Genomic DNA, 51,901 nt, shown 5'->3' on the forward strand with positions numbered 1-51,901 from the left:
ACGAGGATGCGCCCGGAGGGATCACGCCCGAGGAGGGGATCGAGATTTCCAAACGGCTGGCGGCGAGCGGAAAACTGGATTTCCTCAATGTCATTCGCGGGCGAATTCACACCGATCCGGCGATGACCGATATCATCCCGGTGCAGGGGATGAAGAACGCACCGCATCTGGATTTCGCTGGTGAGGTGAAAAAGGCCACCGGCATGCCGACCTTCCATGCCTCGAAAATTCCCGATGTCGCCACCGCGCGGCACGCGGTGCAGGCGGGATTGCTGGATATGGTGGGGATGACCCGGGCGCATATGGCCGATCCCTATATTGTGCAGAAGATCGTTGAAGGGCGCGAGGATGATATTCGGCCATGTGTCGGCGCGACTTACTGTCTGGACCGGATTTACGGCGCCGGAGAGGCGCTGTGCATGCATAACGCGGCGACGGGGCGTGAATTGACCATGCCGCATGTGATTGAACCGGCGGCCGAGAAGAAGAAGGTTGTGATCGTCGGTGCGGGCCCAGGGGGGCTTGAGGCTGCACGGGTTGCGGCCGAGCGCGGCCATGACGTGACCGTGTTCGAGGCTCAGCCCGATCCGGGCGGGCAGGTGCGGTTGACGGCGCAGAATGAGCGCAAGCGGGAGATGATTTCAATCATCGAGTGGCGTATGGCGCAATGTGCGGCGCGCGATGTGACGTTCCATTTCAACACCTGGGCCGAGGCGGCGGACGTGACCGCGTTGGAGCCTGATGTGGTGATCGTGGCCACCGGTGGGTTGCCCAATACCGAGCTGTTCGAGACCGGCAAGGACGCGGCGCATGTGGTGACGAGCTGGGATCTGATCTCTGGCGACGTGAAACCTGCGGAGAATGTTCTGGTCTATGACGAGAGCGGCGATCATCCGGGGCTGATGGCGGCAGAGGTGGCGGCCAAGGCGGGTTCACGCGTCGAGGTGATGACGCCGGACCGGATGTTTGCCCCCGATATCATGGGGATGAACCTGGTGCCCTATATGCGCGAACTGCAACACCGGGATGTGACGTTCACCGTGACTCGGCGGTTGATGGGGGTCGAACGTGAGGGCAACAAGCTGGTTGCGACGATCGGTACGGATTACAGTGATCACACCGACAAGGCGGCATATGATCAGGTGGTGGTGAACTATGGCACGCTGCCGATGGATGATCTGTATTTCGAGCTGAAGCCGATGAGCCGGAACGCGGGCGAAGTGGATTACGATGCGTTGATCGACGGCAAACCGCAGGCGGTGGAGCGGAACCCGGACGGCGGGTTCATGTTGTTCCGGATTGGTGATGCGGTAAGTGCGAGGAATACCCATGCGGCGATTTATGATGCGCTGCGGTTGGTGAAGGATATTTGAAGAGGGGCGGGCTGAAACCCGCCCTACGGAGGGTTGCATGCGAATAGGCGTGATTGGAACTGGGGTGATTGCAAGCGCAGCGGTGCGGGGAATCGTCGGAGATGGGCACGAGATTGCGGTATCCGAGCGCAGTGCCTCCCATGCGCGGGCCCTGGCAGAGGAGTTCGACAACATCCGGGTGGCCGATAACCAAGGCGTCGTGGACGGCAGTGATGTGATCTTCCTGGGCCTGATGGCGGAGGTGGCGCCGGAGGTGTTGGGCGCACTTGAGTTCCGCGAAGGGCAGCGGGTGATCACCTTCATGGCGGGGGCCACGCTGGAAGAGGCAGATGCGATGGTGCGCCCGGCACACGCGGTGGCGATCATGATGCCGTTTCCCAATATCGCGAAGGGTGGCTCGGCTATCATGATGATGGGCGACGGCGAATTGGTGCGCGAGGTCTTCGGTGCCAGAAACCAGGTGTTCGAGTTGAATGGTCAAAAGGAAATGGCGGCCTATCTGTGTGCCCAGGCGCTGGTGTCCCCCGTCACGCGGATGATCAGCGATGCGGCTGATTGGCTGGGCAAGCGGGTGGATGATCGCGCCCAGGCAGAGGCCTTTCTGCGGAGGTTGATCGCATCGAATCTGATGGAAAGCGAATGCGGCCCGTTGATTGAGGCTCTGAACACGCCAGGCGGATATAACCAGCGGCTGCGGCTGCATATGGAAGAGAGCGGCATGGCGGACACCCTGCATGCCGGGTTGGACGAACTGGAGTGATCCGATGGCCTATCCCCACGTGTTCAAACCGCTGACGTTGCGCCACAAGACCCTGAAGAACCGGATCGTGTTCGGGGCGCATACCACCAACATGGCGGATCTTGGCCTGCCGGGGGAACGGCACAAGGGGTACTACCTGGAACGCGCCCGGGGCGGGGCCGGGATGATCGTGGTCGAACCGGTGCCGGTGCATCGTGCCGCCGTTCTGATCCGCGGCAATTTCCTGCCCGACGACGATGCGGTGATCCCGGGGTTCCGTGACATCACCGACGCCTGCAAGGCGCAAGGTACCGTGATGATCCAGCAGCTTTACCACGTGGGGGCGCATGGCGATTGGGACAACAGCTGGCATGCCAACTGGTCGCCGTCGGGCGGGCCGTCCTATCACGACAATGACGGGTCGCACGCAATGAGCGCGGCCGAGATTGAAGAGACGATTGCCTCAACTGTGCGTGCCGCGGTCCGGGCCAAGGCGGCCGGGTTTGACGGGGTCGAGACATGGGCCACGTACCATGCGCTACTGGATCAGTTCTGGAACCCGTGGTCGAACACGCGCGACGATGAATGGGGCGGAAGTCTTGAGAACCGGATGCGGTTCTCGATGGAGACTATGCGGCGTATCCGGGCCGCGTGCGGCGAGGATTTCATCATCGGGCTGGCGGTGAATGACGAGCCGGATGTTGAGATTGCGTTGACGCGCGAAGAGACCACCGAGATCGTCGGGCTGCACGACGATGCCGGGCTCATTGACTATGTCACCGTTGGCGCTGGCAGCTACCAGGATTTCTACAAGATCATCCCGAGCTTCCAGTATGGTGAGAAGCTGACCGCCGATCTGGCGTCGATGATCAAGGCGCGCGTGTCGACGGCCAAAGTCATCTCGGAAGCCGGTATCCGGACACCCGAGAATGCCAATACGCTTTTGGGGGAAGGCGTGGCCGATCTTGTCAGTATCGTGCGTGGGCAGATTGCCGATCCGTGGCTGGTCTCAAAGGCCGAAAGCGGCCATGAGGACGACATTCGCGGCTGCCTGTCCTGTAATCAGCAATGTTGGGGCCGGCGGGGGCGGGATTATTATATCTCCTGCCTGATCAACCCTTCGGTCGGGCACGAGTTCCAATGGGGCGGAGACAAGTTTTCCGCAACGTTAGAGCCGAAACGGGTGCTGGTGGTTGGTGGCGGCGTGGCCGGTTGCGAGGTGGCGCGTGTGGCCGCCGAACGCGGCCATAGCGTGGTGCTGGCCGAGGCAAGCGACCGGCTGGGCGGGCAGTTCCGGCTGGCGGGCTTGCAGCCAAGGCGGGGGCAGATCACCGAGCTGGTTGAGTGGTATGAACGTCAGTTGCAGCGGCTGGGTGTGGACGTGCGGTTCGGCACCTACCTGGAGGCCGATGAGATTGCCGCGATGCAGGTGGACGAGGTGGTGCTGGCCACCGGGTCGCTGCCGATGGCGACCGGGTTCCAGAAGGCGCTGGCCCATGTCGAGGAAATGCCCGGGGTTAATCTGCCCGGCGTGGCCGCGCCCGAGGATGTAATGGGCAGGGCCGCGCGGTTGGGCAAACGGGTTGTGGTGTTGGACGAGGCCGGCAACTGGCGCGGCTGCGGTACCGCGTGGCGGCTGGCCGAGGACGGACACGAGGTAACGATCGTGACTCCTGCCGGGATGGTCGGGTCGGAACTGTTCCGATCCTCGACCGATCTGCCGTTGCGCCGGACGCTGGCGGGGCTGGGGGTGCAGTTTGTGACCGAGCATAGCGTCACTGGCTGGACCGGACAGGCGGCCGAAGTCGTGGGCCTACTGACGGGCGAAAGCCGCGAGATCGCCGCCGACGGGCTGGTCCTTGCCACCGGCAACCGGGCCGATAACGGGCTGTGGGACAGGTTGCGGGCACTGGGAATCGAGGCGCGGCTGGTCGGCGATGCCCATGCGCCACGGAACGCGGCGGCGGCGATTTACGAGGGGCGCGTGACGGGGCTGGAGCTTTGACTCAGTGGGCTGCGAAGTCTCGTCCAGTTTCACGTTGCTGGATCGAACGGGATTTCTCCACGACCTAAGGCGCTTGGCCAACCTTTCGGCAAAGTTGTGAGCAAAGACTTCGCGTTCTGATACGGGTTTGGAGAAATATAGGTCTCGCGCCACGCCCGGATTCGGGTCAAGTGCCGTAGGCCGGTTCAGCACCTTTTGATGATAATCGACCCAGTGCCCCAATTCGTGCAGCACAGTGCGATAGAGGACCTTATCGCGAATATTCCGGGTTGTGATTTCGGCACGGTAGTCGCGTTTGCCTTCTTCAAAGCTGAACCCGCCTGCAACAAGGCGGTTAAACCCGGCCCGGTCCTCCACTGTCATGCGTTTTGGCCATACCAGGGGACTGCCGACTTCCACAGCATCGAGAACAATTGCCGTGCCGATCCAGCCAGCTTTCGGGAATGCGCATGTCGTTTGATTTCGAATACCCAGAGGCCACTGTGCCGATCTTGCGGTTTCGTCGTTCCGGGCGCCAGACACCGAGCATGTGTTGCCTCTCTATTGAACTGAACGGACTGGAAAGGTGGCTTCAAAGGCCAGTTGCCCCTTCCGGGTGAACTCGACAACCCGGCTATCTGGCAGGCGCTGCGCCCAACCGTTGTCGAACAGGCGCGACAGAAGTGCTGCACCCAGGCCGCCAGCAAGGTGGGTGCGCCGTTCGCTCCAGTCCAGGCAGGTGCGACACATCGGGCGGCGGGCCTTGTCGAGCGGAGCGAGGTCGATGCCGAACCCGGTGGCCCAGGCCCGGCCAGGCTCGCTGAGCGTGATCGCGTCATCGAGGATCAGAAAGCCCCGTGTCACGAGACTGTCGAAAACGCGTACCCCAGCGGTTCCCGCAAGGTGATCATAGCAGACACGCCCTTGGCGCAGGGCGGGGTCTCGCGGACCGGTGCGGGTGCGCAAATGACCCTTGGTCGAGGCCAGACCGATCAGGGTTTCGAGCGCATGGCCGACCTCTTCGCCGGCAAGGGTGTAATAGCGGTGGCGGCCCTGCGACGCGACGCTGACAAGACCGGTCTCGGTCAGTTGCTTGAGATGGCCCGAGGCGGTGGCGGGGGTGACGCCGGTTTCCAGCGCCAGTTCGCCCGCTGTCAGGGCCTTGCCGCTGAGCAATGCGACCAGCATGCCGGACCGGGTTCTGTCGCCCAGCATGGCGCCAATTCGGCTTATGTCGGGGCCGTCTTTCATGAGCCGAAGGTGGGCGCGGTGCAGGCACGGGTCAAGCAGAAACATTTTGGTCCATGCCGAAACATTTCTGCTCCTGGCCGTGCGAAGACAGATCGGCAACATGACAAGGAGCCCAACGATGATTACCTGTTTCATTCGCTATCACATCGACCCGAACCGGAAGCCTGAATTCGAGCGATATGCCCGCAACTGGGGGCAGGCCATTCCCCGATGTGGTGCCGATCTGATCGGATATTTTGCACCGCATGAAGGGTCATCGACCTTGGCATACGGGGTCTATTCGCTACCCTCGCTTGCAGAATATGAGGCCTATCGCGAACGGCTGCGCAACGACCCTCTGGGGCGGGAGAACTATGGTTTTGCCCGGAAACACGGGTTTATCTTGCGTGAGGACCGGACGTTTCTGAAGCTGGTCTCGGCGCCACATGGAGTAAACAAATGATCGCTGTTATTTTCGAGGTTTGGCCGACGGACGGCCGCAAGGCCGAGTATCTGGATATTGCGACCGGGTTGCGGGATGAGCTGATGCAGCATGACGGTTTCATCTCGGTCGAGCGGTTCGAAAGCCTGACCGAGCCGGGCAAGATGCTGTCGCTGTCGTTCTTCCGCGACGAAGAAAGCGTTACCGCGTGGCGCCAGCGATCGGAACATCGGCAGGCGCAGGGTAAGGGGCGTGGCGGTGTGTTTCGTGACTATCGTCTGCGGGTGGCCCATGTACTGCGCGATTATGGGATGCAGGACCGTGACGAGACGCCAAAGGACAGCTGCCACGCGCACGACGAGGTATGAAAGAAAACCGCGAGCCAGATGCATTGTCGCCTTGCCAAAGCCGCAAGCATTCGGTAATGCGCATCCTCACGGTCGGAGTGTAGCTCAGCCTGGTAGAGCACTGTCTTCGGGAGGCAGGGGTCGGAGGTTCGAATCCTCTCACTCCGACCAGATTTACAATTAAATTACAACATCTTAACCTCCCTTGCGGTAAGGGAAAGCGTTTTTGTCGCGTGCAAGTATTGCACGCCGTTCCAACGGTTTTTATGATTCCGTCATGACCAAGAAATATGTCCAGTATCGAAAACGAACACGCACGGACGGTATTTGGGAAATCGTTTGGAATGATCCTAAGACCGGCAACATACGAAGACAGAGCTGTGGCACTCGCGACGAGCACGCTGCCGAAAGGAAGCTTGCTGAGAAAATTCTCACAGGCGACGTTGTCCCGCCAAACGTTGTGACTATCGGCTATCTACTGGAACGCTATTTCCAGCACCTAAAACGTCGGAAAGCGGCGAACACGATCGTTCCAATGAAGTCTAAGGTGGAACGCCTTACGGACTACATGGGAACCCTGAAATGGGAGGTGTTCGGCCAATCCGATGTTGAGAACTATATCGATCATGCCAAGTCTCTGACTAGATGGGATCGCGGTGGAAAACCGCTTAGCGAAGGCACAATCAAAAAGGACCTGCAAATACTCCGCTCCGCTTTGAGGCATGGCCACCTGCACAGGATTGTCCCCACGGAAACACGCATAGAAATCCGAAACCTCACTTCTTCGCAACGTACCGATTGGTTAGACAGGGCGCAGATGGAAAAGGTGCTCCAGTGTTGCGCCAGTGATGAGGAGCGCAATCATATCTATGGCTTCCTTGTAATCGCTCTGGCGACTGGTGCCCGCAAGGAGGCGATTTTTGAATTGACTTGGGATCAGGTTTACATCCCAGAAATGGAAACCGAATTGCTGGAAGTTGAGCCATCCCCAGTCGAGCGCGACGGAATTTTTTCCCTGCCAAACAGGGCCTACCAAACTGTAGTAACCAAGAACAAACCGCTCAACTGGGACACAGGAGAGGTCGTTAGTGGAGCGTATATCGACTTTGGTAAAGGGCATGGAAACAAGCGCCGACCTCAAATACCGATTAGCCGGAAAAACGGGCGACTGATGCACTACCTGTTGTTTTGTGGGGATCGCAATCAGCCCTATGTAATCTCCTACAATGGTAGGCCTATCAAGACAGGCATCAAAAAGGGGCTGGAGGCCGTTGGGCTTGAAGCAGGCTTGCCTTTCAAATTAACGCACCACGTATTGAAACGAACCAGCATTACTTGGATGGTCAGAAATGGAATTTCTTTTGACATCATAGAGCGGTTGACCAACACGACAGTCGATACACTCAAAAGACATTACAGTCAGCATACCCCAGATTTGGAAGACGCGCTTGGGGACACGTTTTCAATTTAGAATATCTCAGCCCGCCAAAGTGCTTGACGGGCTAAGATAGCCTCCAGTGGAAGCCCTAAGCAGAGTTCAAGCCGTTGGGCCAAATCGTGTCTTCATACCAAATCAAAGCTCTTTCAATCAGACAAAGATGTTCCCGCGTAACATCCCCTTGAAACAGTATGACAAACTCAAAGTCATCCAGGCCGGCTTTCTGCATTTCTCGCTGGAGCCGACAAGCCCCCCCGTGAAAGTGTTTCATATGCGACCTAATTCGTTCCGTCGGGCAGTCTGAGCGACCATAATATTTCAAGCCAGTTGACTTTTGTCGTATCAGGTAGATGCCGCCACCGCCTTCGTACCGCAGTCGAGTAGAAAGTAGTGCCCTCAACAGACAATCCTGCGAAACATATCCCATAACAAGATTTCGCTTCCGCACTCTGCCTTTAAAGCCTTGCTCTGAAACGGCAGGTTTGTGTGGCGAACTACAATAAACATCACTCAAGTCTGTGAAGAACTTACCCCACAGAAAGTGGCATATCGATGGTTTCGGAAAAGAAGTCATTTTGTCCTCATCTTTAAGAGCGTTTTGGCGATGAGGGCGATCACACGGTCAGTTTGGGTTACACCGTGAAATCCTCGCTTGAAGTAGTAATAAATGAGCGGATTTCAATGGCTGAACTATTTGGCAGCGGTATTCCATCAGATTGAGCATGGATGTTTTTCGTTAGGGTTTCTCCTGCCCTCAAAAACATTTTCGGACATCCTCCCCCAACCCCTTGAAAACAAACGAGAAACAAAATCGGACATTCACCAATGTCCTAAAACCCACCAAATCGGACATTGACCCGATTCCCGAATCACCCCCGGTAAAATCGGACATTCGACCGAATCGTGACATTTATATCACACATTCCCCAATGTCCGAAAAAGTTGGGTGGTTTTCTGACACCCGATTCGCCCCTAATAATCTTTACAAACTTTGCAAAATCCCCTAAATCACTGATAAATAAGCCAATATTATCGGACATTCAGCCACAAATGTCCGATTTTACCACTTTTCGGACATTGACCAGCACCCCAAGGCCGCCCATTGTTTCGGCGAACATTAAGGTTCAAGATCACGCTAAAGGCGTGTGACCGTTGAGTATTGAAGATTCTGAAGTGACGACGTTCGGAGGCAAAATCTGTTTTGATTAACTGGAGGCAGGGGGGATGGACAGGCAGCTTAAATCGCTGGACTACTCGAGAAATTTCAAACCAGTTTAGAGAGAACGCGGCGCTTCGGCGAGTCAGGTACGGCGCTGCCCATCGTTCAATACGTTGGCTATTTTCCATTCGCACATTTGGTAGGTTTGCCTTCACCTACATTGTGTTCGATGCCTTGCTTGCCCTCATTGAAGCCTCTCCACTTCGGCATTCTTTAGAGGCGGCGACCGAATATGTTTGGGGGGCGAATACGAGCTGGTTCGAAGCGAAGGTGCTAATTAGTCAACTTTCTAGTTACTTGATTACAACTCAAGTGGGCATCTTGGGTGTCGTATCATTAGCCCTCGCTTTGATCACGCTAATCGCACAACGAGAGAACAGCGCGACGGACATTCAGGTTTACTACCATGAATCCATGGCGTTTGAGATTTTTGCTAGCAGCCTTGCGCTTCTGGCTATACTCGTCCTGCAGCTCACCTGGCCTTTGCAATCCTTAGTTCACTACCTCGGGTTTGGATCTGAAAGCTCAGTTTTTGAGGCGACTTTACTGGGCGCGCATTTTGCTTGGCTCCTAGTTAATCTAGGGGCAATTTCACGATTTGTTTCAACAACATTTAGCTTTGTTCAGCAGTCGGCACGTGAGCTTCATCGTGAAAGATACACTGCCAATATCATTCAGCCACTTGAGATGCGGCGGTATCTACGCAATCAACTGTATGCGCTCACTGGTCACGATCTGACCACAGCAAGTGGCAGCAACAATGATCAACCTAGTGCCGTTTTTGGAAGTGACTACGGAAACTTGCATGCCGTCGAAATTGAAAGCACGTTTCGAACTCCTGTACTACTTCACGACGTACGCATCATTTGGGTTCGATGGGTTTTGCGACGCTGGGTAAATCGTTGCAACAAGAAGATCGAAGAAGATTCCAGCCAAGATTCGAATGACGCCCTGTCACAAGGGCCACTAATCTCTTTCTCGCCAAATATCGATGTTACCATTGAGGGAAGGGTGGCTTGGTGTCGACGTAGGGGAGGCGTGCCACTGACCAGATTGGAGAAGTTTGTTCTGCGGCGAGCTTTCCGTTTCAAGAGGGTCCGGTCCAATGCCTGAAATGCCTCAGCCTAACAAAATCTTGGAAGAATTAGCGGATAGAGCTGCATCGCAGATCGATCGACAAGCACCCGTTGCGTTCGACGCCTCTTACCGTGAAATGATCAAGTACCATCGTTTTCTATTGGCCATCAACGCTTCGAGATCAGCGGATGGCGTAGCTATCAACTACGCGGAAATCGCTGGAACCGAATGGCGTGCGCCGCATGAGATTTGGGTTGGACAGTATCGTAGACTGTTTGAGCGGGCTGCTTCACGAATACCGGACAATGGAGATTTCATTCGGTCTCTCGCATACACGCCAAGTCGACTGCTGCCAAGTAAAGGCGATCCTGAACTCACACCCAAGGTTGTAGATGCCATTCTAGATCTTGGGCCAATAATGGTTCATAGGCTTGAGGCTTGGGTCACCAAACGTACGACAATAGAGCCACCTAAAGGTGAATCTGCAAAGCCGCGACTAAGTTTAGCAGGATCGGATCTGAACGCGTATCAGAGCGTTCTACCCAATATCGTTGGGGCTTGGGAAAGCTTAACTCTTCACGTTTCGCCGATGTTTGGTTGGGGCGCGCGATCAGAGCAAAGCGAAGACGAAGCTTGGTCTTCATTTCAGAAGAGCTGGCCATTTCTTTGGAAGCACCTGACGAACACAGCCTACAGTCTCGCTGTAGCTGTTTGGAACGAAGACGAGACCGCTCAAAAGCTATTTGGGGAGTCGCTTGTCCGATGGTCAAGTGACTTACGTCATAACTTCAGTGGACACTATTCGTTCCGCCGTAAGGAAGTTCTGTTTCCAGATGTCTTGCCATCTGAATGGGGTGAGGCACGAGAACAAGCTTGCAAATACACATTCGACTATTCGGAGCCTCCTACACCTGATCAAGTCTTTTGGGCAATTATTCAAAACGTTCGCGATGATGTCGTTTTGCTGACCGCCACCTTAATGTTGTTCTGGACGATCCAAGAAAAGCAATCTTCCAACATTGGAGAGCAAGCAGCTAGGGCTTTGCTGAGGCGGGAAGGTGACAGCCGATCCACTCGTCATACAGATGGTGCCGATCCGAGCTTCAAGTCGATATTTCTTAACTTCATTCGACACGGACTGTCAGGTGATCGATTCAATGAAAGTGGTTACGCTGGCAAGCTAGAAAGCCTTGTTAAAATGCTCGACAATATGACCGAGCGAACGATAGTCCCGGGACGAATTTACTCGCCGTCGACAATCCAGAGCAGACACAGTCTAGGCTGCTCCGTGGTAGGGATTCTCTTGGCAAGTGTTCCCGAGAATGGAGATGGAGGAGTTGTACGCCTACTGGGCGCTATAGCCAAGGAAGTAGAAATCCTCCCTCAGGGAGACGAGAGCCTGCGAGGGTTGATCAGTGAGCTAAATGATTGGCTTTCGCTACTGCAAGAGCCTGCCAATTGGCAGGAGATAGGTGCGCACTTACTTAATCCCAAGAAAGACACTGCCAAGTCCGTGGAAAGCCTGCGAGGTATTATTGAGGCAACCGTAAACGTGATTGAGGAAGTCCGCCGAGAGCGTATTGAGCAGCTTCCGATCAACGAACAGCAGTTGGAGAGTTTAAGGTGTGCGGTCGAACAGGCATTGTTGAATGAACCTGCCGAAACACACTTCTTCCACGATGTTGAAGTTGGGGCATCGATTGACGACGGCGGCGCAACGAGGCGGGAAGTTGCTTTCAATAAAATTTCCAAAGCTGAACTAACAGAGCCGCCAATGGCATCGCTCCCAGTAAACTTTGAAGAGTGGTTTGTTTCGAATGTGAAGCGTGAAGCAGGCAATGGAGTTTGGAACGATTTTTGTAAGAGGGATCGCACGCAGGTGACGGTCAATGCACCGGTCGAAACCGAAGACTTTTGGCGTGAATTGTCACCTCTAATCGATCAAGTGGGCGAGGAACCAGTTTTGGTTGTTTCGAATGCGGCGCAAAGCCGACTGTACGACTTGGTATATTCGGACGATGGTAGCCAACCACAATTGAGAATTGAACAATTGCCTCGCGGACAACGTCACGATTTCTATATCGCAACCATCGAAGGGGTTGACGTTTGCGGATCAGAATTTGAGACGGGGAAATCTTGGCTCTTTTCTGCCCGAACACTTAGAAAAGTCAGCTATACAAAGACCACTGAGGATGGAAACTACGCCGATCTATCGTTTGAACTTGTTGACGATTTAAAGGTGGATATGCGAGTTGGCTTTCGCCAGAAGTTTGCTTGGGACGCCTCCCCAGTATTTGAAATTCTCGGACCAGATCCAGAGGAGGTCGGCGCAGTTCCGGGGGAGCAGCAACTTTAAACATGTCACACATCGCGGCGATCCATGCGCGCCGAGCGATCTGCAAGAATGGTCACACCTGTTTGCCCGCTGTTTGGGAGTTACTACGACGGTGCAGGCTGCTAATGCGTTTTCTCTCAGTTTGTCAGTACCTGCACAAACTTGCACGCGAATCACTCAAATTCCCTGAATTTTATGGAAATGGCGTGCAACTAAATGACGTAACCAACTGAAATTTAACGAGACCCCAGTTTTCGGGAGGCAGGGGTCGGAGGTTCGAATCCTCTCACTCCGACCAATGAAACAAGGTCCCTGACGGGATCTTTTTTTTGGGGTTCAAGTATCGATTCGGGTGGAGCGTCCGATGAAGAGCTGACCCGGTCAGTTCAGATCCTGCAACAGCCGCCCGTGTTTGCGGGTCTGGGAAATGACCTGACCGAAGTTTTTGAACCCGCGCGAGGCCAGCATAGGCAGCATCAGGCAGAGGACCTCGGCGGTGGCCTGGGCGTCACCCAGAGCGGTGTGGCGCAGCTCTTCGGGAATGGTGACCCCGAGCCGGTCGCAGAGCGCGTCGAGCGTGTGGGTTTCCGAAGCGCCAAACAAGACCGCTGACAGAAGCACCGTGTCGAGGATGGGGTGGGTCCAATCCAGCCCCGAGCGTTTGCCGTGGCGGCGCAGGAAGGCCATGTCGAAGGGCGCGTTATGGGCGACGATGACCGAGTTCTGCGAGAAGGTATGAAGATGCCCGGCGGCCAGGTGAATGTCAGGGGCATCGGCGACCATGGCATCGCTGACCTTGTGCACCTTGGTCGAGGCGGGCGGGATCGGCATGCCGGGATTGACCAGCTGGTCGATGCATTCGCCGGGAATGATCCGTCCGTTGACCACGCGGACAGCGCCGATCTGGACGATCTCGTCCTTGTTGGGTTGCAGGCCGGTGGTTTCGGTATCGAACACCATGTAGGTCAGCGCGTCGATCGGCGTATCCTCTATCGCGTGTTCCGAGGCTTGTTCACCGAGGTCGAAATCATAGATCAGCGGGCGCGCGGCGTCGGCGTCAATGCTGGCATGGGTGTCGTCGATCAGCAGCATGTAGCCCGGGGCGTGGGCAAGAGGCTTGAGGCGGGCGTCGAAAGTCAAACGGCCCTGAGTGCCGCGGGCGGTAAGTGAGACCTCGGCGCCGCTGGAATGCATTTCAGCATGGGCCAGCATCACGTCCTCTTCGCGGAAATACTCGAAGATCGAGGCGTTGAGGCGGGGCACATGGACTTGTCCCAAGATCTGAGCGGCCTGACCGTCATAGAGGGTGATCTGGTGGGCTGCGTTGACCAGAACCATGGCCATGGGGATTTCGGTCAGAAGGGCGGTGAGGCGCTCCTTTTCCGCCGCGAGACGGGCGGTCTCGGACGCAACGGCCTCGGCGGCGTCCATGGTGGATTGGCTGAGTTGGCCGGTGACCGCCTGGGTTGCGGGGGCAAGATCGCCGAGATAGCGTGCCTCGTTTTCGTTCAGTGCGACGTCAACCCCGGCATGGGCGCGGGTGCGCATGGCGGCGGCAAGGCGTTCAATCGGTTTGGCAACGTTTTCGTCGAACAGCAGCCAGATGCCGGCGCTGACCCCCAGAAGGCCAAAACCCGAGAGGATAGCGGAGAAGATGTAACCTGAGGGGTCGCCACCGGTGCGGCGATGGCCGATGTAGAGCGCGCCGGTGACGATGGCGATTCCGGCGAGCGCGAGGAAAAGGAAGAAGAGGAAGATGCGAAGGCGGAGGCTCAGTTTGGTCAGCATCAGCTGCCTCCGCAGATATTGGCGAGGATCGCGTCATCGGCGGGGACGGTAGCCCAGTCGGCGCCTTTAACCGTGCCGTCCGCGGCAAAGCTGACCCCGTCCGTGAGGGCCGCGCGGCGCGACCCCGCGCAATCGGCGAGTACCGGGATCTGATGAACCGGGGACCAACGGCCAAAGAGGTAGATATCGGCCAGCTTGTGATCGGGCGCGTTGTCATGGGTTTTGACCGAGGCTTCATCGAGGGCGACGAAGCGTTCGACGTAAGGCCGGGCATAGGTCCAGGGGCGATACCAGGCCTGGTTTTCAACCGTGTCGATGATCACCACGTCTTCGGGAAGGTTGGATTTGGTGCGAGGGAACCAGCCGTATTCGTTGCCGATGGTGGTGGCGATCATGGCGGCGCCCGCCGCGACGGGCATGGCCCATTTCGGCAGGCGTCCGCCGGTCAGCTTGTTCAGAAGCAGCACGATGCCCGCACCGGCAAAGCCGGCAAAGATCGTGGCGATCAGTTCGAGAAACATGTGGTCTCCTCCTCTTGACCTGTTCGGTCAGTGTGGGCGGCGGCGGGCGTCCTCCTTGCCCGTGATCCGCCGCCCGAGATGTCTTAGCTCAGCGTGCCGCGCCCGTGGCCGATGGCCGATTGCATGGTTTTCACCACCACGAAGGCGTCACGCAGGTGGCTGCGGTCGAAATCGGACAGTGCCGCAGGGGGCAGGAAGTTGTCGGGTGCATTTCCCTGTTTGACCAGCGCGGCCTGATGTTCCAGCCGAGTGTCAGCAATCAGGTCATAGGCGGCCAACAAGTCCTGCGCACCGGATCCGCTCAGAACACCACTGTGTTCGGCGGCCTCGAGCCGCGCACGGGTATTAACCTCTTCCAGCCGTCCCTGAAGCGCATAGATGCGAGCCAGATCGACGATGGGCACGACGCCGTTGTGTTTCAGATCAAGCGTGTTCTTGTGTTCGCCCGAGCGAATGGTGGCAAGGCCACGCAGCAGGCCCAGCGGCGGCATGTGCTTGAGCGAGTTCGACACCATATGGGCGACAAAGATCGAGTTCTTGTTCGCGGTCTTGAGGGTTTTCTTTTGAAGGTCTTCGAACAGGCCGAAATGGCCGCCAATCGGGCGCAGGTCGAACATGACGGAAGCCAGCATTTGCGCCTCGGGGTTGGGTTTGCGAATCCAACCTTGGAAATAGGCCTTCCAAACGCTGACGGGTTGGCACCAGCGCGGGTTCGTCGCCATCATGTCGCCGGGGCAATAGACATAGCCGCAGGTATCGAGCCCGTCGGAGACGAATTTGGCGAGGTCGGCGAAGTAGCCCGTGCGCTGTTCCTCGGTGACGGAATCGTCAAGGAACAGGCAGTTGTCCTGATCGCTGACGCCAGTCTGTTCCTGGCGGCCTTGCGAGCCGCAGGCGAGCCAGAGATAGGGCACGGGCGGCGGGCCAAGTTTTTCTTCGGCAAGCGTCAGCAGACGGCGGGTGGCGGTGTCGGCGATATCGGTGATCAGGCGGGTGACGACCTCGTGCCGATTGCCACCAGCGACCAGTTGCACCAGCAGCTTGGGAATGCGGGCTGTGACCTCGGCCATTTCCTCGGCGGTGTTGGCCTGGGCGATTTCGCTGACGAGCTCGGCGGAACTGACCGCCTGATAGCGGGTCAGATCGGTCTGGGTCACGATGCCGACCAGCTTTCCAGCTTCGACGATCGGGATGTGGCCGATACGGTGTTCCATCATTGCGTGAAGCACGTCCGAGCCGATGGCGCTGGGCGGCAGTGTGAAGGGGTTCGCGGTCATGACGTCTGCGACCGGGGTTGAGACTGGCAGGGCGTCGGCCAGAACCTTGTTCGACAGGTCGCGGGTGGTGAGGATGCCGGTGAGCGCGTCCTGTTCGCAAACGCACAGCGACGAGATACGTTTGTCGCGCATCAACGTGGCAGCGTGTTGGACTGTGTCGGCCGGAGCGCAGGTCATCGGCACATGGGCCATCAGGGTTTCCACCAACGAGGTGGTAAGCGAGCGTTCCTGCGGCTTGCTGGACCGGGTGCGGTCGAAGAAATTGGCTGCTGCTTCGTACTCTTCAATCAGCCTGTGAAAATGGATCGGTGGCAGAACCAGGAGGATACAATGCTCATCGGCGCTGGCGCTGGTGACGGCAATACCATCGCGCAAGAGACCGCGTTCCCCGAACGAGTTGCGCATGCCCAGATGCGAGACCACCACATCGTTTTCGTCCCGGACTTCGACCTGACCCGAGTAGATCAGGAAAAGACCGGGCAGTTTTTCTCCCAGGTCGTAGATCGAGAAGCTCGTCTCAACCTCCCAAGGTTCAAAAAACGGGGCGAGCTCTTCCACCGCGGGCGGCGGCAGGGCGTCATAGGGGTGCACCGATTTCAGGAAGCGGATGATTTGATCTTGGGTAAGGGGCATGGGAGTGACCTTGGGATTCAAAGTAAAAAGTCCTGCCCGGTGTGCACCGGACAGGACCAGATTGAAAGAGGTCAGGTGGCCGCATTGGGCCACCCGGCCATGTCACGATCAGTGATCCTGAGCGGCACCTGCGCCACGCGGAACGCGAACGCTGTGCACCAGATCCTTGATCTCTTGCGGCAGTGGCTTGGTCATGCCCGACACCACGTAGGCGACAGCGAAGTTGACCGCAGCACCGATCGCGCCGAACGAAGTCGACTTGATCGTGCCCAGAAGCGGGTCAGCATCGGTGAAGCTGTTGGTGCCCGGAATGAAGAGCCAGCCTTTGTGCAGGAAGATGTAGACCAGGGTCACGGTCAGACCGGCCAGCATCCCCATCACGGCGCCGGTGTTGTTCACCTTCGTAGAGAAGATGCCCATCATCAGAGCCGGGAAGATCGATGCCGCCGCCAGACCAAAGGCCAGGGCCACGGTTTGCGCCGCAAAGCCCGGAGGATTGAGACCCAGGTAGGTCGCAACCGCGATGGCAACGGCCATAGCAACACGTGCCGACAGCAGTTCGCCTTTTTCCGAGATCTGCGGGTTGATCGCGCCTTTGATCAAGTCGTGGCTAACCGCCGACGAGATCGCCAGCAGAAGGCCAGCAGCGGTCGACAGCGCAGCGGCAAGACCACCGGCAGCCACCAGACCGATCACCCAGCTGGGCAGGTTGGCGATTTCCGGGTTGGCCAGCACCAGGATGTCACGGTTGAACTTGGTCAGCTCATTGCCTTCCCAGCCTTTTTCCGCGGCCATTGCCTGCATGTCGGCGTTCTTGTCGTTGTAGTACTGGATTTTGCCGTCGCCGTTTTTGTCTTCCCAATCGAGAAGGCCGGTTTTCTGCCAGGTTTTCATCCAGTCATACTGCGGCTCGCTATCGATCTGTTGGACCGACACGGCTTCGCCGCTGATGCCGCCGTTCGGCCACATCATTTCCGAGATATTCAGGCGTGCCATGGCACCAACAGCCGGGGCCGTCAGGTAAAGCAGCGCGATGAACACCAGGGTCCAGCCAGCCGACCAACGTGCGTCCGATACTTTGGGCACGGTGAAGAAGCGCATGATGACGTGGGGCAGACCTGCGGTACCGATCATCAGCGACAGGGTGAACAGAACCATGTTGAGCGTATCGGCGTGGTGCGCGGTATACTCGGCGAAGCCCAGTTCGGTGACGATTGCGTCGAGTTTCGCCAGCAGAGGCTCGCCCGAGGCGGCGTGATCGCCAAAGAGACCCAGTGCCGGGATCGGGTTGCCGGTCAGTTGCAGCGAGATGAACACGGCCGGGATGGTGTAGGCCATGATCAGAACGCAGTACTGCGCCACTTGAGTGTAAGTCACACCCTTCATGCCGCCGAACACAGCGTAAGCGAACACAACACAGGCACCGATCAGAAGACCGGTTGTGTTGCTGACTTCGAGGAAGCGGCCAAAGGCCACGCCAACGCCGGTCATCTGACCGATCACGTAGGTGGTGGACGCAACGATCAGGCAGATCACGGCGACGATGCGCGCGGTCTGGCTGTAGAAGCGGTCACCAATAAATTCGGACACGGTGAATTTGCCGAACTTGCGCAGGTAGGGTGCAAGCAGCAGCGCCAGCAGGACGTACCCACCGGTCCAGCCCATCAGGAACGACGAGTTGTCGTAACCTGTAAAGGCTATGAGGCCCGCCATGGAGATGAACGAGGCAGCCGACATCCAGTCAGCAGCCGTTGCCATCCCGTTGGTGACGGGGTGAACGCCGCGACCCGCGGCGTAAAATTCCGAGGTTGATCCGGCACGAGCCCAGATCGCGATGCCGATGTAGAGCGCAAAAGACGCGCCGACAAACAGCAGGTTGATTGTAAACTGATCCATCTGTCCCAGATCCTTATTCTTCGTCTACGCCGTGTTCACGGTCGAGCTTGTTCATCCGGATGGCGTAGAAGAAAATCAGCGCCAGGAAGACAAGGATCGAACCCTGTTGGGCAAACCAGAAGCCCAGATCGGTGCCGCCGACGGCGATGCCGGACAGCATCGGGCGCAGCAGGATGCCGAACCCGAAAGAGACCAGCGCCCAAATCACGAGGCTGATCAGAATGATACGCACGTTGGCTGACCAATATGCGTTGTTGGATGAGTTATCGGACATGTGTCCTCCCCCTATTCCCAGTTTCCTCCAAGGTGGCGCGGCTCATCCACGCCACCACTTCCCTGTTACGCAATCGCTGCTTGCACGATTGTGTTCAGTCCGTTTGCGATGGCGGCTATGTCGCCCATCGCATCAAGGCGCTTGAGGGCGCCCTTTTCGTCGTAATAAGTGATCAGCGGCGCGGTTTGCGCGTGATAGGCTTCGAGCCGCTGGGCCACGGTTTCGGCGTTGTCGTCGGCACGGCGTTTCATCTCCGTACCGCCGCATTTGTCACAGGTGCCGTCCTTGGCCGTCGGTTTGAACGTGTCGTGATAACCCTCGCCACACGACCCGCACGTAAAGCGGCCCGAGATGCGGGTGACCATTTCGCTGTCCTGCACTTCAAGGCTGATCGCGGCGTTGATCTTCTGGCCCATGTCGGCGAGCAGCGTATCAAGCGCCTCGGCCTGGACCGTGGTGCGCGGAAAGCCGTCGAGGATCACGCCCTTGGCGCAATCGTCCTCTTGCAGGCGGTCGCGCAGGATGGCGATGACGATCTCATCCGAGACCAGATCACCGGCTTCCATCACGGCCTTGGCGGCCTTGCCGGCATCGGTACCCGCGGCCACGGCGGCGCGCAGAAGATCACCGGTCGACAACTGCACCAGACCAAACTTGTCTTCCAGCATGCGGGCCTGCGTGCCCTTCCCGGCGCCGGGAGGGCCGAGAAGGATCAGAACGGGGGCGGCGGTTGTGGTTGTTCCGTCCATAACGCTTAGCCCTTGTTCATGCGGTTATCGATCAGTTCGTCCACGACCGACGGGTCGGCGAGGGTCGAGGTGTCACCAAGCGCGCCGAAGTCGTCCTCGGCGATCTTGCGCAGGATGCGGCGCATGATCTTGCCCGAACGGGTTTTCGGCAGGCCGGGGGCCCACTGAACCAGATCAGGCGAAGCAATCGGACCGATTTCCTGACGGACCCAGGTGCGCAACTCCTTGCGCAGCTCTTCCGAAGGCTCGACGCCGTTCATCAGGGTGACATAGCAATAGATGCCCTGACCCTTGATGTCGTGCGGGTAGCCAACAACAGCGGCCTCGGCAACCGAGGCATGTGCGACCAGCGCGCTTTCGACTTCGGCGGTGCCCATGCGGTGGCCCGAGACGTTGATCACGTCATCGACGCGGCCGGTGATCCAGTAATCGCCTTCTTCGTCGCGACGGCAGCCGTCCCCGGCAAAGTAGTAGCCCTTGTAGTCCGAGAAATAGGTTTTCTCGAAGCGCTCGTGATCGCCCCAGACGGTGCGCATCTGGCCAGGCCAGCTGTCTTTCATGCACAGCACGCCTTCGACCGGGTAGGTGTGGATCTCTTCGCCTGACGTGGGTTCCAGAACCACCGGCTGAACCCCGAAGAAGGGTTTCATCGCCGCGCCGGGTTTGGCCGCGTGGGCACCGGGCAGCGGAGTCATCATGTGACCGCCGGTTTCGGTTTGCCACCAGGTATCAACGATGGGGCAGTTGCCTTTGCCGATCACGTTGAAATACCAGTTCCAGGCTTCGGGGTTGATCGGTTCGCCCACAGTGCCCAGCACCTTGAGGCTGCTTAGATCGCAGCTGTTGACGAACTCGTCGCCCTGACCCATCAGCGCGCGCAGTGCGGTGGGGGCGGTGTAGAACTGGTTGACCTTGTGCTTTTCGCAAACCTGCCAGAAACGGCTGGCATCCGGGTAGGTCGGTACGCCTTCGAACATCAATGTGGTGGCGCCATTGGCCAGCGGGCCATAGACGATGTAGCTGTGGCCGGTGACCCAGCCCACGTCGGCGGTGCACCAGTAGATATCGCCATCGTGGTAGTCGAAGGTGATTTCCTGGGTCATCGAGGCCCAGACGAGGTAGCCGCCCGAGCAATGAACGACGCCCTTGGGCTGACCGGTCGAACCCGAGGTGTAGAGGATGAAGAGCGGGTCTTCGGCCCCCATCTCTTCCGGCGGGCAATCGTCGCCGACTTTTTCCAGCTCTTCATGCAGCCAGAAGTCGAGACCATCGCGCCATGCAACCTGATCACCGGTGCGCCGCACCACGAGGCATTTGACCTCGTCGACGTCATGCAGCAGGGCCTGGTTGACGTTGTCCTTGAGCTTGGTTTTGCGGCCACCGCGCGGCGCGGTGTCGGCGGTGATGACGACCTTGGCGTCGCAACCGTTGACCCGCGCGCCCAGAGCGTCGGGTGAGAAGCCGGCGAAAACGATCGAATGGATTGCGCCGATACGGGCACAGGCCAGCATGGCGTAGGCGGCTTCGGGGATCATAGGCAGATAGATGATGACCCGGTCGCCCTTGGTCACGCCCATCGACTTCAGGACGTTGGCCATGCGGCTGACCGAGAGGTGCAGATCCTTGTAGGTGATGTGCTGGGCCGGTTCGGTGGGATCGTCGGGCTCGAAGATGATCGCGGTCTGATCGCCACGGGTTTCAAGGTGACGGTCGACACAGTTGGCGGCGACGTTCAGGGTACCGTCTTCAAACCACTTGATGTCGACATTGCCGGGCTCATAGCTGGTATTCTTGACCTTGGTGAAAGGCTTGATCCAGTCGATCCGCTTGCCATGTTCACCCCAGAAGCTTTCTGGGTCGTTGACCGAGGCGGCATACATCTCTTCGTATTTTGCAGCGTCGACATGCGCGTTCGCAGTGAACGCGGGTGCCGGGGGGTATGATTGATTGTTTACGGTTTCGTTCGACATTGGGGTCCTCCTACCTACAGCCCAAAGTGACCCAGCGTCAGGGCGCCGTCCAAAGCGCGAATTAAGCAGTGTCACAAACTTTCCGGGATCATAGGGATTTTTGAAAAAAAATTGATAAGTTAGTGGATTTCAAAAGGAATTTTGTAAAATCGTTTTCGGTAATTCGATCAGATATGTAATAAAATTTACATATTGTGTGAGATGCCCTTGAAAAGAAGGAACTTTGAGATTGGTGGATTTTTGGAGTTTCCGTGCACGTCAGGCAGAAAATCTGCGTCGAAAATATGCGCCAGGGCACTTGAGCAGGGTGCGGCAAATTGCTTCAGTATACATTTGCATGCATCGAATGCCGTCAAGCGCGTTGACCGATTCCCCTGCAGGAACGACAACCCGATCCAATTGATCGCCATGAGAAGGGCGGTTGCGGTATTGGCTCCAGCGTCGGCTCTTACAGGTACTGCGCCCTGGGTACGTAAGGAAATCTTTGGGATAATGCGGATCAAACCGGTGCTGGGTCACCATTCCGCGGTCTGGAAATCTCGCGGTTGGTCTGCGATGTCAGTCCTTGAACCAATCGAGGATCGCACTCTCGTCCGGGTTTACCGATTGGGCCAAACCGCCAGTGAAATCGTCAAACGCGGCCTTCCCACCCGCACCGACACCGACAAGCACCGGGATGCCCTGTTCGATGGCCGCGCCGATCACTGCGCAGAAACCGCGGCCCGAGGCCTCTTCTGGGCCGAACTTGTTGAGGATGAATAGCTCAGCGCCCTCGAGCGCACCACTTTCTACTTGCGCCACTGCGTCTGCGATGGCGCTGGGGTCAAGGCGACACGCGTCCGAGCCCACGCCCAGGTTCTGGGTGATCTGGATGTCGGGGCCGGCAGGCAGGACGCGGACCTTCATGTCGCAGCCGTTATCAAAGGTGCTTTCATGCTCCAGCACCTTGACGATCCCGGCCAGTGCATGGCCCCGATCACCCAGTTGCTGCGCAACGGTGGTCAGAAGCCGGTCGGTTTCGCCGCGCTCGGCTGAGTTGACACTTGCGATTTTCATGGGCCGTTCCCCCTTGGGTTACTGCGAGGCGGGAGCGCCGGACCAGTCCACGCCGCGTTCCCCGGTCAGGAAACCATCGGACAGACGGATGTCATCGTCAATCCGGCGGATAGACGCGGCGACATGATCGGCGCCATGTTCGCCATCGAGAAGACCGCGATAGAGGCGGCAGATCTCGTCAAAGCCTTTTGATTGCGGGGACAGGCGCAGGGCGGTGACCCCGACCTCTTTTAGCAGGTCGACCTGGTAGGCGGTGCAAGCGTGGGTGTCGGACAGGGTTTGCACGCCATTCATGGCAAGGAACGGTTGGTCTTCGAGCGTGCGCACGTCGAGGCCATCGGGATCATCCTCGCAGGCGAACTGGCAATTGTCCTTGGTCCTTTGGTGCAGGCGGGCGTGATAGCAACGACCCGAGATTGCCAGCGGCAGGCGGCCATGGCCCCAGACCTCGATGGCGATGCCAAGATCGGCACCCGTGCGGGTGAGGATTTCGACCGAGGCCAACGGTAATTCCGGTGGCAGGCAGACACGGGTGGCGCCAAGACCGGCCAACCACGTGAGTGTGCCTTCGTTGTAGACATTGACCAGAGGCCCGACCGAGAAGGCCGTGCCATTGGGCAGGTAGGCCAGCGCGGTGAGGTCGTTCACTTCGACCTCGACGCCCATCTCGGCCAGTTCGGCCATAAGTTTGCGTTCTCGTTTCAGGGTGATCAGGGCCAGCGAGGTCAGGGCAACCTGTTTGCCCGCCGCCAAAAGGGTTTCAAGGGCCGCGGGAATATGATCCTGGTAGAAGGGCAAGCGTTTGGAGCAAACCAACTCGCCCAAGGTAGCCCGCTCAACCGGGGCTTTGGCCACGTCGTCGTAGAATTCGGCCCAGCGGTCTGCTGGCCAAAAGAATTGGTTGGCACCAACAGTCAGCTCCATGGGCTTACCTCCAGGTTTTCTTGTAAGCGCCGGTGGTCATGGCCTGACCTTCCGACAGGCGGGCCAGCATGCCTTCGGGCAAGGGACGGCCAGCGTCGAGCGCATCGACGGCGGCGCGGAAGTTGCGCACCACTTGTGCCACGTAGGAACGAGAACGTTGACGGCCTTCGATCTTGAGCGCGGTGACACCAGCCTTTTGTAGCTGCGGCATCAGGTGTTCGGCATTGAGGCTGACAGGGTCTTCGAACAGATGACCCGTCTTACCATCGCTGCCATCGCTGGCCGAGAAGCAGCCCTTGCACAGCGTCGGATAAGGGGCGGGTTCATCGCGGCCCACGCGGTGGATGGTGTAGCCGCCAAGTTCGGCATCGAGAACACCGTCTTTGTCGCGGTATTCCACATGGCTGGCAGGGGAGCAGACACCGTTCATGTTGGGCGATAGACCCGTGGCGAAAGAGGAGAGCGAACAGCGCCCCTCGGCCATGACGCAGAGTCCACCGAAAACGAAGACCTCGGTTTCGACCTCGGTTTCGGCGTTGATTGCGGCGATTTCCGGCACCGAGAGGACACGGGGCAGGACCACGCGTTTGATCCCGAATTCAGCGGCATAAAAGTTGATCATGTCGGCATTGGCCGCCGCCGCCTGAACCGAGAGGTGACGGCGCAGGTCCGGGTGGTTTTGCGCGGCGTAGGCGAGAAGCCCGGCATCGGCGAGGATTACCGCGTCGGCGCCACAGGATTCCGCATCGGCGACGGCGCGATGCCACAGCGGTTCGGACCCGGCGCGGGGGAAGGTGTTGATCGCGACGAGAACCTTGGCGCCATGGGCGTGGGCAAAGGTCACACCTTCGCGCATCTCGTCGCGGTCGAAATTCAGGCCCGGGAAGTTGCGGGCGTTGGTTTCATCGGCAAAGCCGCAATAGATCGTATGTGCGCCGGCCTTGACGGCGGCGCGCAGCGAGGCGGGTGTGCCTGCGGGGCAGACGATTTCCATTACCATAGTTCGGCCTCTTCCGGTCGGGTCAGGCAAACGCCGGTTTGGCGTTCCGCCAGGGCAAAGGCCTTCTGCACCACTCCGGCAAGCGGCCCGGTAAGCCCGGAGATTTCCTGGCTCAGGTCCAATTCTGCATCATCCACCGCGTTGCGCAGCGCCAGCGCGGCGGCGGTGTCGCCCTCGATCACCAGATCGCGCGAAAAGAACAGCGCATCGCCGTCGAAGGCCCCGTGGACAAGACCCAAAAGCGCGGCCAGCGGCCCTGCGATGCGGGCGGTTCCGTCGCCAAGGCCCCGCGTGACGCGCACCTGCGGGGTGCCGCCATTCGGGGCAAGACAGATGACAAAGGGCAGGTCGGTAGGATCGAGAACGAAATGGGTATGCGCATGTTCGCCGAGGCGGCGGAACAGCGACGGGTGGGTTTTGGCAACCTGCCGCGCATAAGCGGTGAGCGCCATGGACAGGGGTGCCAACGGCAATGCACGCAAGGGCGGAGTTAGAAGCCGCGGAAAGCGCGGGATCGGCGGGGGGTCTTGGGTCAAGGGGTGTCCTTTCCCTTTGGGTCGCAAGCTTGCCCGGTCTTGGTAGGGCAGATTTTCCGGAGTGAAATTGATAATCATCAATTCGAACGGGGTTTTTGCTGCTAGGCAGTTCGGGAGCTTCAAGCCCGCGAGACTTCCCGTGAGAAACCTGCCGTCCTTTCCCAGCCTGCGGTCCTTTGTCGACTGGTGTGCCGACACTGATCAGATGCGTGCCGTTAAGGAGCCGGTTTCGGTGTGTCACCAGATGACGGCGGTGCATCGGCAGGTTCTGGAAGGCGGTGGCCCGGTGCTGCGGTTCGATCAGCCGGTGTTGGAGGGGGGCGACAAGTCGGCGCTGCTGGTGGTGGTTAACCTGTTTGGCACGACCGAAAGGGTGGCAGCGGGGCTGGGCGTGACGCTTGAGGGGTTGGACGAGCTGGGTCGGTTTCTGGCGGCACTAAAATCTCCCACGCCGCCTGAAGGAATGCGCGATGCGTTGTCCAGATGGCCAATGTTGAAGGCGGCGCTGGCGACCCGGCCAAAGGTGGTTAAAAAGGCTATCGTGCAGCAAGAGGTGTTCGAGGGTGATGCGGTTGATCTGACTGCCCTGCCGGTGCAGACGCATTGGCCCGGTGATGCGGGGCCGCTGATCACATGGCCCGTGGTGGTGACGCGAAGCCATGAAAGTGAGCAGGGGGATGTGAATGCTTATAACGCCGGGGTCTACCGGGCGCAGGTTTTGGACAGGAGCCGGGTGATCATGCGCTGGCTGCCGCATCGTGGCGGGGCGGCGCATCATCGAAGCTGGACGGCCAAGGGCGAGAGGACCCCCTGCGCGATCGTGCTTGGAGCCGATCCGGCGATGTTGTTGTCTTCGGCGCTGCCCTTGCCGGAGACAGTATCGGAGCTGACTTTTGCCGGGGCGCTGAATGGCGCGCGGCCACGGATGGTGAAGGCCAAGACCGTGCCGCTGATGGTGCCCGCCGAGGCCGAGATCGTGCTAGAAGGCTGGGTCTCGCCAGATGAGACCGCGCCCGAGGGGCCGTTTGGCGATCACACCGGATATTACAACCGGGCTGAACCGTTTCCAGTAATGGAGATCACCGCGGTTACCCAGCGGCGTGATCCGATTTATCTTTCGACCTATACCGGGCGGCCACCGGATGAGCCGGCCATCATCGGCGAGGTGTTCAACCGTTTGGCCCTACCGACGATCCGCGACCAAATCCCGGAAATCCGCGATGTCTGGCTGCCGCCCGCTGCGTGTTCCTATCGCATGGCGGTGATCAGCATCGACAAGCGCTACCCGGGGCAGGCGCGCCGCGTGATGATGGGGTTGTGGGGGATGCTGCCACAGTTCAGTTATACCAAGATGATCGTGGTGGTGGACGGTGATATCGATGTGCGGAACTGGGATGACATCGCCTGGGCAATGGCGACGCGGATGGACCCGGGACGCGATGTGATGACATTGGAGAATACGCCGATGGATTACCTGGATTTCGCCTCGCCCGAGTCTGGGTTGGCGGGGAAGATGGGGATTGATGCCACCACCAAGATTGGGTCCGAGACCAAGCGCGAGTGGGGGACGGTGATGGAAACATCGCCCGAGGATGTGGCCTTTGCCGCCGATCTGGTCGCCCAATTGGGGCTGGGATCATGAGCGCCCCGCGCGTGGTGCTGGGCGTGGCGGGGGCGTCGGGGGCGGCGTTGGCCTTGTCTGCGGCGCGGCAGTTGGCTGGAATCGGGGCCGAGATCGACCTGGTTGTCAGTAGGGCCGCTAAACGGACATTGGCCGAGGAATGCGGGGACGGAGCGTGGGAGGCGTTGGCGAGGTACGCTACTCGTGTTCACGGGATTGAGGATGTGGGGGCTGCGATAGCCTCGGGCTCGGTGCCTGTTGCAGGCATGATCGTGGTCCCCTGTTCGATGCGCTCGCTGGCGGCGATTGCGGGCGGGCTGGATGACAACCTGTTGACCCGGGCCGCCGGGGTGCAGTTGAAGGAGCGGCGGCGGCTGGTTCTGGTGGCACGTGAGGCGCCGTTGACGCTGGCCCATTTACGCAACATGACGGCAGTAACGGAGATGGGCGCGATCATCCTGCCGCCGGTGCCGGCGTTTTACCTTGGGCCTGTGCGGTTGCAGGACGTAGTGGATCAAATTGCCGCGCGGTCGGTTGATTTGCTGAGGCTTGCCGAGCCACTAGCCGCGCAATGGGAGAGCGGGATATAAGAGGTTCTGACAGGCTAATCCCGAAAGGACCGCCCATGCCCCTGGCCATCGTGATCAATGAATATGGCGACTCAAGCGTGCTGCAATTGCAGGAGGTGGAGGTCCCCGCGCCGGGGCCGGGCGAGTTGCGATTGCGCCAGTTGTCGGTCGGGGTGAATTTCCACGACATCTATGTGCGTTCGGGGCTTTACAAGACGCTGACCCCTCCGGGCATTTTGGGATGCGAAGCGGCGGGCGTGGTCGAGGCCGTGGGTGACGGGGTGAGTGATTTCCATGTAGGGGATCGTGTGGCCTATGTAACCGGACCGCCCTATGGTGCCTATGCCAGCCATCGGGTGTTGGCGGCTAACCTGGTAGTGCCGTTGCCGGACGGGATTGACGACGATCTGGCGGCTGCGGTGCTATTGCGGGCGTTGACGGTGGACATGCTGGCCCGGCAGGTGGTGCAGTTGAAACCGGGGATGAGCATCCTTGTTCACGCGGCGGCCGGTGGCGTCGGGCGTTTGCTGTGCCAGCAGGCGGCGCATCTGGGGGTGACGGTTTATGGGACTGTTGGATCGGAGGAAAAGGCCGAGATTGCCCGAGCTTCTGGCTGTGCCCATCCGATCCTTTACCGCAAGGTGGCGTTTGAAGATGAGGTGACGCGGTTGACCGAGGGTCGCGGTGTCGACGTGGTTTATGATTCCATCGGTGCTGATACCTTCGCAGGGTCGCTGACAGTGCTGGCTCCCTGCGGTCATCTGGTGAATTTTGGGCAATCCTCGGGACCGGTGGAGCCCGTGGCGATGTCCACGCTGGCCGAGAAATCCCTGACCGTGACGCGGCCGATCCTGTTTCACTATATCGGCGAGACTGAGAAAAACCGCGAGATGGCAGCGGCAGTGTTTCAGGGATTTGCCAAGGGGATTCTGTGGACAGAAGCGCCGACGGTGTTGCCGTTGGCCGAAGCGCATGCAGCACATGACCAGTTGGAAAGCCGCAAGGCCACAGCGGGTGTTGTGTTGAAACCTTGAGGTAAGTGAATTGGATATTGAACGGATTCGGGCCGAGACGCCCGGGGTAGCGCATTCGGTGCACCTGTTGGCGGCGGGGTCGTCGTTGATGCCGCAGGTGGTTGTTGATGCGATTGTCGATCACACGCGACTTGAGGCCGAGATCGGCGGGTACGAGGCCCACGCCCGGCAGAGCGAGATGCTGGACGGGGTCTATGACAGTGTTGCCCGCCATATCGGTGCGTCTGCCCACGAGATTGCCCTATTGGAGAATGCCACGGTGGCGTGGATGCATGCGTTTTATGCGCTGCCGCTGAAGCCCGGCAGCCGTATCCTGACCTGCGAGGCAGAGTATGCCGCCAACTACGTCGCCTTCCTGCAGCGGGCCAAGCGTGACGGGTTGAAGATCGAGGTGGTGCCATCGGATGCGACCGGGGCGCTGGATGTCGATGCCTTGGCCGCGACGATGGGTGATGATGTCGGTCTGATCGCCATCACCTGGGTTCCAACCAACGGCGGGTTGGTGAACCCGGCAGCCGAGGTCGGACGGATCGCGCGGGCGCATGGTGTGCCATACCTGCTGGATGCCTGTCAGGCGGTTGGGCAGATGCGGGTCGACGTGGATGAGTTGGGCTGTGACTTCCTATCGGCGACGGGGCGTAAATTCCTACGCGGGCCACGGGGAACCGGGTTTTTGTATGTTCGCGAGAAATGGCTGGCGAGTCTCGAACCGGCGATGATCGATTTCTTCGGGGCGCCTTGGGTGGAGGCTGATCGCTATGAGTTGCGCCCCGACGCGCGACGGTTCGAGACCTGGGAAAACGCCTATGCCCTGCGTGCCGGGCTGGGGGCGGCAATGGATTATGCCAATAAGCTCGGGATCGACGCGATCGAGGCGCGTATCCGGCATTTGGCGGGTATGTGTCGGACGGAATTGGTTAAGGTGGACGGGGTGCAGCTTCGCGACCTCGGAACAAACCCCTGTGGGATTGTCAGTTTCTCGGTCGAGGGGCGCGATCCGGGTGCGGTTGTCTCGGAGCTTGGCCGCGCGGGATTTGTTATCGGAACGTCCTTGCCGTCCAGCACGCGTCTGGATGCGGAACGGCGGGACCTGCCAGTCCTGTTGCGGATGGCACCGCATTACTACAATACGGATGCCGAGATAGAAGGCTGTGTTGCGCGGTTGGCCGAGTTCGTGCAGCGCTGACCCGCTGCAGGGTCAGGTCAGTGCGACCTCGTCCAAAATGCTGCCAAGCGTGGTTATGATCATGTCCACGTCGTCAGCCTCGATGGTCAGCGGCGGGCGGATTTTCAGGATGTTGTCCTTGGGGCCTTCGCTGCCGATCAGGATGCGGTGATCGCGCATGCGGTTCTTGACGTAGGAGCAGATTTCCGTGGCTTCCGAGCCGTCCGGGCGGGTCAGTTCAAGACCAAGGAACAGGCCCATACCACGCACGTCGCCGACGCAGGGGTGTGTGTCCTGCAAGGTTTTCAGACCGGCGATCAGGCGGGTGCCCATGCGCTGGGCGTTTTCCTGCAATCCTTCGTCATCGACGATGTCGAGCACCTCTTTCCCGATCCGACAGGAGAGGGTTGAGCCACCGAAGGTCGAGAAGAACTCGATCCCATTGTCGAAGCTTTCGGCGATTTCTTTGGTTGTAACCACCACGCCCAGCGGATGGCCGTTGCCGATGGGTTTGCCCATGACCACGATGTCGGGCACAGCGCCCTGATGTTCGAAGCCGAAGTAATGCTCGCCCAATCGGCCGAGGCCGGTTTGCACCTCATCGGCGATGCAGACTCCACCGGCTGTGCGGATCTTGTCATAGACAGCAGGTAGGTAACCCTTGGGCGGAATGATCTGACCACCGACCGACGGGAAGGTTTCGGCGATGAACCCGGAAAGGCCGTGGCCCTTGGCCTTTAGTGCGGCGATCGCGGGGTCGACCAGATCGGCGAATTTCTGTGCCCGGTCGGGAACGTCCCTGCGGAAGCTGCCGCGATAGTCATCGGCCACTTCGACCAGTTCGACCCAGTCGGTCTGACCCATGCCGCCGGGCTTGGCGAATTTGTAGGCCGAGATGGCTATCGCCCCGGTGGTGTTGCCGTGATAGCCGTGATCGGGCGTTACGATACCCTTCGCCCCCGTATGGGCACGGGCAAGGCGCAGGGCCAATTCGTTGGCTTCGGTCCCGGAATTTACAAAGAAACAGACCTCGAACTGGTCGGGCAATTTCGACAGGATCTTGTCGGCGAAAGCGGTTTGCGCCGGGTGCAGGTAGCGGGTGTTGGAGTTCATCCGCTTGAGCTGATCCGCGGCAACCGCCTGTATCCGGGGATGGGCGTGGCCGACATGGGGAACGTTGTTATAGGCGTCCAGATATGGTCGGCCCCATTCGTCGAACAGGTGGTGTTTCCAACCGCGCATCAGCATGACGGGATCGTCATAGGTCAGCGTCAGGTTGCCGCCGAAATGGGCGCGGCGTTTGTCCAGGATCGTGGATTTATCTGTTGGGGCGTAGTGGGTTTTTTCGTCCGGCAGATTCAAAAGCGCCGCCGGGTTCGGGCATATCGCACGCCAGAGGTACATTTCGTCCGGGTCGCCGACGCCGGGCCAGTCGGCCTCGATCCCTTCTGTGGTGAGAGCCAGCTGGAAATGCACATGCGGGGCCCAGCCGCCATTCATCGTTGGATCACCGAGACGGCAGAACTCTTCGCCTCTTTCGACTAGATCTCCGGGGTTGAGACGGTCGAGAAACTCGGGGTTGAGGTGGCCGTAAAGGGTGTAGAATGGATCGGCTTCGGGCGTTTCGTGGCGCAGAATGATGACGCCGCCATAGTCAAGATGGGCCTCGCGGTACTCGGCAACAACCACGGTTCCACGCAGGGGGGCGAAGAGCGGGCGGCCAGCGGGGGCAAAGGCATCCACGGCAAGGTGCACGGTGCGCCGGTCGCTGGCCTTCCACGGGCCTTTGCGGAAGGCGGGCGCGGTATAGATCAGACGGGGTTCGTGGTAGAAGCCGAGCCATGTTTGGCCGTTGTCCTCGAATTCCTCGCCGACATGTGCTGCCTCTTCGACGGGCATGTCGAACGGGTTCTGCGGCCAGGTGGAGTTTTCGACTGACAGCGAGCCCATAGGCGCGTCGGACAGGTCTTCGCCCATCAAGGCGGCGAAATTTCCGCGCTCGGAGTCGAGCCATTCCAATACCCGGTCGGCCCCTTCAACGGCGGGCAGGTCGCAGGCGGCGCGCAGGCGGGCGGCGAGAAGAACCGGGTGCAGGTCGTAGGATTCGAGGAACCGCCAGGCCGGGGCCTGCGAAATGGTCACGTAGGGATCATCGGGGTTGTCGGCGGCCATCAAAGTGGAGTTCACCACGCTGACCGCGAGTCTCGTTCGCAAGAGCGGCCAGAGCAGGTCGATCTCTTGTGCAGTCAGGGGGTAGGTTGCGTGATAACCGCTGACCAAGGCCGCAAGAGCGGACTCGGGATTAGGATGGTCCAGCACGACATAGGCAGCGGCGATGGAGAGGTCGCAGATACGCGGGGCGGTGCACATGTCGCCAAAGTCGATCAGGCCAGAGATTTCCGGCGAGCCGAGGGGGCCGGCGACAAGGATGTTGTAGTCATTGGCGTCGTTGTGAATTGCCTGATTCGGCAGGGTGTCGAGGGCGGGTTTGATCGCCTCGAAATCGGCGTGGATCGTTTGCAACAGAGCCTGGCGGTCAGGAGAGTCGATGCAGTCGAGTTCGGTCCCGATCCAACCGGCGCGCATCAGGTCCCATTTGAAATCACGTTCCAATTGGGGATGGGAGAACCCCTGTAATGCCTTGTCGGTGCGGCCCAGGACCTTCCCCAACTCGTGAATTAGGGCATCGGATTTGGGGGCCGAGAGGGCATAGCATTTTCCAGGCAGGCGTTCGATCATCCAGACCAGGCGTTCGGCGCCGTCTTCATCGGCAAGGTGCAGGAACTTGGCGCCCAAGCTTGCCGGTATGATGCGGGGACTGGGCAGGTCGGGGTCGGCGTGGTGGAGATGCTCCATCGCCGCGATCTGCATTTCGACCAGCCAGTCTTCGCAACCGGGGCGCATTGCCTTGACGACATAGCTCGCGCTGCCCCCGGTTTCGGCCAGAAAGTTGAGGTCATATTCGCCATCGAGGCGGCGCAGGTTCGCGCCGATGCCCCAATGCGCCTTTAGAATCTGTGCCCAATGATCCATTGCGGCTCTCTCCTGATGACCCTGCCGCGGTGTTGTTTCGCAAATGCGCGGGCACTGCAAGGGCATGTGAATTGACTCAGGTCATGGCGCGGCACCGATCCCGCGACATAGTCGGGCGGGTATACTGCTCTCGCGTGGCCCGGGGCGGGGTTCGTCGTCTTGCGGGTGTGGCGGGTGTGGTTTCTGGTCGTCCGGTTGTTGGACCGGATGGAACACGAACGAGGGTTTGAGATGAAGTACAAACGGAAATTCAAACTGAATCCGCACGATATCGATCTGATCGAAAACTGCCTGTCCAAGGAATTGCATCACCGCTCGGAGGTGTTTCTTCAATCCGAGAAACAGCACGACACGGATGCGATGGATGCGGCGAAATCCGGGATTTCCGAGATCACCGAGCTGCTGGCAAAGCTGCATGATCAGAAGAATTGGTACGGGCATGATCCGAAGAACCGCCCGGTGCCGATGGGTTAGTGCCAGTTGCTGACTTGACGAGGGTCAAGAAGCGCAGCGCAGGACGCTGCACAGTAGCGCAATTGTTTTGCGAGACGTCTGATTTGAGGGCCACGCGATGAACCAGGAAAGTCCCACTGTTAAACTGAGTATCGACGGCAAAGAGGTCACGGCCATCCATGGGCAGTCCATTTACGATGCCGCCGCTAATTTGGGGATTTCGGTTCCGAACCTGTGTCATGACCCGCGGATGAAGCCAACTGGCGAGTGCGGCATGTGTTCGGTCGAGATCCAGGGGCGCGAAGGGACGGTGACGGCCTGTGATACACCGGTAGCAAAGGGGATGGTGGTGCACACGCAGACCGAGGCACTTGCCGACAAGCGCAAGGGAATCCTCAATCGCTACCTGGCCGATCACAATGCCTATTGCCAGCCGCCCTGCACCGATGCCTGTCCGGCAGGGATTGATATTGCCGGGTATATCGACCTGATCCTGAAACGCGACTATGCGGGCTCGACCGCGCTGATCAAGGAAATGCTGCCCCTGCCGGGTGTACTGGGGCGGGTCTGTCCGCGCCCCTGCGAAGATCCGTGTCGGCGTAAACAGATTGATGGCGAGGCGGTGGCGATCTGTTCGCTGAAACGCTTTGCCGCCGACAAGGCCGCTGAAAGCGGGTTGCCGACCCAGCCCGAGCCGAAACCGGCCACCGGTAAGAGGGTGGCCGTGGTCGGGGCCGGGCCGACGGGTTTGTCGGCGGCCTATTACCTGGCGCTGGCCGGGCATCAGGTTGTTCTGCTCGAGGCGCAAGAGCAGGCCGGGGGCATGTTGCGTTATGGCATTCCGCCCTATCGGTTGCCCAATGCGGTGCTGGATCAGGAGATCGACGATATTCTGTCGCTGGGGGTTGAGCTGCGCACCGGGCAAGTGATGGGGCGAGACTATCAGATCGAGAGCCTTCGCAGTGACGGGTTTGACGCGGTGTACCTGTCAATCGGCGCGCAATCCGGCAAATCGGCGGGGATTTCCGGACAAGAAGCCCAAGGCGTGATGCCTGCGATTGATTTCCTGGCGGATGTGAACCGGGGCAAGCGTGTTGATCTCGGTGACAAGGTCATCGTCATCGGTGGCGGCTTCACGGCAGCGGATGCGGTGCGCACGGCGCGGCGTGTCGGGTCCACGCAGGTGGCGATGCATTATCGGCGGACCCGCAATGAAATGACGGCCGCCGACCATGAAATCCACGATTGCGATGTTGAGGGGATCAAGCTCGAGTTCCTGACCGCGCCGGTGGCGGTGCAGTCCGAGAATGGCAAGGTGACCGGGTTGACCTCGCAGCGGATGGAGTTGGGCGAGCCGGATGATAGCGGGCGCAGGCGTCCGGTGCCGATTGCCGGGTGCGAGTATTTCACCCCGGCAGACACGATCCTTCTGGCCATTGGGCAGGACGTGGATGCGGACGGGTTGAACGAGGACGCTTTGGGTCTGCATGATCGCTGGGGTACGATCGACGTGGACGAGGCGACGATGAAAACCAATCTTGAAGGCGTGTTCTCGGGCGGGGATTGCGTGACCGGCGCGGCCACCGTGGTCGAAGGGGTCGGAGCGGGCCGCATGGGGGCCTTTGCAATCGACGCCTACCTAAGCGGGGCGGATGACTCGACGATTGCCGCCACGATCCAGCGCCACAGGCCCAAGTTCTTTGATATCGGAGCCAAGGCGGCCTCGGATGCAGGTCTGCATGACATGCCGGTGCTGGAGCCCGAGGGACGGTTGGCGGCCTTTGCCACCTCGCAGGGCGGCACGGATGTCGACAATGACCCGGCCTTTGACGAGGTCGAAACCGGGTTCAGCGAAAAGGACGCGCTGGCCGAGGCGGAGCGCTGTTTGATGTGTGTGTGCAACGCCGCGGGAGTCTGCAACCTGCAGCGACTGTCGATCGAGTTCGAGGCCGGGACCAAACAGTATCTTGGCAAGGAGGCGTGGACATGAACAAGCAAGTCGATCTGCGTGACGGGGACCCTGTTGACCCGGGTGTGGCCACGCCGCTCGTTTCATGGCCGTTCTTTCAGCTTGAGTTCGAGAAATGCATCAAGTGCCTGCAATGCGTCCGCATCTGTGACGAGGTCCAGCACCGGGCAGTCTATACCGTGGACGCCTCAGGATACCCGGCGTTGGTGAGTGGGACCAATGATTTCCGTGACACCCAGTGCAACAATTGTGGGCAATGTGTCGGGGCCTGCCCGACCGGCGCGCTGAAGGACCTGTCGGATACGGGGCGACTGCCCAAGAACCTGCGTGAAAAGACGACGACGACCTGCTGTTATTGCGGGGTGGGTTGCGCAATCGAGATCGAGACCGAGAACGGCGAGATGGTGGCGGTGAACCCGTCCTTCGTGTCCGAGGCCAATACCGGCAATCTCTGCGTCAAGGGGCGGTTCGGGATGGACTACCTGCATCACGCGGACCGGCTGACCACGCCGCTAATCCGCCGGAATGGCAAGGACAGCCCACTGGAACCGGCGAGTTGGGCTGAGGCGATCGAATTCACCGCACGGCGGCTGAATGAGGTGAAGGCCGAACACGGGGCACAATCGCTTGCCGGGCTCACCTCGGCGCGGGCGACGAATGAAGAGAACTTCGTTTTCCAGAAAATGATCCGCTGCGCCTTTGGCACCAACAATATCGACCATTGCGCCCGGCTCTGTCACATGGCCTCGGCGGTGGCGTTCAAAAAGGCGGTGGGCTCGAGTGCGCCCTCGGCCTCGACGCCGGATGTTGGATTGGCAAGCGCGTTCATCGTCTGTGGATCGAACACCACCGTCACCCACCCGGTGATCTCCGGCCAGGTGATGAAGGCGAAATACGAGAACGGGGCAAAGGTCGTGGTGATCGACCCGCGCCGGATCGAAATGGTGGATCATGCCGATGTCTGGCTGCGCGCGCGCGGCGGTACCAACGTCGCCGTGTTGAACGGGCTGGCGCACATCATTGTCAGGGAAGGGCTGACCAATCCTGAATTCATCGCCGCGCGAACCGAAGGCTGGGACGATTATGTCAGGACGTTGGACAAGTATACGCCTGCGTATGTCGAAGAGGTGTCGGGCGTGCCGGCGGATCGGCTGCAGGAAGCTGCACTGATCTATGCCAATGCAGATCGCGGCATGACACTTTGGGGCATGGGCATCACCCAGCACCTGACCGGCGTTGACGGCGCGCTTGCCATGGCGAACCTGTCGCTAATGACAGGGCATTTGGGGAAACCCGGTACCGGGTTCATTCCGCTGCGTGGTCAATCCAACGTGCAAGGTTGCTCGGATATGCAAGGGCAGCACAACAACCTGCCCGGTTATCACGACATCAAGAACCCGGAGCACCGCGCCAAGTTTGAGGCCGCCTGGGGCGTGCCGATGCCAGAAGACGAGTTCCACTCGGTCGTGCGGATGGAGCTTGGTGCGCTGAGCGGTGACATCAAGGCGATGTACGTCATGGGCGAGAACCCGATGGGATCTAGCCCGGATATTGCCGAGGTCGAAGAAGGCTTCCGCAAGCTCGATTTCCTGGTGGTGCAGGACCTGTTCCTGTCGGAAACCGCCGCATTGGCTGATGTGGTTTTCCCGGCGGCAAGTTTTGCCGAGAAAGATGGGACATTTACCAATACCGAGCGTCGGGTGCAGCTATTGCGCAAGGCGATGGAGCCGCCGGGCGAGGCGCGGCCAGATTGGCAGATCATCTGTGACGTTGCGACGGCGATGGGTTATGTAATGTCCTATGACAGCACGGCCGAGATCATGGAAGAGATCGCCTCGTTGGTACCGTCCTATGCGGGCATCCGACACGAGAGGCTGGAAGGCAACGGACTGCAGTGGCCGTGTTTTGACACCGATCATCCAGGCACGCGCTATCTTTACGAAGTGGATTTCCCGACACCCTCGGGCCGGGCAGTATTCAATGTGGTGCATCAGGACGAGACCAGCGACGATATCACCGATGACCAGTATCCGCTGAACCTCAATACCGGGCGTCTGCTGGAGCATTACCACACCGGCACGCAGTCGCGGCGGTCGCGCGGGCTGGATCACATGCATCCGGAAGGTCAGGTGGAGGTGCATCCCGAAGATGCGCGGCGTCTGGGCCTTGAAAGCGGCTGCATGGGTCGGATTGCGACCAAGCACGGATCAGTCGAGGTCAAGGTAGTGGTCACCGACCGCACGCAGGAGGGGGCAATCTTCTATCCGTTCCACTTTGCCGAGGCCCCGGCGAACCGTTTGACTGGCTCGAAGATGGATCAGGCGTCCGACACGCCCGCGTTTAAGCGGACTGCGGCGCGGATTGATCGGGTCAACTGAGCCGGGCTGACAGGCCGGACAACGCGGCCACCTACCTGTCCTTTGGCCACGTGCTGTAGGCCGGTGGCCGTTGGTTGGCTCCGACAGGCATGGTTGCACTGTCCGACTGGAACGGGATCGAGGCCCCGGCGAAACAGGCTTCGAAGCATGGTGCGGATGCTAATCCGGAGCGAAAAGGCCGGAGAGAGACATGGACAGGCCGTACCGAAAGCCGGCCGAGTGAAGAATCAAAGGCTGATTGGTCAAGGACGGGCGTTTGCCAGCTCTGGCGATGAGCATTTCGCACAAACATAGATCAGGTGAGCAGAGGACCCTCTTTTATAGCGCCGAGCACATAGCCTGCCCCAAGGCTGGCATAGAGATCGCCGGTGTCCCATGAGGTGTCCAGCCCGGTAAGATTTTCCATCGGATCACCGGGGACTGCCATTGCAAAGGGGACATGCAGGTGATCGCTCAGATGCAGGCCCGGCAACACCGCCAGCGGGCTGGGCTCAACCGACATCAGCATTTTTTCCGTCGGGCGCGGCGCCGCCAGGTCCGACAGGCCCAGCGGGCTGCCCATTTTCTTGGTGAACTGGATCCGACCCACGATGACATAGACCTGCGCCCGAACAAATCCCGCCACATCACCGAAGGACGAGAACCGTGCAAACTGGATACCGTTGAGATCGCCATCACGCATCCCTTCGGTTATTTCGCCGGAATACCACCCCTTGTCATCCTGCAGACCCATCGGGGTGACAAAGACAAGGCGGAAATCTCGATAGGTCAGCGTGGCCTGAAGGCGCTCGCCTCCGGTCTGACCGTCAAAGGCCTGCCATGCGGACTGGTCATTGGTGCGCCAGACATCCACATCGAAATGCAAGGGCTGATCCGAGATTTCCGTGACCCAGCGAAAGTCGTAGTTCGGGACATAGCCACACGGCGCCGCCGCGCTGCCCGAGCTGCGCACACAGCCGCCTCCGTTGATCTGCGTCGCGGTCTGGGTGTTGACCTGGGATGTGTTCTTGATCTGACTCAAGCGCAGCAATTCGGAGCTGCTGCCGGTGCCCGGTTCCAAGAAACTGTTGCTTAGAAATCCTGCATAGGCCCGTGAAAAACTGGTCGCCGTAATCGTGCCCGGCAATGTCGTCGACAATTCGCCGTCGATCAGCGGCCAGGCGTGATAGTTGATGCAACCATTTTCCACCGGGCTCAGCGGGAAATAGGTCAGGATGCGCACCAATTCCGGCGCTGGAAACCCATCAAGCGCCAGCACATGACCCAGATAATCGACCATGCCCTGCGCTACGAGATCATCAAGATAGTCTCCCACGGGCCGAGCCCTCCAATGTGGCTTTGATTGAAACCAAGGCGGCCGGCCCCCCGTGCGTGGGGACCGGCCATAGGCACGGGAGGGAGTTTTCGGCGCTTCCAGAACAATGAACCACCACTTGACTTATGAACGCCCGCCCTCTCGCGTACCATCTGGCAATTGCCGTTCAGTCGAGCGGATTTTCCAGCACCGCGCCATGCACGACGAGGTTGTTGGCGTCGCCTGCCGGGTTGATGTCGACCTCCATCGCGTAGCTCTTGTCGGACGAGCCGGACGAAGACTTGGTGTAGGAGGTGTTGACCGACCCGATCGGAATGAAGCCAAACAGGCTGACTGACGCATGGGTTTCGGTGTGGAAGTACTTCTGGAACGACGCATAGTCATCCTCGGCAAAGAACATCTTGCCCTTGGGCATGGTCGACACCAGAAGCCCGCGCAGCGATTGCAACCCACCGGCCTTGAGCACCGCCTTGTGATCGGCGGACTGCTGGGCAAAGAACGGGCCGGTATCGTCGCTGTCGTGGCCATAGGCCTGTTTGAGCAGCTGCGACATGTACCAGCCGATGGTGTTGTTCGCCGTCAGGTTCGAGGGCGAGGCCGTCAGGTAGCAGACATTGTCGAACTCGAGCTCGATCTTGGCCTTCGACATCAGGCTCTTGAAATGCTGTTCGCTGTATTGCGAGCTGGTCGCCGCCGAGATGTCCAGGAAGTCGATCGGGAATGACCCGCCGACCTGTCCGTCGATCGAGAAGCTGGACGAACTGGTGGCGACATCGGTCAGCTCAACCGAGATCTTGACGGTCTGACCGTTCTGGAACTTGGCCGGGAAGTTCGGGTCGACATTGTAACCCGGGAACCAGACCTTGTTGTTGTTGCGGTCAAACGCCTGGATGCCGCCGTTGGTCTGGCTGGGGGTTTGATAGTTGGCTTTGATGCCGGTGATCTGACGCCCAAAGGCAACTGCGGCCGAGTTGATGTTCGTCATGATGTCGATGGCGGCCTTGGCCTGGTTGTAATCGGCGGCGAACTTGGCCCAGTTCAACGACTGCTTGAAGGCGTCAGTGAACTGTGCCGTCACATAGTCGATCTTCGAATGGACCCCGGCGGCGGTCATTTCGGCCTCGGTGATCGGGGCAAAGGTCTGCTCCCACGTTGTCACCAGGTTGTTGAAAACCACCTGGTTCTGGGTTTTCAGCTTGGTGATTTCGTTTTGATCGGCGGTCGACAGGCCATAGGCCATGTCCTGAACCATCTGCAGGTAGGCATCACCGAACTGGTCGGCGGTCGACCAACTGTCCAACTTGCCCCCGGTACCGGGGATGAATGTGCCGGCAATGACATCATGCGCGCCGTGATCCAGAACGCCCGTAGACAATATCGGACGGGTGAGCATCTCGGGGATTGTGAATTGCTCGGGGGACGGCACGCCCGGGGGCAAGCTGGATTGGAATTGCTTCAAGACGGCAGCCTTAGCTGTAGCAAGATCGGTCATTTTCTCTCTCCTAATTGTGTTTTTTTCAATCACTCCTTTGCCGAGGGTCGAAACCCGATCGGCCCCCTGATCGTTGCGCGTATCGCGGTCCGTTTCCTGATCCCGATACGAAATCACGGCGAAACGTGAATGGCGCTGAGAGGACAAATTTCAGGTTGATTTCGGATTGGGATCAGGCGTCGCTTGGGACAGCCCCCCACAGTGAATCTCAAGACAGGCCGCTGAAACGGTCGAAGAAAACGAATTGCCCGGTGCATCCACACCACGAGGGGCGGGAACAGCAGGGCATGGAAAGAGAGATGCGTTCGAACGTGACCAGACTGCGCGACATACGGGTTCATCCCTATTACCGGGAGGTGCCGATCGAGGTGGAACCGGTGTTATCGGGGGCCGTGGGCCAATATCTTGAAGGTCAAGTTCTGAGCCATCAGTTTCACGAACTGGTGCTAGACGAAGACTATGACAGCAACGCCCTGCATGTTGGCGCGACCTATAGCTGTTCCGGAGTGGACCCCGACGGCCGGCGCATTCAGACCCATTGGCTGTATTGCACGGCGACGCAGCCGAAACCGCGTTTCGGCATCACCCGCAACTGGAGCCAGACGGGCGGTGTCGCGCCGCTTGTCACCGATGCTCAAAACCCGCTGATCCGGTTGGAGAAACTGACCGACCTGACGGTTATCCGCACCTCGCCGCCTCCATGGCTCGGTGTGTCGCAGGTCCAGATCGGGATGCGTGGGTGGCTGGTCATGACATCGCTGACCGCACCGTTTGCGATGGGCATCCTGATCGACGATCCGACGCTACCGCCGACGATTTCCGAAGGAACGGACAATATCGCGATCTCGGCCAAATGCCCGCGCACCCTGCAATCCATCGGCTTCGACACGCTTAGCTGTGTCGAGGCCGGAAACCCCGCTTTGTTCCTTGAAAGGGTATCGTGATGCCCGCACTGTATTTAAACGCGAAGGACTGCTACCATCGCGAGTGTGGGGGAACGGGTCCATCCCTGTGGGTGGCAAACAACGATGAATGCAACAGGCATTTCGGCAACGTCCATTTTGGCGGTGCGCGGGACCGGTGCGGCATTCGGACAGGTGATGGGCCGGAAACTGTGGTCGGAACTTGGGAGGCGGCGATTTCCGTGGATAAGGACGCAGCACCGGATCGCATTCGGCTGGGTGACGCGATCTATCATGTAGCAACTGATCGGCTGATCGGGGCCGCCGGTGATGAAATTCTTCTCAGGTGGCAATCAGCGCAGGTGCTGCGGTATCTGGCTGCGAGGCTGGGAAGGTTGGTGCCACGCGACGATCTGATTGCCGAGATTTGGCCTGATGTGTCGGTCACGGATGACAGCCTGACCCAGTGCATTGCAGATATTCGCCGGGGGTTGGGCGACCATGACCACGTTCTGCTCAAGACCCTGCGCAAGCGGGGCTACATCCTGAATGGACAGGCCATTCATGTGCCACCTGCTGTACCCGCTGTCCCTGACCCAAAGGCCATGGCCGAAGCCCCGGCATCGTTTCAGCCGGCCACGCATTCGGAAACGGCTCCGGAGGCACCAGTCGCAGCCGGTGCCGAGAGTGCCGTCGGCGCCCGGCTTGATCCACGCGATGTGTTGCCGACGCTTGCGGTTATGCCGCTGCGTCGCTTGCCCCAGGGTGACAATGACCCGCTTGGCATCTTTGCCGCCGATGAAATCTCCGGCGCACTTGGCCGGGCCGAGGACGTTAATATCATCTCGCGCCTGAGCACCGGCAACTTGCGAGGCCGAGATGGCGATCTGCGCGACATGGGCCGGACGCTGAATGCCGATTTCGTGTTGTCCGGGTATCTGGCCAATGACGGCACCAACGCAATCATGTCGGTCGAACTGGCCGAGACTGAAAACCGGTTCGTTCTGTGGTCGGACCGGATGAAGCTCAGGGTCGGGACCCTTCTGGAGCAGACCGACTGGGTCGAGCGGATTGTGCATCACATCCACAACGCGATCATGGTGAACGAGATCCGCCGGGTGCGGTCGCGGCCGGTTGAAAACCTGAAACTGTTCAGTGTTCTGCACGGGGCGATCGGGCTGATGCACCGCTTTTCACCAAAAGAGTTCAACGCTGCCCGGGACTATCTGGAGTTTGTTGCTAGCCGCGCGCCAAACAGCCCGGCACCATTGGCTTGGCTGGGGCGCTGGCACGTGTTGCGCACGGTGCAGGGCTGGACCGAAGATCCGGGTCGCGAGGCGCGTGATGCGCTGAGTTTCACCTCGCGGGCTCTGGATCTGGACCCTGACAACAGCCTTGCTCTGGTCTGTGAAGGGCAGGTTCTGGCGCATCTGGCGCATCGGCTGGATGAGGCGGAAGAACGTTATGAAACTGCATTGATTTCGAACCCCAATGATGCGCAGGGGCGCGCGTTGCGCGGCATGCTGGCAGCGTTTCGCGATGATGGCGCAAAGGGCACCCGCAATACCGAGCGCGCCCTGCACCTGACGCCGTTGGATCCGCACCGGTATTTCTATCTCGTGTTGGCGGCGGCGGCGAACCTGTCTGCGGGCGATTATTCACGCGCGGTGACGTTGGCCAAGGAATCGCTGCGGCTGAACCGGACTCACGTGTCGACCCTGCGTACGCTGGCCGCGGCGCAGGCAGGTGCAGGCGATGGCGAGAGCGCGCGCAAGACGGCAGGCGAATTGATGCGGCTGCAACCCGAGTTGCGGGTCAGCAAATGGCTGAAATCGACGCCCAGCGCGGATTACGAGGTCGGTCGGCGCTTTGCCGATTTGCTGCGGAGCGCAGGGGTACCCGACTAGCACTAAACATTTATCAAGGAGACGCGACATGACCACCAATCCAGAGAGTGCGTTCAGCGCATTCAGTGCCTTTAGTGCGTTCAGCGCTTTCAGTGCTTTTTCCAGCCAAAGTGCCTTTTCTGCCTTCGGCGCGCCGGGCGGCGGAGAAAATCCGATGTTGGCTGACGCCTTCATGACCAATCGCGATGGCATAGTTGGCGCGCGACTGGACCAGATCGGCAATGTGCAGCCAGGCGTGCGCAATGATCCCCGCACCCTGAAACGTCTGTCACCCGCGGTGCGCGCGGCAATCTATCAGGCCGAGCTTGGGCCAAGTGTCGATGTCAGCTTCGAACAAGAAGGTGATACACCCACCGCAACCCTGTGGCGCCGCAGCGAGGTCAAGGGCAGCAATCGCCGGGTCGACTACGACTCGTTGGTTGCGATGACCGGCCCGACCATCGAACAGCTGACTTGCCAGCTGGATCTGGTCGCGGGTTACGCCCAGATTCGCCCGGACCGTGCCGCCGAGGTTCTGACCCAGGTGGCTGCCCCGGCACCATTCTTCTCGACCATCGGCTTCATCGACCCGGGCCGCACGCCTTATACGCTCGAGTTTCTTTTCACCGCCCTGGGGTTCGGCTCGGCCCTGATCCAGCGGATGAAATTCGCCCTGTCGGTGAAACGCCCGATTGAGTTTTCGCCGCAGATACAGCCGATGATCCCGACACCAACGCATGGATCCCTGCCCAGCGGTCACGCGACCGAGGCCTTTCTGATGGCGCGGTTGATCTGGAAGTTGATGCTGCATTCCAACGCGCCGCAATACAGTGACAAGGCCTATTGGGGCGAAATGCTGATGCGGCTGGCATCGCGCATTGCCACAAACCGCACCGTGGCCGGGGTGCATTTCCCGATCGACAGCGCGGCCGGCGCCGTTCTGGGCTGTACCATGGCCGAGCATGTCTACAATCAGTGCTGTGGCGGCGATTGGTGGTCGTCTGATTTCAACGGGCCGAATTTCGACGAAAATGACGATTTCGATTGGCACAAGATTTACGACGCCAAGGACGACCGGATGAAGAAAAAGGCGGCATCGCGCCACGGTGTCTGGGCCAGCGCCAAAAAGCATGACCCCTCGGGGGAGGCGTTTTCGCCGGTTTTGGCCTGGCTGTGGGAAAAAGCGCTGGACGAATGGCAGGACCATGAGCCCTGCAACGAAACCGCGTGATCGGTGGTCATGATGCTGAGCTGGCGGAACACCCCCGACGTAAACGTGCTGGACCCGGTGACGGATTTCCGTCTGTCGATGCCGGACAGCCATTTCCCATCTGACCCCGTTGAAACCTGGTGGTCCGTTTTGATCGAAATCGAAAACACTTCGATTGATAAGTTCGAAGCGGCGCTCTCGGAACATGCAAGCGATCTTTTGATACCGGTGGCCTATGATGCCACCGACCGGGCAAAGGTGCGGCTTCTGCAACCGGTCACGATCTTTGCCCGCAAGGCGCTGATCGACGTGTTGAACCAGATCGAAAACCCTTATGGCGTTGTGTCGCTCCGGCTTGGGGCCGTCACGCCTGAGCGGTTCCTGGATCATGACGCTACATCGTCGTCAATGAAACGGGTCACGGTTTCGGACGATGCGGTGGTCATGGCGGTAATCGATGATGGTATCGCCATTGCCCATGATCTGCTGCGCAAGGATCGAACGGAAACCCGGGTTGAACACGCCACGATATTCGAGGCTGATCCGCGCAAGATCGATTCTCACTGCAGTATCGGGCGGGCGCTGAACCGCGAGGACATCAACGGCATTTTGCGTGACTGCACCCATAACGGGTTGCTTAATGAAGAGAGCTTTTATGCCCAATCCGGGCAGGTCGATTTGAAAGCACAGGTTGTGTCCACCGTGGCGCAACGAGTGTCGCACGGCACCCATGTCGCCGCGATTGCGGCAAGCCAGCCGATGCAGCATGCCGACGATAAGCGTCCGGTGATCTGCGCCGTGCTGCCTTCACGCGTCGTCGAAGATACCACTGGACTGGACCTGTTGCCGATCCTTTACCTGGCCTTTCACATCCTGTCGAAACAGGCTGGACGGTTCCACATCCACAACAAGGGACCTGCACCGGTTGTATTCAATTTCTCATTCGGCAACACCGGTGGGCCGCATGATGGTACAGGGCTTTTTGCCGGGATGTTCGATCACTTTTTCGGGGTGGATTCGGACATGGCCAAGCGGGGGCAAAAGGCGTGGATCACCCTGCCAGTCGGCAACAGCAACCTTGGGCGGATGCATGCAGAGGCCAGTGACGGGACCGCCGACATGGCGCTCGATCTGATGGTTCAGCCCGACGATCATACCCCCAGCAACATTCAGGTCTGGCTGCCCACCAGCGCTGAGGATAATCAGCCCGACTTTGCAACCGTACACGTCACTGTACCGGGCAGCGGCCAGCGCGGTGCGATCCAAACCCAGCCGGGCCAGAGCGTTTCGCTGACCAATGACGCGGGCGAGGAAATTGCCCGGCTGGCCTATCAATACATTGGTGGTCGCACCAAGCGCGGCCTTGTCACCCTGACGCTTAGCCCCACCGCCGACCTGGACCGGGATCCGGTTCTGGCGCCTGCAGGTCTGTGGCAGTTGGAGATTGTCCGCAATGACGGGGCCCCGGATGGCGTTATTCATGCCTGGGTGCGCCGGGACGAAACCCTGCCGGGGTCGCGCTCAGGCGGGCGGCAGGCCTACTTTGATGATCTGGGTTATGTGCGGTTTGACCGATTCGGCGCGCCACTGGCCACTGACCCACCGGCCAGTGATTGTCCGGTGCGCAGGGCGGGCACTTTGAGCGGGTTCGCCTGCGGCCCCGAGCCGATTGTCGTGGCGGGCTATAGTGAACGCGAGGCGGAGCTATCCGGCTATTCCTCGGCCGGGCCGCTCAACCCGCGTGGGGAAGCGCCTGGCCTGGATCGCGAAGGTCCCGATCTGGCGGCGAAATCCGATGACAGCTACCTTCTGCGCGGGGTCTTCAGCGCCGGATCGCGCAGCGGTTCCTGGGTGCGATTGTCCGGCACCAGCGTAGCGTCGCCTCGAGTCGCCCGGGCAGCAGCAGATGGCATCCACGATGGTTCGGGCGATGGCCGCGGTTGGAGCCACGCGGCGGCCAAACGCCACCCGTTCGATCTTGATCCAGACACCGAGCGCAGCCGCGCCGGTGCGGGCGGCATCACAATACCAATTTGGTCGGAGAGGTGATCGTCTCTCGCCGGGATCAACGGTGTTAAGCTGTTTCTATGAGCCTTACGTGACGCGCAAGGGTGCAAACGTTCGGATTGGTCATCTGACCGTTCTTGATGAGATCTGAAAAGTGGTGCCGGTGATACGGATTGAACTACCTTTCACCTTGCACCGAAGGGAACATTCTTTCTTTTATAAACAATACATTAAGGAATATTTTTGTCTTACCGTGTTCCATTTTTACATCGTGATATCCCAGATCTAAGGGTGGATATTTGGGTGGGCAGAGAAATGCGTGCATTGAACAAACCCTCAGCGGCACAGGTGAAGAACGCACCTCCGGGAAAACACTCGGATGGCGGAGGATTGTGGCTGCACAAGCGACCGGATGGCGGTGCCCAGTGGTTCCTTCGTGTGACCGTGCATGGCCGGCGCCGAGAGATGGGGCTCGGCGGCTTGCTATTTGTCTCGTTGAAGGAGGCACGAGAGGAAGCCGAGAAATGGCGGGCCGTGGCCAGAAAGGGCAAAGACCCTATCAAGGAGCTTGAGCGTCAAAGGCGGTTGGCGGCTCGTGACGATCACACACTTGAGGTGGTGGCTCACGAGGCTTTCGAGGCTCGCAAGGCGGAGCTGAATGGTGACGGCAAAGCAGGCCGCTGGTTCTCGCCACTGGAGCTGCATGTCCTGCCAAAGATCGACCATGTACCTATCGAGGAGATCGATCAACAGGATATCAAGAATACCCTTGCCCCGATCTGGCATACAAAGGCGGACACGGCACGCAAGGCTATGAACCGGGTTGGCATCGTCATGCGCCACGCCGCCGCGATGGGCCTGGATGTGGATATCCAAGCCACTGACTAGGCCAATGCCCTCCTCGGGAAGTCGCGCCACAAGCCGAAGCATATGCTGGCTATGGATTGGCGAGACGTACCAGGCTTCTACGCTAGCCTTGATGAGGGAACGGTCACTCACTTGGCTCTGCGCCTTTTAATCCTTACCGCAACGCGCTCGAGCGAGATAAGGTTCTGCCGCCTTGATGAGATCGAGGGTGATACCTGGATTGTTCCCGGCGAACGTATGAAGGCGGGAAAAGAGCATCGCATTCCCTTATCGCTGGAAGCGCAGGCAATTGTCGACCAAGCGAAGCCATTCGCGCGTGATGGCTTCCTGTTTCCAAGCGTCCGCAAGGGCGTCATCTCCGACGCCACAATGGCCCGCCTGATGGAACGCCGAGGCCTTAAGGCACGGCGACACGGCTTCAGGTCCAGTTTCCGGACCTGGTGTGCTGAGGCGACGGACACGCCACGTGAGGTCGCGGAGACGGCGCTCGCCCATGTGGTCGGAGGTGCCGTCGAACGCGCTTACCGGCGAACGGACTATTTGGAACAACGGCGGGAATTGATGGAGCGGTGGGCGCAGCGCGTTGTGGAAGGACTTACGGAAAGTGAATGAGGAAAAATCCACCAAGTTGGCAAAGTATATCAAACGGCAGTTCGACGAACTAACGCCGGCGGCCAAAAACAAAGTCTGGATGTTTTGGCCTGGGGATCGACTTGTAAAGGCGGCGAGAAATTTGGGCAGCGGTGCGTCGTTTCTTGAAGCCCTCTGGTTAGCCGAAGGCAGGCTTACAAAAAAGGAAAGACTTTACGCAGTTAGTGCGAGGGATTTTGAAAAATTGTACGTCCTCGCACAAAACAACCCCGAAGCCTATGACCTCTTAGCCGAGATTTGCTCCTCGACACTCTGTGCGGGTTCCGATCTGTCAAAAAATCAAAGAGCTGTTGCCGGGGCAATTTTGCAAGGGGTTATGAAACGCCCAAAACGTTCCTATGCCGGACAGACCTTGTTTGAAGAAGGCCTATTGACGGATACTGTAGCTAAAACTGCGGCACTTGTTGTCGTCATCATCGCTGTGAATACAGCGTGGTTAGGATTTGGGTCGCTTTTCTCGCGACTATTGAGCCGTCTCCGCACTGGACGTATGGCCAATATCGGTTTCGCGATCATGCTCATTGTCTCAGTCGGATTAGCGCTATCTGACCTTTGATTTCCAAGAGCGGACTTTGGATGAACGGCGGCAAAGTCCCTGCGGTTTAAACTGAACATATCGGAACTTATCAGCGGGACGGAGACCTAAGCAGCTATTTCCATGTTTTGGGTTTATGAGCAGAACCGGTTCCTAGGCGTTATTCCTGCAAGTGGCGACGAACAGCTCATTTGAGCTTGGGACGCACTCCAAAACCAAACTCAAACTGCAAAATGTCTTGGAAATACCAATCCGAGATAGTCCAACACCTGATGGGCGGCCCTTTCGCGGGTAAATTTGGCCGGATACATCAACATGTTCAACCAGAGCCCATCGAACATACCTTCCATGGTTAGCGCGATTTGCTCCGCATCCGCCTTGGCGTATCCGCCGTCAGCAATGATGCTCTCGATCAGTTCTGCGCATAACTCCTGACGCTCCATGTCAATTTGGGATGATATCGACCGATAAGTCTTCCGATAACCGGCCTCACCAAAAAAGGCGAACCAGACCGCCAGTTTCCTTCGGCTGCAGATGCGAGGGTGGAACTGCGCCGACACGATGAAGCGTAGTTTGTCAGCATTCGAGAGGTTATGGCGCTGCACATCACGAAGCCACATGTCACGATGCTCAGCGGCCAGGTGTTTCAGTGTTTCGGACAGCAGCGCATCCTTGCTTTTGAAGTGGAAGTTGGCAAGCCCAACGGAGAGTCCCGCCTCCTTGGCTATGGCGGCCAGTGTGGTGCCAGAAATTCCCTGGTCGGCAATGCAATTGATTGTTGCTCCAATCAGCTGGTTGCGCCGAACCTCTGGTGGGGCCGTGCGCGCCTTTATCGGAGTTTTTCTTGGGGTCATCCATTTATCCATTGAATATTCATTCAATCAATAAGTTGATACAAGGCACCGGTCAATTATAGAGTTTGATCAAAATCCCGATTCGACCTTGAAAAGAGAAAACTGATGAATAAGAAACTTCCTTCACACGCGCAGACTGTAATCATCGGGGGCGGGTCCATCGGTTGCAACACTGCCTATCACCTGACCAAATCTGGCATGTCGGATGTCGTTATTCTGGAGCGGGATCAACTGACTTCAGGCACCACATGGCATGCGGCGGGGTTGATCGTGGCGGGGCTGCTTCCGTCCGAGGCGGAATGCGAAATCTACACTCACGGGCGTAACCTCTACGCTAATCTGGAAAAGGAAACCGGGGTACCGACCGGGTTTCGCGATGTCGGGTATCTGCAGATCGCCAGCAACGAGGAACGCGTGCACGAGATGCGCCGGCTTGCACCCTTCATGCGCCGGCACGGGATCAACATTTATGAGATTTCACCTCAGGAAACCGCCGACCTGTTTCCTATTGGAGATCTCAGCGACGTTCTGGCGGGCTTCTACATCCCGGAAGATGGCCGCGCCAACCCGGTTGATGTGACCATGTCCCTGGCAAAGGGCGCCAAGATGGGCGGGGCAAAGATTATCGAAGGCATCACGGTCAGCGAGATCATGGCAAAGAACGGCACGGCTACCGGGGTCCGTACCGCAGATGGGCAGACCATCACCGCCGAGAATGTAGTGATTTGCGGCGGCATGTGGTCCCGTCAATTGGGGGCAAAGGCCGGTATCAATCTGCCGCTTCAGGCAGCAGAACACTATTACCTGATCACCGAAAATATCGAGGGTTTGAGCCGCGATCTGCCCGTTTTGGAAGATCCGTCGACTTACACCTACTTCCGCGAGGAAGTGGGCGGGCTGATGCTTGGCCTGTTCGAACCGGGTGCGGCGCCGTGGAAGCTAGACGGCATTCCTGACAACTTTGCGTTCGGTGAGATTGAACCCGATTGGGATCGGGTCGGTCCGCACCTGGAAAAGGCGTATTCACGGGTCCCGGATGCGCTGAATGTCGGTGTGCGAAAACTGTTCTGTGGGCCAGAAAGCTTTACTCCTGACCTTGCTCCGCTGGTTGGGGAAACCCCTGAGCTGCGCAACTGTTTCGTGGCTTGTGGGATGAACTCGCTTGGCATTCTGAACGGGGCGGGCACGGGCAAGGTGCTGGCAGAATGGATTGTCAGCGGCCACCCGCAGATCGATGTCACCGGCATCAACGTCAACCGTTTCACACGTCACGAAGCAACGCGAGCCTTCCGACGGGATCGCGGACCTGAGTTGTTGGGCAAGATGTTCGGCCAGCATTACCACAATGAAGGCTATCAAACCGCGCGCGACCTGAAACGCTCAGTCTTGCATGAGCGGCTGGCCGCCAATGGGGCCTACTTCACCGAAGGCCACGGTTGGGAAATGCCCGATTGGTTTGCGCCCACGTCCGCAGAGGCAAATATCGAGGAGTACAGCTGGTTCCGCCAGAACTGGTTCGACTGGCATGCCGAAGAGCACCGGGCTGCGCGCGAGGACGTTATAATAATGGACATGTCCGCCATGTCCAAGTTCCAGGTCGAAGGCCCCGATGCACTGGCGTTGATGAGCCGTCTTTCTTGCAACGAAGTCGATGTCGAACCGGGGCGGCTGGTCTATACCGCCTGGGTGAATGCAAATGGCGGGTTCGAGGCAGACCTTACCGTTACCCGATTGACCTATGACAGATTCATGGTCGTTGTCGGTGAAAACAGCCACGGCCATACAATGATGCGAATGAAGCGCCACATCGGTGAAGGTGAAACGGTTGTAATCACCGACCTCACCCCCGCGATCACCCAGATTAACATCCACGGCCCCAAGGCGCGGGTGCTGATGGAAAAAGTGACCTCGGTCGATATGTCCAACGACGCATTCCCCTTCATGACTTGGGCCGACATCGATGTCGGTTACTGGGTCGTTCGGGCCTTCCGTGTGACCTTCGTGGGCGAGCTGGGCTGGGAGCTTCAGGTACCGTCCTATGCTGCGGTGCAGGTCTATGATCTGTTGAAAGAGGCCGGCAAAGAGTTCGGTCTACGCGATGCAGGCATGCAAACCCTGAACTCATTGCGGCTGGAAAAAGCTTATCGCGATTTCGGGCTGGACGTGGACAACACCGACAACCCGATCGAGGCCGGGCTAGGCTTTGCCGTCAAGCTCGACAAGCCCGGCGGGTTCATCGGCCGCGATGCTCTGGCCGCGATCAAGGCGCGGGGCGTGCCGAAAACCCGCATGCTACAATTCCTGCTAAAGGACCCGGAACCATTACTCTACGGCAATGAATGCATCTATCTGAACGGTGGCGAGGTCGGCCATCTGCAGGTGGGTGGCTACGGCCACAGCCTGGGCGGGGCTGTGGGCATCGGCTTTGCCGAACTTGACGAGCCACTTACCGCCACAATCGTCGAGGACGGTAAATGGGAGATCGAGATCGCCGGTGAACTCTTTGCCGCCACTGCTTCGCTGAAACCCCTGTTCGATCCGGGCATGGAGAAAGTGAAATCTTGAAGCGGGCTTGGCGTTCCAAAAAAAAGTGCCCAATTTGCCGAAGTTATGGCATGGCGACCTGGGGAAACAGGCAGGTTTTGGTGCACATCCAATCCGCCTTCAGAGCTCTTCAACTCCGTCGGAACGAGAGTGGCCGTGGGCTAAGGGTTCAGACGCCCTCAATGGGGTCAAACCGCGCACATTAATAGGGGATTAGTAGGGAAATTCATCAAAAGTGCTCCCGCGTTGTCCAAAGTCGATGCCAAGAATAACATAATTACTATAGTGGATGTCCGTCGTCAGGGATATTGGGACAGGTGGCTGCCTGAGCTAAGAGAGGGTCTGGCTCATCTGGTTGGTTTGATTATGCGGCGGATTTGCGGTGAAGCAAGCGTCGCGTTTCGATGGTCTTCTGTTTGATCCTTTCTCGTTGTTTCAGGATGGCCTGGCCGCGCCCGAAGTAGACGTCGGCGGGTGTGAGGTTTTGCAGGCTCTCGTGGTAGCGCCGATGGTTGTAGTGCTCGACGAAGGCGTCGATCTGCTGCCTGAGGTCGCCCGGCAGGTAGTAGTTCTCCAGCAAGATGCGGTTTTTCAGGGTCTGGTGCCAT

41 protein-coding genes and 1 tRNA gene (1 of these 42 cut by a window edge) are annotated in these 51,901 nt (G+C 59.0%); 24 read left to right on the forward strand and 18 right to left on the reverse strand.

Annotated elements, in window-relative coordinates; translation table 11 throughout:
• The 3 genes in view from RXV86_RS12340 to RXV86_RS12350 are tightly spaced (at most 37 nt apart) and all read left to right on the forward strand, a layout consistent with a single transcriptional unit that may run on beyond the window.
• Positions 1–1,373 carry the 3' portion of an NADH:flavin oxidoreductase gene (locus RXV86_RS12340; RefSeq protein WP_316300101.1) on the forward strand. The gene continues 673 nt to the left of window position 1, outside the view, so 1,373 of the gene's 2,046 nt are visible here — the last part of the coding sequence; its start codon lies beyond the left edge, outside the window; it ends in the stop codon at positions 1,371–1,373.
• 37 nt (positions 1,374–1,410) lie between these two features.
• Positions 1,411–2,133 (forward strand): NAD(P)-binding domain-containing protein, encoded by a 723-nt coding sequence (locus RXV86_RS12345; protein WP_316300103.1) that lies wholly within the window; start codon positions 1,411–1,413, stop codon positions 2,131–2,133.
• Positions 2,108–4,117, forward strand: a complete 2,010-nt coding sequence (locus RXV86_RS12350; protein ID WP_316300106.1) for an FAD-dependent oxidoreductase — start codon at positions 2,108–2,110, stop codon at positions 4,115–4,117. The genes RXV86_RS12345 and RXV86_RS12350 overlap by 26 nt, the downstream gene beginning before the upstream one ends.
• 540 nt (positions 4,118–4,657) lie before the next feature.
• Here the strand turns inward: RXV86_RS12350 and RXV86_RS12355 are convergent.
• Positions 4,658–5,347, reverse strand: a complete 690-nt coding sequence (locus RXV86_RS12355; RefSeq protein WP_316300107.1) for a helix-turn-helix transcriptional regulator — start codon at positions 5,345–5,347, stop codon at positions 4,658–4,660.
• Between the two features lie 118 nt (positions 5,348–5,465).
• On the opposite strand from RXV86_RS12355, the gene RXV86_RS12360 reads away from it, so the two are divergent.
• The 4 genes from RXV86_RS12360 to RXV86_RS12375 all read left to right on the forward strand — a co-directional run bounded on the left by RXV86_RS12360 (position 5,466) and on the right by RXV86_RS12375 (position 7,586).
• Entirely contained in the window at positions 5,466–5,789 is a 324-nt protein-coding gene (locus RXV86_RS12360; RefSeq protein WP_316300109.1) for an NIPSNAP family protein, read from the forward strand.
• Positions 5,786–6,136 carry an antibiotic biosynthesis monooxygenase gene (locus RXV86_RS12365; RefSeq protein WP_316300111.1) on the forward strand — a complete coding sequence of 117 codons (351 nt, stop codon included), beginning with the start codon at positions 5,786–5,788 and terminating at the stop codon, positions 6,134–6,136. Before RXV86_RS12360 ends, RXV86_RS12365 begins: the two co-directional genes overlap by 4 nt.
• Before the next feature lie 73 nt (positions 6,137–6,209).
• A tRNA-Pro gene (locus RXV86_RS12370) sits at positions 6,210–6,286 on the forward strand.
• A 106-nt stretch (positions 6,287–6,392) separates the two neighbouring features.
• The gene (locus RXV86_RS12375; RefSeq protein WP_316300113.1) at positions 6,393–7,586 is read left to right on the forward strand and encodes a hypothetical protein; all 1,194 of its coding nucleotides are present in this window, start codon (positions 6,393–6,395) and stop codon (positions 7,584–7,586) included.
• 55 nt (positions 7,587–7,641) lie between these two features.
• Here the strand turns inward: RXV86_RS12375 and RXV86_RS22070 are convergent, their stop codons facing one another.
• On the reverse strand, positions 7,642–8,127 hold the full coding sequence (locus RXV86_RS22070; RefSeq protein ID WP_367575561.1) for a GIY-YIG nuclease family protein: 486 nt from the start codon (positions 8,125–8,127) through the stop codon (positions 7,642–7,644).
• A gap of 807 nt (positions 8,128–8,934) precedes the next feature.
• Here RXV86_RS22070 and RXV86_RS12380 point away from each other — a divergent pair.
• Entirely contained in the window at positions 8,935–9,885 is a 951-nt protein-coding gene (locus tag RXV86_RS12380) for a hypothetical protein (protein ID WP_316300116.1), read from the forward strand.
• Entirely contained in the window at positions 9,878–12,205 is a 2,328-nt protein-coding gene (locus RXV86_RS12385) for a hypothetical protein (protein ID WP_316300119.1), read from the forward strand. Before RXV86_RS12380 ends, RXV86_RS12385 begins: the two co-directional genes overlap by 8 nt.
• Positions 12,206–12,565: 360 nt before the next feature.
• Here RXV86_RS12385 and RXV86_RS12390 read toward each other — a convergent pair whose 3' ends face one another.
• From RXV86_RS12390 to RXV86_RS12440, 11 genes are all read right to left on the reverse strand, one after another.
• The gene (locus RXV86_RS12390) at positions 12,566–13,972 is read right to left on the reverse strand and encodes an exonuclease domain-containing protein (RefSeq protein ID WP_316300121.1); all 1,407 of its coding nucleotides are present in this window, start codon (positions 13,970–13,972) and stop codon (positions 12,566–12,568) included.
• A complete protein-coding gene (locus RXV86_RS12395) occupies positions 13,972–14,493 on the reverse strand; it encodes a hypothetical protein (protein ID WP_316300124.1) in 522 nt (173 codons plus the stop codon). Before RXV86_RS12395 ends, RXV86_RS12390 begins: the two co-directional genes overlap by 1 nt.
• Before the next feature lie 83 nt (positions 14,494–14,576).
• A complete protein-coding gene (locus tag RXV86_RS12400) occupies positions 14,577–16,403 on the reverse strand; it encodes a DUF294 nucleotidyltransferase-like domain-containing protein (protein ID WP_316300126.1) in 1,827 nt (608 codons plus the stop codon).
• Positions 16,404–16,511: 108 nt separating this feature from the next.
• The gene (locus tag RXV86_RS12405) at positions 16,512–18,299 is read right to left on the reverse strand and encodes a sodium:solute symporter family protein (protein ID WP_316300129.1); all 1,788 of its coding nucleotides are present in this window, start codon (positions 18,297–18,299) and stop codon (positions 16,512–16,514) included.
• 13 nt (positions 18,300–18,312) lie between these two features.
• A complete protein-coding gene (locus RXV86_RS12410) occupies positions 18,313–18,573 on the reverse strand; it encodes a DUF4212 domain-containing protein (protein ID WP_316300132.1) in 261 nt (86 codons plus the stop codon).
• A gap of 65 nt (positions 18,574–18,638) precedes the next feature.
• Positions 18,639–19,322, reverse strand: coding sequence for an adenylate kinase (locus RXV86_RS12415; RefSeq protein WP_316300135.1), 684 nt, complete (start codon positions 19,320–19,322; stop codon positions 18,639–18,641).
• Positions 19,323–19,327: 5 nt separating this feature from the next.
• A complete protein-coding gene (gene acs, locus RXV86_RS12420) occupies positions 19,328–21,292 on the reverse strand; it encodes an acetate--CoA ligase (protein ID WP_316300137.1) in 1,965 nt (654 codons plus the stop codon).
• Positions 21,293–21,850: 558 nt separating this feature from the next.
• Complete coding sequence (locus RXV86_RS12425) at positions 21,851–22,348, reverse strand: DUF2478 domain-containing protein (RefSeq protein ID WP_316300140.1); 498 nt, start codon at positions 22,346–22,348, stop codon at positions 21,851–21,853.
• An 18-nt stretch (positions 22,349–22,366) separates the two neighbouring features.
• Positions 22,367–23,272, reverse strand: coding sequence for a U32 family peptidase (locus RXV86_RS12430; RefSeq protein WP_316300142.1), 906 nt, complete (start codon positions 23,270–23,272; stop codon positions 22,367–22,369).
• Between the two features lie 4 nt (positions 23,273–23,276).
• On the reverse strand, positions 23,277–24,266 hold the full coding sequence (locus tag RXV86_RS12435; RefSeq protein WP_316300274.1) for a peptidase U32 family protein: 990 nt from the start codon (positions 24,264–24,266) through the stop codon (positions 23,277–23,279).
• Complete coding sequence (locus RXV86_RS12440) at positions 24,266–24,724, reverse strand: SCP2 sterol-binding domain-containing protein (protein WP_316300144.1); 459 nt, start codon at positions 24,722–24,724, stop codon at positions 24,266–24,268. Before RXV86_RS12440 ends, RXV86_RS12435 begins: the two co-directional genes overlap by 1 nt.
• Positions 24,725–24,947: 223 nt before the next feature.
• Here RXV86_RS12440 and RXV86_RS12445 point away from each other — a divergent pair, with 223 nt between their 5' ends.
• The 4 genes from RXV86_RS12445 to RXV86_RS12460 are packed head-to-tail and all read left to right on the forward strand — an operon-like array spanning position 24,948 to position 29,218.
• Positions 24,948–26,450 carry a UbiD family decarboxylase gene (locus RXV86_RS12445; RefSeq protein WP_316300146.1) on the forward strand — a complete coding sequence of 501 codons (1,503 nt, stop codon included), beginning with the start codon at positions 24,948–24,950 and terminating at the stop codon, positions 26,448–26,450.
• The gene (locus RXV86_RS12450) at positions 26,447–27,019 is read left to right on the forward strand and encodes a UbiX family flavin prenyltransferase (protein ID WP_316300148.1); all 573 of its coding nucleotides are present in this window, start codon (positions 26,447–26,449) and stop codon (positions 27,017–27,019) included. The genes RXV86_RS12445 and RXV86_RS12450 overlap by 4 nt, the downstream gene beginning before the upstream one ends.
• A 35-nt stretch (positions 27,020–27,054) precedes the next feature.
• Complete coding sequence (locus RXV86_RS12455) at positions 27,055–28,032, forward strand: quinone oxidoreductase (protein ID WP_316300150.1); 978 nt, start codon at positions 27,055–27,057, stop codon at positions 28,030–28,032.
• A gap of 10 nt (positions 28,033–28,042) precedes the next feature.
• The gene (locus tag RXV86_RS12460; RefSeq protein WP_316300152.1) at positions 28,043–29,218 is read left to right on the forward strand and encodes an aminotransferase class V-fold PLP-dependent enzyme; all 1,176 of its coding nucleotides are present in this window, start codon (positions 28,043–28,045) and stop codon (positions 29,216–29,218) included.
• A 12-nt stretch (positions 29,219–29,230) separates the two neighbouring features.
• On the opposite strand, the gene RXV86_RS12465 is transcribed toward RXV86_RS12460, so the two are convergent.
• Positions 29,231–32,275 carry an aminotransferase class III-fold pyridoxal phosphate-dependent enzyme gene (locus tag RXV86_RS12465; RefSeq protein WP_316300276.1) on the reverse strand — a complete coding sequence of 1,015 codons (3,045 nt, stop codon included), beginning with the start codon at positions 32,273–32,275 and terminating at the stop codon, positions 29,231–29,233.
• Positions 32,276–32,461: 186 nt separating this feature from the next.
• Here RXV86_RS12465 and RXV86_RS12470 point away from each other — a divergent pair, with 186 nt between their 5' ends.
• The 3 genes from RXV86_RS12470 to fdhF all read left to right on the forward strand — a co-directional run bounded on the left by RXV86_RS12470 (position 32,462) and on the right by fdhF (position 37,030).
• Complete coding sequence (locus RXV86_RS12470; protein WP_316300154.1) at positions 32,462–32,704, forward strand: hypothetical protein; 243 nt, start codon at positions 32,462–32,464, stop codon at positions 32,702–32,704.
• Positions 32,705–32,801: 97 nt separating this feature from the next.
• Complete coding sequence (locus RXV86_RS12475; protein ID WP_316300156.1) at positions 32,802–34,673, forward strand: FAD-dependent oxidoreductase; 1,872 nt, start codon at positions 32,802–32,804, stop codon at positions 34,671–34,673.
• Entirely contained in the window at positions 34,670–37,030 is a 2,361-nt protein-coding gene (gene fdhF / locus RXV86_RS12480) for a formate dehydrogenase subunit alpha (protein ID WP_316300158.1), read from the forward strand. Before RXV86_RS12475 ends, fdhF begins: the two co-directional genes overlap by 4 nt.
• 295 nt (positions 37,031–37,325) lie before the next feature.
• On the opposite strand, the gene RXV86_RS12485 is transcribed toward fdhF, so the two are convergent.
• Together RXV86_RS12485 and RXV86_RS12490 are read right to left on the reverse strand one after the other, a co-directional pair.
• Positions 37,326–38,345, reverse strand: a complete 1,020-nt coding sequence (locus RXV86_RS12485; RefSeq protein ID WP_316300160.1) for a hypothetical protein — start codon at positions 38,343–38,345, stop codon at positions 37,326–37,328.
• A 166-nt stretch (positions 38,346–38,511) separates the two neighbouring features.
• Complete coding sequence (locus tag RXV86_RS12490) at positions 38,512–39,837, reverse strand: hypothetical protein (protein ID WP_316300162.1); 1,326 nt, start codon at positions 39,835–39,837, stop codon at positions 38,512–38,514.
• A 311-nt stretch (positions 39,838–40,148) separates the two neighbouring features.
• On the opposite strand from RXV86_RS12490, the gene RXV86_RS12495 reads away from it, so the two are divergent.
• From RXV86_RS12495 to RXV86_RS12525, 7 genes are all read left to right on the forward strand, one after another.
• Positions 40,149–40,781 carry a hypothetical protein gene (locus tag RXV86_RS12495; protein ID WP_316300165.1) on the forward strand — a complete coding sequence of 211 codons (633 nt, stop codon included), beginning with the start codon at positions 40,149–40,151 and terminating at the stop codon, positions 40,779–40,781.
• A 71-nt stretch (positions 40,782–40,852) separates the two neighbouring features.
• Entirely contained in the window at positions 40,853–42,646 is a 1,794-nt protein-coding gene (locus tag RXV86_RS12500; protein WP_316300167.1) for a winged helix-turn-helix domain-containing protein, read from the forward strand.
• A gap of 28 nt (positions 42,647–42,674) precedes the next feature.
• A complete protein-coding gene (locus RXV86_RS12505) occupies positions 42,675–43,856 on the forward strand; it encodes a phosphatase PAP2 family protein (RefSeq protein WP_316300170.1) in 1,182 nt (393 codons plus the stop codon).
• A 9-nt stretch (positions 43,857–43,865) separates the two neighbouring features.
• Entirely contained in the window at positions 43,866–45,884 is a 2,019-nt protein-coding gene (locus RXV86_RS12510; RefSeq protein ID WP_316300172.1) for a S8 family serine peptidase, read from the forward strand.
• Positions 45,885–46,157: 273 nt separating this feature from the next.
• Entirely contained in the window at positions 46,158–46,730 is a 573-nt protein-coding gene (locus tag RXV86_RS12515) for an Arm DNA-binding domain-containing protein (protein ID WP_316300174.1), read from the forward strand.
• Between the two features lie 42 nt (positions 46,731–46,772).
• Positions 46,773–47,321 carry a site-specific integrase gene (locus RXV86_RS12520; protein WP_316300176.1) on the forward strand — a complete coding sequence of 183 codons (549 nt, stop codon included), beginning with the start codon at positions 46,773–46,775 and terminating at the stop codon, positions 47,319–47,321.
• Positions 47,314–47,916 (forward strand): hypothetical protein, encoded by a 603-nt coding sequence (locus RXV86_RS12525; protein ID WP_316300180.1) that lies wholly within the window; start codon positions 47,314–47,316, stop codon positions 47,914–47,916. The genes RXV86_RS12520 and RXV86_RS12525 overlap by 8 nt, the downstream gene beginning before the upstream one ends.
• Before the next feature lie 200 nt (positions 47,917–48,116).
• Here the strand turns inward: RXV86_RS12525 and RXV86_RS12530 are convergent, their stop codons facing one another.
• Positions 48,117–48,761, reverse strand: coding sequence for a TetR family transcriptional regulator C-terminal domain-containing protein (locus RXV86_RS12530; protein WP_316300182.1), 645 nt, complete (start codon positions 48,759–48,761; stop codon positions 48,117–48,119).
• Positions 48,762–48,854: 93 nt separating this feature from the next.
• Between RXV86_RS12530 and RXV86_RS12535 the strand changes: the two genes are divergently transcribed.
• Positions 48,855–51,314 carry an FAD-dependent oxidoreductase gene (locus RXV86_RS12535; RefSeq protein ID WP_316300184.1) on the forward strand — a complete coding sequence of 820 codons (2,460 nt, stop codon included), beginning with the start codon at positions 48,855–48,857 and terminating at the stop codon, positions 51,312–51,314.
• Between the two features lie 343 nt (positions 51,315–51,657).
• On the opposite strand, the gene RXV86_RS12540 is transcribed toward RXV86_RS12535, so the two are convergent.
• Positions 51,658–51,901: integrase core domain-containing protein (locus tag RXV86_RS12540; protein ID WP_316300186.1), on the reverse strand; the 244-nt coding region annotated here is incomplete at its 5' end.

The sequence above is a fragment of the Aliisedimentitalea sp. MJ-SS2 genome (assembly GCF_032586155.1).
Lineage (GTDB): Bacteria > Pseudomonadota > Alphaproteobacteria > Rhodobacterales > Rhodobacteraceae > JAWHTC01.

What these genes read in the sequence shown, in the direction of transcription:
- RXV86_RS12345 (WP_316300103.1), top strand. Translation starts at nt 1,411, where the DNA reads ATGCGAATAGGCGTGATTGGAACTGGGGTGATTGCAAGCGCAGCGGTG.
- RXV86_RS12350 (WP_316300106.1), top strand. Translation starts at nt 2,108, where the DNA reads ATGCCGGGTTGGACGAACTGGAGTGATCCGATGGCCTATCCCCACGTG.
- RXV86_RS12355 (WP_316300107.1), bottom strand. Translation starts at nt 5,347, where the DNA reads ATGAAAGACGGCCCCGACATAAGCCGAATTGGCGCCATGCTGGGCGAC.
- RXV86_RS12360 (WP_316300109.1), top strand. Translation starts at nt 5,466, where the DNA reads ATGATTACCTGTTTCATTCGCTATCACATCGACCCGAACCGGAAGCCT.
- RXV86_RS12365 (WP_316300111.1), top strand. Translation starts at nt 5,786, where the DNA reads ATGATCGCTGTTATTTTCGAGGTTTGGCCGACGGACGGCCGCAAGGCC.
- RXV86_RS12375 (WP_316300113.1), top strand. Translation starts at nt 6,393, where the DNA reads ATGACCAAGAAATATGTCCAGTATCGAAAACGAACACGCACGGACGGT.
- RXV86_RS22070 (WP_367575561.1), bottom strand. Translation starts at nt 8,127, where the DNA reads ATGACTTCTTTTCCGAAACCATCGATATGCCACTTTCTGTGGGGTAAG.
- RXV86_RS12385 (WP_316300119.1), top strand. Translation starts at nt 9,878, where the DNA reads ATGCCTGAAATGCCTCAGCCTAACAAAATCTTGGAAGAATTAGCGGAT.
- RXV86_RS12390 (WP_316300121.1), bottom strand. Translation starts at nt 13,972, where the DNA reads ATGCTGACCAAACTGAGCCTCCGCCTTCGCATCTTCCTCTTCTTCCTT.
- RXV86_RS12395 (WP_316300124.1), bottom strand. Translation starts at nt 14,493, where the DNA reads ATGTTTCTCGAACTGATCGCCACGATCTTTGCCGGCTTTGCCGGTGCG.
- RXV86_RS12400 (WP_316300126.1), bottom strand. Translation starts at nt 16,403, where the DNA reads ATGCCCCTTACCCAAGATCAAATCATCCGCTTCCTGAAATCGGTGCAC.
- RXV86_RS12405 (WP_316300129.1), bottom strand. Translation starts at nt 18,299, where the DNA reads ATGGATCAGTTTACAATCAACCTGCTGTTTGTCGGCGCGTCTTTTGCG.
- RXV86_RS12410 (WP_316300132.1), bottom strand. Translation starts at nt 18,573, where the DNA reads ATGTCCGATAACTCATCCAACAACGCATATTGGTCAGCCAACGTGCGT.
- RXV86_RS12415 (WP_316300135.1), bottom strand. Translation starts at nt 19,322, where the DNA reads ATGGACGGAACAACCACAACCGCCGCCCCCGTTCTGATCCTTCTCGGC.
- acs (WP_316300137.1), bottom strand. Translation starts at nt 21,292, where the DNA reads ATGTCGAACGAAACCGTAAACAATCAATCATACCCCCCGGCACCCGCG.
- RXV86_RS12425 (WP_316300140.1), bottom strand. Translation starts at nt 22,348, where the DNA reads ATGAAAATCGCAAGTGTCAACTCAGCCGAGCGCGGCGAAACCGACCGG.
- RXV86_RS12430 (WP_316300142.1), bottom strand. Translation starts at nt 23,272, where the DNA reads ATGGAGCTGACTGTTGGTGCCAACCAATTCTTTTGGCCAGCAGACCGC.
- RXV86_RS12435 (WP_316300274.1), bottom strand. Translation starts at nt 24,266, where the DNA reads ATGGAAATCGTCTGCCCCGCAGGCACACCCGCCTCGCTGCGCGCCGCC.
- RXV86_RS12440 (WP_316300144.1), bottom strand. Translation starts at nt 24,724, where the DNA reads ATGGCGCTCACCGCTTATGCGCGGCAGGTTGCCAAAACCCACCCGTCG.
- RXV86_RS12450 (WP_316300148.1), top strand. Translation starts at nt 26,447, where the DNA reads ATGAGCGCCCCGCGCGTGGTGCTGGGCGTGGCGGGGGCGTCGGGGGCG.
- RXV86_RS12455 (WP_316300150.1), top strand. Translation starts at nt 27,055, where the DNA reads ATGCCCCTGGCCATCGTGATCAATGAATATGGCGACTCAAGCGTGCTG.
- RXV86_RS12470 (WP_316300154.1), top strand. Translation starts at nt 32,462, where the DNA reads ATGAAGTACAAACGGAAATTCAAACTGAATCCGCACGATATCGATCTG.
- RXV86_RS12475 (WP_316300156.1), top strand. Translation starts at nt 32,802, where the DNA reads ATGAACCAGGAAAGTCCCACTGTTAAACTGAGTATCGACGGCAAAGAG.
- fdhF (WP_316300158.1), top strand. Translation starts at nt 34,670, where the DNA reads ATGAACAAGCAAGTCGATCTGCGTGACGGGGACCCTGTTGACCCGGGT.
- RXV86_RS12490 (WP_316300162.1), bottom strand. Translation starts at nt 39,837, where the DNA reads ATGACCGATCTTGCTACAGCTAAGGCTGCCGTCTTGAAGCAATTCCAA.
- RXV86_RS12505 (WP_316300170.1), top strand. Translation starts at nt 42,675, where the DNA reads ATGACCACCAATCCAGAGAGTGCGTTCAGCGCATTCAGTGCCTTTAGT.
- RXV86_RS12510 (WP_316300172.1), top strand. Translation starts at nt 43,866, where the DNA reads ATGATGCTGAGCTGGCGGAACACCCCCGACGTAAACGTGCTGGACCCG.
- RXV86_RS12515 (WP_316300174.1), top strand. Translation starts at nt 46,158, where the DNA reads ATGCGTGCATTGAACAAACCCTCAGCGGCACAGGTGAAGAACGCACCT.
- RXV86_RS12520 (WP_316300176.1), top strand. Translation starts at nt 46,773, where the DNA reads ATGCTGGCTATGGATTGGCGAGACGTACCAGGCTTCTACGCTAGCCTT.
- RXV86_RS12530 (WP_316300182.1), bottom strand. Translation starts at nt 48,761, where the DNA reads ATGGATAAATGGATGACCCCAAGAAAAACTCCGATAAAGGCGCGCACG.
- RXV86_RS12535 (WP_316300184.1), top strand. Translation starts at nt 48,855, where the DNA reads ATGAATAAGAAACTTCCTTCACACGCGCAGACTGTAATCATCGGGGGC.